Here is a 53579-nt window from a genome sequence, read left to right as displayed (position 1 = left end):
CAGGCGTCAGGGCGGGGAAGATCCCCGCCGCCGGTTCGACCCCGCCTACCTGCGTTCGCTCCCCCTGGAACCGGCCGTTCTGCGCGAACGCCTGAGAAAGGACACGAAGGACATCCCCCTGCCCGAGGCGCAGGCGGTGTTCGGTCAGGTCCTGACCATCCTCCAGGAGGGCGCTCCCGCGGCTCGCCTGCGTGCCGCTCTCTACACCGTCCTCTCGCAGCTGGACGGCGTCGGGGTGGAGAAGGTGAGCGACCTGCTGGGCAGGGAAGGAGTGGGCATCTACATCGACGGCGAGGGAATACGCCGGGAAGTCATCATCGACCCGGACACCTACGTCCTGCTCGGCGGGCGCACCGTCTACGTCGGCGGATCGGCCGCGCCGCCGCCGTACGGCGGCGCGCTGCCCGAGGGCGAGGTGATCTTCGCGGTGGCTCAGGTGGCCGCCGGCATCGTCGACCACGCGGGGGACGTCCCGTAGCGGCGCGGTGCGCTGATCAAACCCGCACCAACGTCTTCCGCGTACGCGCCAGGATGAGGACCACCGCGCCGGCCGAGATCAGGCAGACAGGTGTGTAGAGCAGGAGGTTGAGCCAGTAGAACGGCGTGCCGGTGTCCGTGCCGAAGCCGAGGCACCACACCAGTCCCACCACGCCCCGCGCCAGCAGCCCCGCCCCGAGGGCGAGCGCGACCGCCTTCGCCGGCCATCCGCCCCGGCCCCTGGAGACCGCCACGATCGCGGCCGCCGCCGCGGTCAGCAGAAAGATCAGTGGCAGCAGGATCCGGGGGGTGAAGGGCACGTCCATGTTGAGGACGGCCATGGACAGCGCACGGGGGTCGGAAGCGGGCCAGATGAGCCAGTACAGGTGGGCCAGGGCGTCAACGACCAGGATGGCGGCGACGAAGGCGCCGAGACGTGTGGTGTTCATGCCCTCAGGGAGGCGGCGAATTCCCGGATGGTTCCATGGAACCTTTGGGAACCTCGCCGCCTCTGGACGTATATGAACTGGCCTGTCGTTGATCTGGACCCGGTGCGGCGCCTGCACGCGCTGGCCGCCGCCATCCCGGGCGCGCATGTCGCCGAGCGCGTCATCCCCGCCCCCTTCGAGCGGATCTGGGAGGTGGCCAGCGACCTGGAGCGAGAGTTCGGCACGTTCGAGCCGGACCTGCGGCACCTGCGGATCGTCGCCGACGACGGCCACGGGCGGCTGGTCGCAAAGGCTCGCAGCAGGTACGGCATGCGCGCCCGGTTCGCCGTCGACCTGCGACCGGGCTGGTGCTGGATGCAGTCCAGGTTCCTGCTGGTCGGCCTGGCGGCGACGGCCGTACCCGGTGGCACGCTCGTCGCGCAGACCGGAGGCCTTCGTGTGCCGGGACAGTCCGCGCTGGTGCCGCTGGGCGTGCGGTCGGCCGGGCGTAAGGCGCTGGCGCGGCTGGCCGCCCGGATCGAGGAGCGGGCCCGGTGACGGCCGAACTGGTCCTGGCCGCACAGCGCGGGGACACCATGGCGATGAGCGACCTGCTGAACGAGCTGACGCCGTACCTCGGCCGGATCTGCGGCCCCATCGCGCTCGACAGCGGACCCGACGCCGTCCAGGAGGCGCTGATCGCCGTCTTCAAGAACCTGCGCGGGCTGCGTGAGCCCGAGGCGCTGTACGGCTGGGCGCGGGCGATAGCCGTACGGGAAGCGGTGAGAATCGCCAGACGCGACGGCCGCGCCAGGCCCGCGGAGCTGGCCGAGCTGCCGTCGCGGCAGGACGTGGAGAGCGCGGTGGACATCCGCGACGTCCTGGAACGGCTCTCGCCCGAGCACCGGGCCGTGCTGATGCTGCGTGACCTCGAAGGATTGGAGGAGGCGGCGGCCGCCCGGCTGCTGGAGGTGCCCGTGGGCACGGTCAAGTCGAGGCTGGCGCGGGCACGACGGAGTTTCCGCCAGGCCTGGCAGTCCTGAGGGAACGTCGGCCGTCCGGCCGGTGCCGTCAGATTCTGAATAATGCTTACGTATTCGCCGGGAGAACAATTTCCGCTTGGTGCGCGATTACTTGATGGTCCGGAAGATGAACGGCGCGACCAGTCCGATCAGAGCCAGGGCCTCGGTGAGGACGAAGCCGAGAAGCATGTTCTGGCGGATCAGCCCATAGGCTTCGGGCTGGCGGGCGATGGCCTGCACACCCTGGCCGAAGATGATGCCCACGCCGATGCCGGGGCCGATGGCGGCAAGGCCGTACCCTATGGCGGTGACATTGCCGGAGATCTGAGCGAGAACACTCATGGTGTCGCCTTTCTGGACGTCCGGTGAAGCAGATTTAGTGATATTTCCTCACATAAGGGCTCTGAAGAGAAATGTTCAGATGCTCCAATGTGACGGGAAATTGCTCGTCAATCGACGCGCTAGACAAGTCAATGCAGTTCGTTCATAAACGCCACGGCGATACTCGCGGCAAGGCTGATGCGGTTAGCATGAAGCGGGATCGGGGATCGTGGCGGCCCACGGCGATGAAGAGAGATCTCTGCATGCGTACGAGCCCGCGCAAGCTTCGCAACACTCTGAGCTGGTACGCGTTCGGCTTCTCCTGCGTGGTGACTCTGCTCGCCGCGGTGCTCATGGTGATCTTCGACCCGGGTCTCACCACGGCGGCGGTACTCTCCGCGATCGGCCTCAACCTGATCGCGTCCGTGGTCTTCGCCGTCGTGTTCACCATCCTGAGCTCCCAGGTGCAGCAGCGCGGCCTGGAGGAGAACATCGCCCAGCACCTGGACGACATGGCGCTGGGACTGCGCGCCGAGGTGGCCGCCCAGCACAAGGACTTCATGCCCACGGCCACCTATTCACCCTTCGACCCGATCGACGGCACATACGGAGACGCCTTCAACAGGGACATGACCGCGAGCCTGGAGACCACCGGGTTCTACGCCTTCTGCGGGCCGAGCGCCCGGTACGTGCCGGCCCGGCTGACCAGGTCGCGTCACTTCCCGCACCAGGTCCGGGTCGCGATGCTCAGCCCCGGCGACAAACTGGCCATCTCGCGCCGCGCCACCGACAGGACCACCTGGGTCAGGCTGGCGGGCAAGGACAACGCGACGCTCGCGGAGGAGCTTCGCGAAGAGCTCATCATGAGCACGGTCGCGCTCTTCGACTACCGGCACATCTGCCCGGTGGACCTGGTCTACATCGAGGACACGGCGACCTACCGGTTCGAGATCTTCGACGATGCCATCTACCTCTCCTGGTACCACGGCCCGCAGTCGATCTCGAAGGAGATGCCGGAATCCCTCAGGTTCGCCGCCCAGTCCTTCCTCTACCAGTTACTCCGCCTGGACCTCATGCGCAGGTTCGAGATCGTCGAAAGCCGCGTCAGATTCGAGGCCGGTCAGGACGACGCGTTCCTCATCGCCCACCTGACGTCGGTCCTGGGTACCTCGGTGGGGGCCGCCGACCTGCGACGCTGGCGGAAGCAGTACCGGGAGTACACAGCGGACTTCGTCGGCTATCTCGACACCGTCTACTCCGGACTCAAGATCTGACAGGAGGTGTGCGGAGCCCCCTACCGGAGGACCCACCCCCACGGGGAGAACAGGGCACCGCGACGTCACGTCGTGAGACTCACGTCTGGCACCGGCGGCCTTCGTCCGAGCGAGGAAAACATCAGAAAGCGGAAACCCGCCGCGTAGCCAGGTCAGTCCGTGCGCCGGCGGGCCTGGTTCGCCTCGCGGACGATCGTCCAGGTGTCGGCCACCGGACCCAGGTGCCCGAGCTTGTCGGGGTTGATGACCGCGCGGATCGCCTGAACCTGCCCGTCGAGGATGTCGAGCGTCAACGTGTTGACGACCTTGCCGTCCCGGTCCCGGAAGATCGCGCCCGGCTGGCCGTTCACCTCGTGCGGCTCCACGACGCCGCCGATCCGGGCGAACGGCGCGACGATCGCGGCCAGCGTCCTGGCCACGTTCCCTGCGCCGAAGACGCCGTTGCCCCACTGCGGAGCCTTGCCGCCGCTGTCGGCGACCATCTGCACGTCGGCGGCCAGCAGTTCGCGCAGCCCGTCGACGTCACCTTCCCGGAAGGCGTCGAAGAACCGCCCGGCGAGTTCGTTCCGTTCCCGATGATCCGTTTCGAACCGGGCGCGTCCCGCGTCCATGTGACGACGCGCCCGGACGACGAGCTGGCGGCACGCCGCCTCCGACCGTCCCACGGCGGACGCGACCTCGGCGAAACCGAACCCGAACACCTCCCGGAGCACGAAGACCGCCCGTTCGAGCGGGCTGAGCCGTTCCAGCAGGAGCAGGGCCGCCGTCGACAGCGAGTCGGCCAGCTCCGCCGATCGCTCCGGGTCCTCATATGGGTCGGCCAGCAGCGGCTCGGGGAACCAGCGCCCGGCGTACACCTCCCGCCGGACGCGCGCCGAGCGCAGCACGTCGATCGCGATCCGGGACACCGTGGCCGACAGGAACGCCTTGACCGAGACGGGCTGGGTCGGGGACGCCTCGTAACGCAGCCAGGTCTCCTGGACCGCGTCCTCGGCCTCGCTCACACTGCCGAGAATCCGGTAGGCGATCGAGAACAGCAGCGGCCGCAGCTCCACGAACTCCTCCTCCCGCCTCATGCCGGCTCCTCCTTCAAGCCCTGCCGCGGGCCGAGCTCCCGCTTGGCCTTGGCGTCGGAAAGGGCGCTGCCCTCGGTCGTCATGGTCGCCGCCGTACGCCCGGCGGGCCGCCGGGGGATCCGGATCGCCGGGTCCTGCTCGGGTTTCACCCATCCGCAGGTACGCACGCCGTTCCAGGCGCCATAGCTCTGCGCGATGACATGGGGCCCGCCTGCCACGAACATCCGCATGACCATCACCTCCTGTCTCTCCACTACCTGAGACGAGACAGCCCCGCGGCCTGTGACAAGGGAGGTTCCTCCCATGTCACAGAACGACCGGGCTGTCTCGTCCCGGGGAGGACCATCGCCGCCAGGCCATGAAAAGGACGACCCTCATGCGCATCGCAGTCTTCGGGGCCAACGGCCCCACCGGCCGCCTGCTCACCGACCAGGCACTCGCCGCCGGACACCAGGTCACCGCGGTCACCAGGCGGCCGGACTCGTTCCCGCTCCGCCATGATCGGCTGGAGGTGGCCGGCGCCGACGCGCTCGATCCGGCGGCCGTCGACGACGTCGTGGCGGAGCGGGACGCGGTGCTCTCGACGCTCGGGGTACCCGCGGGGAAGCAACCGATCAGCACCTATTCGCGGGGTGTGACGAACATCGCCGCCGCGATGGAACGCCACCGGGTGCGCCGTCTCGTCGTGGTGAGCTCCAGCGGGGTCGCGCCGCGCTCGTACTCCGACGGCGGATTCCTGTTCAACCGCGTGCTGCTGCCGTACGTGACGCGAGTGATGGGAAGGACCCTGTACGACGACATGCGGCGGATGGAGGCGCTGGTCCGCGCCAGCGATCTGGACTGGACGATCGTGCGCCCGAGCGGGCTCTACCACCTGCCGGCGGCCACCGACTACACCCTCGTCGAGGACCACGCGGACGGCAGGTTCACCGCCCGTGCGGACCTGGCCGCGAGCCTGCTGGCCCTCCTGGACGGCGACCGCTACCTGCGTACCACCGTCGGCGTCATCACCACCGTGGACAACCCCAGCCTGCTCCAGTGGATCCGCCGCGAAGCACTCGCGAGGAAGTCCTGACGGCTATCGAGGTACGGCGGCGCAGGGGGCGGGCCGATGGAGGCAGACAGGGCGCCGGCTTCTCGCGTCCAGCACCACCCGATCGGTCAGCGGCTCCGCGAGCCGGACGACGCCCTCGCCCCGCAGGCCGACGCCCGCGCACAGGCCGCCTCCGGTGTGCTCCCGGACCTCGACTCCGAGGACCACGACGTCAGGCCGCTCGTCGGCCCGGAGGCGCACGGACGGAATCGCCCGGCCGCCGCAGACGCCGTACTCGAACGTCACCCGCAGCGTGCGCGCGTCGAGCATCTCGAAGCCGCTGATGTCGGCCGGCAGGTGGTCGCCAACGGCCTTCTCCACGGTGCCGAGCGTGGCGGTGTCGACCGCGGCGTAGTCGACCGGGCCGGGCAGGTTCGAGAAGTACAGCCGCCACGCCGGGACCGTGGCCGTGCCGCGTAAGGTCCGCAAACGCATGGTGGTGAACGTAGCGGCGGTCAACTTGTACGCCTGATCGTCCCGGGCGGACGCCACGTCGGCGAAGGGAGACAGGGCGGCCAGCGCCCGGCGGGCACTGATCACGGGGACCCGCAGGGTGGAGCCGTCGTCCCAGCGGATCCGCGCCTCCTCCGGGGTCACGGGGAGCGGGCCGGTCACGGCGAAGCCGTACTCCTCATCACGGGCGATCCGCTCCTCCACCTCCCGCGACATCTGGCTCAGGCTTTCCATCGGGACGAAGCCGTTCCGCCAGATCTCCGCCGCGCCGCTGGTCCGCCAGATCCAGACGGCACTGGCGGCGTGGTCATCGAAGCTGAGCCGTCCGCTGAGGAAGTTGCCGCCACTGAGAAGAAGGGTCACCGCCAGGAACGTCACCAGTAATCGCAGCATCCGAAGATTATCGCTACGCCTGTGCGTTCTCCGCGGTCGCGCGCAGGGCGTGGAGCTGGCCGGCGTCGGTGCGGCGTACGGCCATGCGGATCAAGGGGGCGAACAGCGTCCAGGGGAATCCGGTCGTGGCGAGGTCGGCGGTCAGGTGGGCGCGGGTACGCGCGTCGTCGTCGAGCGGCTCCAGGCGGTAGACGTATCGGGCGGTGACTCCGCCCTGGATGGTCACGAGTGTGATCGATCGCCCCTCGTCCAGATCGGCGATCTCGCTGGTGCGGGTCTTGCCGCGGGCGTTGAAGATGATCGTCGAGCCGATGCGGGTGCCCGACTCGGCGCGCATCGACTCCACGCCGGTCATCCATCGGGGAGCCCGTTCCCAGTCGGTCAGGATCTGCCACACGTCCCGTGCCGGCCGGTCGATGACGGCGTCGACGGCGAATGCCCGTTTCATGGCCCATAGTGTGCCGCTGGGAGCGGAAGGTGACTTGTACGGAATTCACATCTCGGGGACGAACCCCGGCTCGTTCTGCCCGGTGGCGTACGCGCCGCGCTGGGCGAGCACGTACGCGGACGGCGTCACCCCGCTGTGCCGCTTGAAGTCCCTGATGAAGTGGCTCTGATCGAACCACCCCCATTCGGCGGCCAGCCCGGTCCAGTTCAGGTCGGAGTGCACGTCCACACCCTTCAGGAGCCGCCGCAGGCGGAGGATGCGCGCGAGGGAGCGCGGGGTCAGGCCGATGACGCGCACGAACTCCCGGTCCAGATGGGCGGGGGTGATGCCGAGCTCGGCGGCCAGGCCGGAGATGCGCCGTCGCGGATCGGCCTCCAGCGCGGCGACGGCGGCCGTACATCGTCGCCATCCGGGTGCCGGCGAGAGGCCGGCGCGCAGCGTGGCCTCCACGGAATCGAGGCAGGCGGCGGGGTCCGGGCGGGTGAGCAGTGCGGCGCGCAGCGCACGGGCGGGCGGCCAGACCGTCATCAGGTCCACGACCCGCCCGCGCAGCGGAGCGGGATCGACGCCGAACAGCGCGCGGCAGCCCACCGGCGACGACACCACACCGACGGCGAGCGTCTCGGCGGTCGGGGCATTGATCACCGGCTGGTCATGCGGCCCGGCCAGCCAGCCCTCCGTCGCCACGAACGCCGGGCCGTCGCCGTTGCGCGGCGTCTGCACGATCGGGGACCCGAGGACGAGCACCGCGACCGTGGATCCCGTCGGCGCGATCCGCTCGCGCGGGTACGTCATCCGCCCCCGGGCGAACCACACCGACTCCACGAACGGCTCCAGCACCCCCGCCGGCCGCCGCGTCACGAACTCGAACTCCATGCCCGTCACTATCGCGCCCCGCGGGCCGCCCCGTCACCGCTGTGCGGGTGGGTGGGTAGCGCGCAGTGCGCGGTCCGGTGTTCCAGTCCCAAGCGGGGCGTACCGGCGAGAAGGTCTGCCCGCGGCCCTGCAGGCGGGGACGCGCGCCTTTCTCGCGCGCCACGGCTGCCGGGTGGCCGACGACCCCACACCCGTCTTCAGCACGCTGATCAGCTATGCCGACGCCGCGGACACCGGCTTCGACGCGCCGGCCGAGTTCGCGGCCGCCGCGCGGGAGCGGTTCCACGACACCGCGCAGGTGTACCGGGTGGCGTTGATCCAACTGTGGCGGCAGAGCGGGCTGATGGCGATCGACGAGATCGCGGCGCTGCTGTCGCGGACCGAGAACTGGCAGGACATCGTGGACACCCGGATGGCCGCGCCCGGCGATATCTCGGCCACCTGAAGTAGCGCCACCATGGCCCGTCGCTTGAGGACTGCCCCCAGTTCAGAGCCGGGATCCAGCCACCATCCCACCAGCACTGATCAGCGTCGTTTTCAGACTCCGAGCGCGATCGGCCACACCACAAGCAGGTACGACTCGCCGGGCCGGTTCGACAGTCCAGCGCCGGGCCGCGCCCGCCCGTGGACGCGCAGGCCGTAGCGTCCGGTGCCCTGGTAGGTCAGGTTGGGGGACGGCGTTTCGTCGCGGGTGTGCATGCCCTCGATCTGCATGATGCCGGTCGTGGTGACGAACTCGATCTCCTCCGTCTCCTCCCACCTGGAGGAGATGGGCTCGCGGGGCCTGGACGCATCCCACCGCACGTGAACCCCCACCGCGCCCCGGTTCTTGAGCGTCCTGATGACCACCGCGTCCGGAGCGGCGGCGACCAGGCCCTCCGGCAGCGCCGGTCCGGCGGCGGGCTCCTGGTAGGGGTTGACGATCCGCAGCCGATGCTCGGCCGCCCGCGCGGAGCCCTGGACGGGCGTGGGTGGCAGAGGGGGTACGACGATGTTCCTGATGATGCGCCCCGCTTCGTTTTCCGGCCATGCGTGCTCCTGGGCCCAGCGCCTGATCTCGGCGGACTTGTCCGGAAGCCCCAGTTCTTCCGCGACGCCCACGCCGAGCTTGGCGCACGCCTTCGGCCCCACTTCGATGGGCCAGATCGTGACCAGGTAGAACTCGAACGGCACGTTCGGCACGGCGCAGGGATCGATGTCACGGCCGCGCGCGTGCACACGCATGCCGTAGCGTCCGGGACCATGCGGGGTGAGGTTGGGGAGCGCCTGCGGCAGGTGGCCCATGAGTCCCCGCAACCGTGTCTCGCCCGTGAAACTGATCAGCTCCACGTTCTCCACCTCGTCCCACCCCCGCGCCGTCGTGGCAGGGGGCGCGTCGGCGAGTTGAACCGTGACGTCCACGACTCCGGTGTGTACGCCGGTGAGGATCACCGCCGCTCCGGGGGAGGACGCCGTCAGCCCATTGGGGACGTGGGACGGATGGCCGGCACCCGTGTCGTCGTTCACCAGCATCTGATGATGGCTCACGTGCACGTCCGCTCTCGCGGACGTGGGGGGTTGCGTGCTCATACGGGCGATCTTGACAGGCGGGTCCGACAAGACCGTGGTCCCGCCGGACGGGCCGATGGGAGCACACCACGCCGCCCGGGGAGGTGCGCGGGCTTCACCGGGGCAGGCGTGGCGGTTCACGAGCCGGAGGCCCGTCGTCAGTGGCGGCGCGGCCGGCGCTGGTGAGAAGAGCTCACCTGCCGCGTGAGCCAATTCACCTGCCGTGCCTGTCACAGGGCGGCACGCCAGTCCGTCCAGACGCATGAACGATTCCCCGACCACGCCGGAGATCACCATGGTTGGCCTTGAGAACGCACCGCAGACCGCCGCCGCCCGACCGGCACGCCGGCGCCGCCGGCTCGCGGCCGTGCCGGCGCTGCTGGTGGCCGCGCTGCTGTTCGGCGCCTACGGCTGGCAGCCCGCCGAGGACGGACGGTCCTTCCGCTCGCCCTACCTGGCCCAAGTCGGCTCACGCTACGGCCGACACTCCCATCGCCCGCTTCCACTACGTCCAGGCCGGATCCGGCACGCCGGTGATCCTGCTCTCGCCCGGCGGCACCTCGGTCATCGGCTGGAAGGACCAGCTCGACGTGCTGGCCCGCGACCACACGGTCTACGTGGCCGACCTGCCCGGCCAGGGCTACACCCGGGTGAAGGACCCGGACTTCGCCTACGACCTGGACTCCATGGTCGCCGCCGTCGGCGCGTTCATGGACAGTGTCGGTGTACGGCGGGCCGCGCTGGCCGGCAACTCCTGGAGCGGCGGCTGGGCCCTGGCCTTCGCGCAGCGTCATCCCGAGCGCGTCACCAAGCTCGCCCTGCTGGACGCCACCGGCCTGGACCTGCGGGGCACCCTGATGTGGGAGTCCCTGAAGATCCCCGTGGTCGGCGAGCTGGCCGTCAAGCTGTCCACCGGCAAGTCCACGGTGCGGGGCCTGGCCGAGGGCATGATGGTCAACAAGGGCCGCGTCACCGATCAGCTGGTGGACGAGTGGTGGGCGCCGATGACCTTCCATGACAACATCCGCGCCACCTACCTGCTGGAACGCCGCCTCGACTGGGCACCGACCGAACGCGCTCTCCCCGCCACCAGGACTCCGGCCCTGGTCCTGTGGGGCAGGCAGGACACCGTCCAGCCTGTCGAGCGCGCCCACCGGTTCGCCGACCTGCTCCCGAACGACCAGCTCGTGATCCTGGACGGCTGCGGCCACGCCCCCCAGCTGGACTGCCCGGACCCGGTCAACCGTCACCTCCAGACCTTCTTCGCCGGGTGAGGCAGGATTCGATCACCTGGGCCAGGAGACAGAGCTTCGGGTTGCTCTTCGCGCTCTTCTGGATCCAGCGCACCACCGCCAGATCATCGCCGGTCATGCCGGCCAGCGAGCATCGCAGGATGGGCTTGATCCGGGGCGATCTGGTCACGCGGGCGTAGCGGATCATCGCGCGGTCGGCATCGAGGGCCGGCCTCAGGGCGGAGAGCTCGGGCGGGTGGTGGCGGGCCAGCCGGGGCCCGTACTGGAGGACGTCGAGGAAGGGCCAGGTGAGCAGGTAGTCGCGCAGGCTCGCCCAGTCCTCCCACCCGAGGAAGGCGTCGGCGACGAAGTACCGGTCCTCCGGTGACGCCGGGTTGACGATCGCGAGAACGTCCAGGCCGCGGGCCTCACGCAAGGCCGCGCGGATCGGTTCGCGCAGCGGCGGATGCCGGTAGCCGGCCGCCAGCCGCTCGGTGTCCAGGGCGTCCAGGCGGCCGCTCAGCAGGTCGTGGACCATGTGGCCGCGGAGCGTGGGGGAGCGCTCGATGAGCACGCGGATCGCGCGTGGCAGGCGGGGGGACAGGAGAACCTCGATGAGCAGGTCCGTGTCACCGGCCACGCTCGTGTCGTCCAAGGCCGGGTCGGTGACCTCGCTTCCGTGCCGCAGCAGGTGGGCGGACAGCTCCCGGGTGGGGGCGGCCAGCCACAGTCGCCAGCCGTATCCGCTCGCCTCGGCGTCGAGCCGGGTGTGGTTGCCGAACAACGCCGGCCAGGGTTCTCCGCCGCGCAGCGCCTGGGACCACAGGGCCGCGAGCTCGCCCCCGCGGGCGGTGCGGCACCGATCCCGGGCCAGGTCGGCGGTCGGCTGGTGTTCGCTGCGCCGGGCGGCTTCCACGAGGTCGATGGGCATGGGACGCTTCAGCATCTTGGCGAAGGGTGCGAAGTCCGCATCGTCGCGGCGGAGGCTCTGGCGGAGGAACCAGTCCTCCAGTTCGAGCTGCCGGAGATGCCCGGCGATGATCGGGTCGGGCCACAGGAGCCCGGGGACGGGCGTGGTCACGGACTCGCCGACCTCCAGGAAGCCGTCCCGGTCGCCGACCGCCAGCCGTACCTTGGCGAGGTGTGCGTCGCCATGGGGCGCCAGGTCGCGCGCCGTCAGTTCGCGCAGCAGCGCGAGCGCCGCGTCCGGGTCGCGCCAGTCGGGGTGGAACAGCCTGTCGATCACGTTCTGGTCGCCCCGGGCGATGATCGTCTCCAGCGCGGTGGCGCGTACGGCGGGGATGCCCTGAAGCACCGAGAGCACCAGTTCGTCGTCGATCAGGCCCGTACGCCGCAGCACTTCCCAGATCGCCGGATCGCCACCCGTGCGCCAGCGCCGCCACAACTCACGGATCGCCGCCGGGTCTCCGCGCCTGGCCCGGAAGGACAGCCACCAGATCACCCATCGAGGATGGTGGAGGGAAACGCGGCCGGGCAAGGGGCGGGCTCCGCATCAACCGATCGGTTGATGCCGGAATCCACCGCTCCGCTCTCCGGCCGGACGATCCGCCACCCCCGCTACCCGCGCGATTCTCAAGGCATGCCAACACACCAGGAGCCCGCCCTCCGCACCACCGGACTCCGTAAAGCCTTCGGTGACCACGTGGCCGTCGACGACATCCACCTCACCGTCCCCGCCGGATCCTTCTACGGCCTGGTCGGCCCCAACGGCGCCGGCAAGACCACCACCCTGGCCATGGCGGTCGGCCTGCTCCGCCCCGACGCCGGCAGCGCCGAGATCTTCGGCGTCGACGTCTGGCGCGACACCGTCCGTGCCAAGGAACTGATCGGCGTGCTGCCCGACGGCAACGCCATGCCGGAGCGGCTCACCGGCCGCGAGGTCCTCACCTACCTCGGCCTGCTGCGCGGCATGCGGCCCGCCGTCGTCGCCGAGCGTACCGACGAGCTCCTCCAGATCTTCGAACTCGACTCCGCGGAGCGGACTCTGGTCATCGAGTACTCCACCGGCATGCGCAAGAAGATCGGGCTGGCCGTCGCCCTCCTGCACGCGCCCCGCCTGCTCGTCCTGGACGAGCCCTTCGAGGCGGTCGATCCCGTCTCCGCGGCCACGATCAAGGCCATCCTGCGAAGGTTCGCGGGCAACGGCGGCTCCGTGATCATCTCCAGCCACGTCATGGCCCTCGTCGAGCAGCTCTGCGACCACGTCGGCGTCATCTCCGACGGCCGTGTCGTAGCCGCCGGGCCGCTGGCGGAGGTACGCGGCTCCGCAACCCTGGAGGATGCCTTCGTCGAGCTCGTCGGCGCCCGCGCCGGAGGAACGGAGGGGCTGGCATGGCTCACGGCCTGACCCTCAGCCCGGCCGGTACTCCCGGCCTGGCCGCCCTGGCACAGCACATGGTCCGCATGCGGCTGGCACTCATGCGCAACTCCCTGCGCGGCGACGCCGCCACCAACCTGTACACCGGCGTCTCGGCCGGGCTGATCCTGGCCCTCGGCACCATCGCCGTCGCCGTCCTGTGGCCCGCCTACCTGCCCGTCACCCTGGCCGTCTGGCTCGGCGGCTGGATCTTCGGCCCCATCTTCATCGGGGGCGGCAACGAGGCCCTCCGCCCCGAATACTTCTCCATGCTCCCGGCCACGCCGGGCCGGATCGCGGCGGCGCTGCTCGCCGGAGCCTTCGCGGGCCCCGCACCCGCCATCAATCTCATCGCCCTGCTGTCCCTGCCCGTGTACGGCTGGCGCTTCGGCCCGGCCGGAGTGCTCATCGGCCTGGTGGCGGCGGTCACCACGCTCGTCACCATGGTGATGATCTCCCGCGTCATCGTGGCGCTCATCGGCCTGTTCGTCAGGTCCCGCGCCACCGCGGCCGCCGTCGGCATCGTGACCGGCACCGCGATCGCCCTGTGCAGCAACGGCTGGGCGCCCGTCGCGGCTGTGGGCGGCGCCGACGCCACCGCCGCCTGGTCCGAGGTCCTCGTCCGCGTCCTGCCCTCCGGATGGGGCGTGGCCGCCATCGAAGCCCCGTGGCCCCTGGCCCTCGTCATCCTCGTCGCCGGCGCCGGCGTGATCGCCCTCCTCCTGGCCGCATGGGCCGGCCTGCTGTCGCGGCGTGTCGTCTCGGCCGCACGCGGCGGCGTACCGCCCCGCCGGGGCACGCCTCGCCCCCTCCCCAGCACCGGTGGCGCCCGCATCACGGCCGCCAAGGAACTGCGCGCCTGGTGGCGTGACCTCGTCCGCATCCAGCTGCTCGCCACCGCCTTCTCCTTCGCCGTCGTCACCCCCGTCCTGCTCCTGGCCCTCGACGTCTGGATCATGGTGCCCTTCATGGGGCTCATCGCGATCGTGATGGCCGCCGCGTCCTCGGCCAACCTCTACGGCGCCGACGGGACCGCCCTCTGGCTCACCCTCATGACCCCCGGCGCGGAACGCGCCGACGTGCGCGGGCGCCAGCTGGCCTGGCTCCTCATCGTCGGCCCCGCCGCCGTGCTCCTCTCCCTGGCCGGCACCCTCGTCAGCGGCCTGAGCTGGGCCTGGCCGTGGGTCCTCGGTCTGCTCCCCGCCCTGCTCGGCGGCGGCGCCGGGGTCATCGTCCTGCTCGCCGTCACCTCGCTCGTCCCCGGCACCGACCCGCACAAGCGCGGCGGCAACCCGCTCAGCACCGGCGCTGACGAAACCGCCGAAACCAGCCTCGCCTGGCTCGTGCTCCTCGCGGTTCCCGCCACCGCCCTGCCCGCGGCCGGCGCCATCCTCCTGCACCCCTGGGCCGGCATCGCCACCGGCGTGCTGACCGGCGCCCTCAGCGCCTGGGGCCTCGGCAGGATCGCGTACCGCAGACTCGAGAACCACGGGATCGATCTGCTCAACCTCATGAAGCACGGCCCGTCACCCCAGGCCGGCAAACCGACCACCGCGGACCTCCCGATCCAGCACCGCATCGGCGTCACGGTCAGCTACACCATCGCCTGGCTGCCCCTGTTCCCCCAGGGCATCGTGCCGCTGATCATGAAGATCTTCGGCATCGGGGATCCCGGGTGGTTCCTCGCCCTTCATCTCCCGCCGATCTGGCAATGGCCCACGATCATCTTCATGATCGCCCTGGGGCTGCTCCTGTACGGCTACGCCATCCTCATCCCCATGCGCCTAAGCTCATCCTCGACCGTCACGACCAGCTAAAACCCCATCCGTACCCCAGAGGAGGGCCACGTCCCGGATGAACGACCCCTTCCCGCTCTCCACCTGGGAACGACGCTTCGAGCGCATTGTCGAGATCGTCCCCTTTCTCACCCTCGCCGCTGCCCTGGTCATCAGCCTCGCCTCACCCGAGCGGCCCGAGGGTGGGATCCTCCGCACCCTCGCGCTCGCCGCCCTGGCCCTCGCCTGGATTCTCGGCGCCCACACCCTTCTGCCCGCCGCCGTACGCCGGCGCAGGAGCTTCGTCACCGTTCACTTCGCCGGCGTGCTGGCCACCGCCGCGCTCCTGACCTTCCACGACCCCATCTTCATCATCTACTGCATCTCCGGCTTCTTCCTCGCCGGCCACTTCGCCCCCTCCAAGTGGACCTTCGCCGCCGTCGCCGCCACCTCCTTCGTCCTGTACGGCTCGTCGCTCGACTGGACCCAGGCCACCATCCAGCTCGTCTCCTTCCACCTGGCGATCATCGCCGTGCAGACCGTCGCCATCGGCGGCGGCCAGATCGCGGGCATCAGGATCGAGGAGCGGCAGCGCAAATATCGAAAGGCGGTCAGCGACCTCCAGACCGCCCTGGAGGAGAACGCCGACCTCCACGCCCAGCTCCTCACCCAAGCCCACCAGGCCGGCATCCTCGACGAACGCCAGCGCATGGCCCGCGAAATCCACGACACCCTCGCCCAGGGCCTCACCGGCATCATCACCCAGCTACGCGCCGCCCAGCGCGTCGAGGACTCCGACACCCACGTCGAACTCGCGCTCGACCTCGCCAGGGAAAGCCTGACCGAGGCCCGTCGCTCCGTCGCCGCCCTGCAGCCCCACCAGCTCGAGGACGCCCACCTTCCCGAGGCCATGGCCACCCTGGCCCGCAACTGGACCCAGACCACCGGCGTCGATCTCCACGTCGAGGTGACCGGCGACCGCGTCCCCCTCAGCCCCGCCATCGAGGTCACCCTGTTCCGCGTCGCCCAGGAAGCTCTCGCCAACGTCGCCAAGCACGCGGGCGCCACCCGCGCCGGCCTCACCCTCTCCTACACCGGTGCCGTCGTCCTGCTCGACATCCGCGACGACGGCACCGGCATCCACAACCCCAGCGGCAAGGGATTCGGCCTCAGCAGCATGAGACAACGCCTGCGCGGCGTCGGCGGCACCCTCGAAATCGAGAGCACGCCCGGCGAGGGCACCGCCGTCAGCGCCACCGTTCCCGCACTCCAAGGAAACCCCCGATGATCCGCCTCCTCATCGTCGATGACCACCCGATCGTCCGCGACGGCCTGCGCGCCGCCTTCGAAGCCGAGCCCGACATCCACGTCGCCGGCGAGGCCGCCAACGGCCGCGAAGGCATCGACCGCGCCGCCGTACTCGAGGTCGACATCGTCCTCATGGACCTGCGCATGCCCGAAATGGACGGCGTCAGCGCCATCACCGCCCTGCGCCACTCCCATCCCCACATCAAGGTCCTCGTCCTGACCACCTTCGACGGCGACTCCGACGTCCTGCCCGCCATCGAAGCCGGCGCCACCGGCTACCTCCTCAAGGACGCCCCCACCGACGAACTCCTGCGTGCCGTACGTGCCGCCGCCGCGGGTGAGCCGGTCCTGTCGCCGTCGGTCGCCGGCCGCCTGATGGGCCAGGTACGCCGGCCGGTCAAGGCCGCCCTCACCGACCGCGAACTCCAGGTCCTCGCCCTCGTCGCGGACGGCGCCTCCAACCGCCAGGCGGCCGCCAAACTCTTCATCAGCGAGGCCAGCATCAAGACCCACCTGCTGCACATCTACGACAAGCTCGGCGTCCGCGACCGCGCCGCCGCCGTCGGCGAGGGCTATCGGCGGGGCCTGCTCAGCTAGCCGGCCGGACCCTGACGGTCTGGGAGGCTCGGGCCCGGGAGGAGCCGTTGCAGCGCACCGAGGTTCCGGTGAAGATCAGGGCGGTCGAGCAGTTCTCGTCGTCGGTGACGGTGACGGTCGCGGTGAATCTGCCCGGTCGCCGGTAGGCATGGGTGGATGCGGGGCCGCCGTCGCGCAGGGTGGTGCCGTCGTGACATCACCTCTAACGGACTCCACCGGCGCCAGGATCAGTCACGTAGTCGGAGCCGGTCGTGTGCGAGACGTGGGCGATGGCGTCGAACGCGTCGAACACCGGCAGGTTCAGGAAATAGTCGGCCATGCGGGACTGCCGGACGGCTTCCGCGTCCTCGACCTGGGACCGGGCCGCGCGCAGGTTCGCGAGAGTCCAGAGCGCGTCGGTGGGGAACGCCGCTTCGATGCTGTGGCCGGTGGGCGGCGGGAGCGGCGCGTCGTACCAGGTGCCCTCGGGGCGTTCCGGCGTCGGTTCGCCCACGGTGGTGGTACGGCCGTGGCTCGAGGTCACGCCGATGGCGCGGTAGTCGTCTCCCAGAGCGGCGGCGAGGTGGGCTCCGGCCGGCAGCAGCGGGCTCTCGCCGTCCTCGGCCGCGGGAGTCCGCTGGATGTGCCAGTTGTGCGCGGCCAGCACGACGCGTTGGCCGGACCCGTCGCCGTCCAGGAGCCGCAGGACGGACTCCGCCATGTAGACGTCGCGGAACGTCGACGCGACCTCGAAGCTCTCCCCGGTGGCGGTGGCGCGATGGAGCTGATCCAGGTACCAGGCGCCGCGAAGGTGCCACAGCGCTGTCTGGTGCTCGGCCCCGTGGCCGCGGCTCCGCTGGACGAAGGTCAGCCGGCGCATGACGGCCGTCAGCTCGCTCAACGCGCTGGTCAACGTGTCGCGCTCGCCGGGGCCGAGTTCCTGGTAGCGGGCGAAGGCTCGCATGGTGACCGGGTCGTGGAAGCTCCGTGTCACCTTGAAGGCTGTCTCCAGGGCGGGGAGCGCGCCGGGACAGGCCCGGCTCAGGTAGCCGGCGAGCGCTTCGAGCGCGGGCAGGGGCGATCCGAAGGCGCCGGGCAGGTCGGTCCCGGCACATCGCAGCGACGGCCCTCCGGGCTTCTCGTTCCGCTGCCGCATCCAGGTCAGCACCTCGTACATCTGCCGGCATTGCCCCAGGGACATGGCGATGCCGGTCTCGGCGACCTGTTCCACCGTCCCCGGGCCGCCCCGGACCCACTTCTCGAGGATCTGTCCCTGGGTGAAGGGGGCCTCCAGGGCGTACACCTGGAAACCGCAACGTTCGACCAGGAAGCGCAGCATGCGATGGCGTACCTGGTAGAACTCCCGGATGTGATGGGAGCTTTCGCCCAAGGCCACCACCCGCGCGTCGCCCACGACGTCCCGGAGCGGTTCGAGATCGTCCAGGGGAGCCTCGAAGTTCAGGGTGTTCAGCGCGGATCCGTGATCACGGATCCAGGTTCTCACCGTCCGCCTGTTGGTCATCTCTCGCCTCCGTGCCGTCGCGCCTCAGGACGATGACCATGTCACGGTGCGCCGACCATGGTCGTCGTCCCGTGGGAGTGGGTTTCCGCTACTCCCCGCGGAGCAGTCGCGGCTCGCGTCAGCTCTCCACGCGCTGCTTCAGCGCTTCATTCAGGCGTACGAAGTTCCGCTCGGTGCCCGCGATCGTCTTTCCGAGGAAGGGCACCAGGATGCCGCTGAAGGTCTCGCGTTGGACGAGGTGGGTTCCGGTCTCCGTCGCGGTCAGGGTGAACTCGTGGGCGCCGTCGAAGATGCCCGGGATGATGAGCCGCCCGAGCCAGCGGAGCGTGCGACCAGGTTCGGCGGCGAGCACCTTGGGGCGGAAGGTCATCGGCTTTCCGCTCTCGGGATACATGCGCAGGGTCAGCGTGGCTCCCACGGTGGCCTGACCCGAGCCCTCACGGATGAAGGGGTTCCACGTCTTGTAGCCGTCGAAGTCGACGAGCACCTCCCAGACCTGTTCGGGTAATGCCTGAATGTCGATGGATGTGCTGATCTCACGCATGGGGCCCTTCTCTCCTCATCCTTTCTCCATGCCTACAGCGCACACGAGGGGGTGATCAAGAGGTCCCGTGTTTCCTTCAGCAGGCGACGCCCTCAGGCCGATGCCGATCATGTAGGCCATCGTCTTACGGACGGTGCGTGAGCCCGCGACGGGGTGCCGGAGCCGGTTGCCCCTCATGGCGGGTTCGACGCCGAAGCGCTGGGTCAGCCGCTGCAGCGGCTGGGCCGCGGCGGCAGGAAGGCGTCTTCTGCGTTCCACCGCGGTGCTGGGAATCGGGGTGGCGTGCGCCTGGGCGTGAAGGAGGGGTCCGGTGAGCAGGTTGGCGGTGGCGACGGCGTCCTGGATGGCGAGGTTGACGCCGAATCCGCCGATCGGTGACATGGCGTGCGCGGCGTCGCCGACGGTGGTCATCGGATGATCTTCCGGGCGAAGGCGTCGATCGCCCGTGTCGAGGACTCCACGGCGGCGAAGCCGCGTTCGATCATGATGTGTTCGTACGCGCCGATCGCCTCCGGCAGGCTGCTGTGGCCCTGCCGGGCGTCGATCAGGTGGCGGGCCAGGTCGGCGGCGTCGCTGAGCGCGGTGTTCGCGCCGGAGGCGCGGGAGGGCGGCATGGCGTGGATCGCGTCACCGAGCAGGGTGACGTGGTCGCTGTCCCATGTGGGGACGGGGACCGAGGTGCCGATCGACAGGTGGAAGGTGTGCTCGGGCCAGGCCTGTTCGACGACGCGGCGCATGGCGGGGTGCGCGGACGTGGTGAGCTCCAGGGCCCGCCGGTGCAGGCCGGAGGCGGGCAGGGCGGCGTCCGCGGCGGTCAGCCGATCGCGCTGTACGGTGATCGCCCACATGACGAAGTCCTCGGTGTCGGTGAGGCGAAGGCCGGGTGCCAGGCGTTCGGCCATGGCCGGGGGCGGGTTCCCGAAGCGCATGTAGCCGATCATCATGGCGGGGTCCATGCCGGTGACGGCGGCGAAGGCGTTGTGCAGCCCGTCCGGCAGTGAGTGTTCGATGCCGGCGGTGACGGGGGTCTTGCCGCCGATCCAGCGGATGTTCAGGTCGTCGATCCGTGCCTGGGGAAGGCGCTGCCGGCGTACGGCGGAGCCGATCCCGTCGGCGCCGACGAGGACGTCACCGCTCTCGTGGGTGCCGTCGGCGAACCAGGCCCGTACGTCGTGGTCGTAGTGGGTGAGCGCCTTGCCGTACCGCACGACGTCGTCCAGGCCGGCGAGCAGGATCTCGCGCAGGGTGGATCTGCTGACCGCGCTGCCCTTCTTGATGATCGAGGTGGCGTCGGGCAGCGGGGGAACGGGGATCTCCCGCAGGTGTTCGCCTTCGGCGTCGATCAGCATCAGGCGTTCGCTGGGCTGGCCACGGGTGGCCTCGTACAGATCGAAGAGGTGCTCGGGCAGGCAGGCGCGCAGGGCGTCCTCGCCGCGCTGATCGAGGTGCACGCGATGCCCCTGGGCCCGGCTGTACGGGCCGGCGTCGCGTTCGAAGACCAGCACGTCGACGCCGGCCCGGCGCAGGCCCTGCGCCAGGCAGAGCCCGCCCAGGCCGGCGCCCGCGATGAGTACCCGTAGCCGTTGGTTCATGTCAGAGCCTTTCTCTGTGCAGGAGACGGTCCAGCGCCTCCGCGAGATGGTCAGGGTCGGCCGAACGCCAGGCGACGAATCCGTCGGGCCGGACGAGCAGCGCCTCAGGTCCGGTGCCGCCCGGCCGGACCTCGATGCCGAGCGGTTCGGCGGCCGCGCGCCAGCGTTGTTCGTCGCTCCCGGCCAGGAGGACGAAGGATCGGGCCGACAGGTCGAAGTGGGGGATCATGCCGCCCGGCAGCAGCGAGGGCGTGCGTGGATCTTCGAAGCGGTCGCCGTCGCCGTACCGGAAACCCAGTTCGAACGTCAGGCGATCGACGGGCAGTGGTTCGGCGGGCGCGGCCATGTGCGCGGGGAGTCTGCTCAGCGCGTCACGCACGGTCAGTTCCGCCAGCGGCCGGCGCTCGGTGTCGTAGGAGTCGAGCAGGGCCGGTCCCGCCTGGCCCGACAGGACGAGCGCGAGCTTCCAGGCGAGGTTGTGGGCGTCCTGGATACGGGCGTTGCCCATCAATCCGGGCGTGGGCGGCGAGCTGTACGCGGACTTGCCCGCCAGCAGCACGCGCCCGCGCACGAACCGGTCGGCGATCCGCGCCGAGATCTCCAGCGGGGTGCGATCGACCAGCTCGACGGGCAGGTCCGGGTGCCCGGCCGCGGTCCTGATCAGCTCCACGCACCGCTCCGGCGTGAGGTCGGTCATCGCTACGGTGAGCCCGAACACGCCGGGCTCCTCCGGCAGCAGCAAGCCGTTCACGCTGCCGAGCAGGTAGCCGTCGCGCAGGTCGAGGTCGGCGCGGAAGCTGATGGTGAGCTGGCGGCCGAGGTTGTCCGGTCCGTGTGCGGGCACCCCGGCCGCGTCCCTGAGGGGCGGGCCGCCGGCCGCGATCAGGTAGCGGGCCTCGATCGTCGTACCGTCCCGCAGGACGCCGGTGACCTGGTCCGTGCGCACTTCGAAGCCGGTCAGCGTGGCGCCCAGGCGTAGCTCGGCGCCACGCTCGCGTGCCTGGGTACGCATGACCGTCTCCAGGTCGCGCTCGTTGCAGACGCACACCGGCACCTCGCTGACCTGTGGAGGGACGGGTTGCCACGGTGAGGGCAGGCGGGTGCCCGCCCTACCGGTGAGCGTGTCGGCCATGATCAGGCCGCCGCTGTCGTATCCGAGCTCGATGGCGCGGACCGGCCGTTCCAGCCCCGCGCCTCGCAGCACCGCCATGGTGCGCGGGTTGAGCCGGTGGTTTCGCGGCGCCCGGGGTACGTCCCGTGCGCTCTCCACCACCAGGCATGCCAGGCCGTACCGGCCGAGGAGAGCCGCCATGGTCAGCCCGCTGAGGCCGCCGCCGGCAATCAGTACATCCATTCTTCATCACCCGTTGGAGAATCTAGCGTCATGGCACGCATACTTCAACGGGTGTTGGAGAAAATGTAGAATCACGTCATGAGCGGACGATCAGGCCGATGGCGCAGCGGGGAGAAGAGCCGCCACAAGATCTTGGCGGCGGCACGCGTGCGATTCGCCGGCGACGGCTACGATCGCGCCACCGTACGGGCCATCGCCGCCGACGCCGGCGTGGATCCGTCCATGATCAGCTACTTCTTCGGGGGCAAGGACAAGCTGTTCGCCGCCGTACTCGAGGCGCCCGACAGCCCCCGCGAGCCGGTCGCCGAACTGCTCGCCCATGGCGTCGGCGGCGTCGGCGCCGAACTGGTCCGGCGCTTCCTGCAGGTGTGGGACGCCAGCGCGAGCCTGGAGCCGATCCTGACGCTGACCATGTCCGCGGGCAGCCAGGATCCGTCGGCGCAGATGTTGCGCGAGTTCATCGACAAGGAGTTCACGGCGCAGGTCGCCGACCGGCTCGAAGGCCCCGACGCGGCGATGCGCGGCGCGCTCATCACCGCCCAGCTGATGGGGCTGGCGGTGGCCAGGTACGCCGTGCGCGTCGAACCGATCGCCTCGGCCGGTCACGATGCGATCGTGACGTGGGCGGGGCCGGCCGTTCAAGCCATGCTCGACGGCGACGCCGTCCCCGATCGGTGAGGATCGGCTCACCCGGTCCAGGTCCGCGGGGATGGTCAGTTGCAGGGGTGCCTCGATGGTGAAGCGGGCGGGTCGCAGCCGCGCCGCCACACGGCGGCAGGGGGAGGCGGCCATGGCGTGGCGCCGACCGCCCGCACGATCGAGGAGAGCGCCCAGGTCCGCCATGAGGCCGGCCACCGCATCGCTCGGCCGCTGACCTCGCGTCGAGTCAGGTCTTAGTCGTGCTTGGGCCAGGTCGGCCCCTGGTCGGTCCAGGTGACACCCTTGTTGCGGCACAGGCAGAAGGGGTGGCCGATCGGGTCGGTGTAGATCCGCCAGCCGTAGCCCTCGGGGCCGATGAAGTCCTGCCGCAACGTCGCGCCAAGCTCGAGCACGCGGCGCTGCTCGGATTCGATGTCGTCCACTTCGAAATCGAGGTGGAACTGCTTGGGGTGCTCGGTGTCGGGCCACTGCGGGGCGCGGTAGTCGTCCACCCGGATGAAGGCCAGCTCGATCTCACCGAACTGGATACCGGCCCAGTCCTCGTGGCTGCGTTCCTTGATCGGGCGGCCTGTCACCTCGGAGTAGAAGGCCGCCAGCGCCATGGTGTCCGGGCAGTCGATGATGAAATCGGTGAGCTTGAGCATCCCGCGAGCTTGCCAGAAGATCACGGAAGCCCGAGAACGTGTCGCTGAACCCCGATGATTCTTTGAGACACCGGTGACCGGGATGCCACAGCCATTCACCATGCCGCCCAGGCTGTGCCCCTGTTCCACCGGGACAACGACCAACGCTTATCGGGTCCGCGGGGCAGGCAGAGCGGGCACCGTCTGCGCCTGTCGTGGCCGGCTCAGGCAGGTTGTGGCGGGGCCGATCTCGATCGTGCGCCCGCTCAGCCACCTCGTAGAACCGCGCCGGGTGGCGCTGCTGCCTTTCTCCTGGTCTTCAGGTGTGATCCCACTCCTACTCACGTCCAGCGCCATGAGGAGAGCCACCCGCATCGTGCGCGTCTGGAGACGAGCAAGGTGCCGTGTCCGGCGCCCTGTGTCACGCCTTGGGGACGTCGAACAGCTCGATGAGCCGCCGGATCGGGATGTCCTGCGGATCGGGGTGGCGCAGGTAGCGGTCCGGGACCAGGGTGTAGTGGTTGCTGCTGCCGCGGCGCACCACCTCCACATAGCCGGCCTGCTGCAGGTCGGCCACGATGGCCTGCACCGCCCGCTCGCTGAGCCCCAGCCGGTCGGCGATGTCGCGGCTCAGCAGGTCCGGATCGCGATCGATGGCGACCAACGCCCGGGCGTGGCTGGTCAGAAACGTCCACCCTGTGTAGGGGGCGGAGAGGCGGTCGTGCAGTTCGGCGTGCCGGAACTGGTAAACCGGCCCGACAGTACGCAGTAGTCCTAGTCGATGGGCGTCGTCAAGGAATCTCATCAGCCGTCGAGGCAGACGCCGCTTGGCCCGGAGCATGGCTATCGTGGTGAGGTAGGTCACCGCAGCCGTACCGAGTTCTCTGAATCCGAACGGCACTGTGACGATGAATCCCTGCCGTCGCGGAACTGGGATCTTGAGTGAAGTGCCGAGACCGCCGGTGAGCCCAAACGCGATCGCGGCTCCGAAACCCGCCGCCGGCCCGAAAGTGAGCCCGAACGTTATCCCCACAGTGAGCCCGACCGCGAGGGTATGTGCTCCCGTCATCTTCAGGTCGCCGTTGAGCGTGGATGAGGGGGTACTTGCGCGGGCGGTGGCCGAGGGCTCTGCGATCAAGCCGGTGTACCCGAACGCGAGTCCTGTGACGATCGGATAGACGAGTGCGACGGTCAGCGCCGCCGCCGGGCCCACTATGAACGCGACCGCAAGCGCGATCACGATCCCGACCACGGCCGTGAGCCTGAGCGCGAGGCGGAATTCGCGGGCGAACCGGCCGATGCGCCCGCGAATTCGCAGATTGGCGTGGGTGGGTTCCGGGTGGAGTTCCTCACTGAGCCCGAAGAGAAGTCCTCCTAAGACACCGCCCGGGATCATCAGTATGAGCCCGACTTTAAGGGAGAACTCGAAGCCGAATCCGAACCCGAACACAAGGCCACCGCATATCCCGACCGCTATTCGGACCCCGTGTAGCGGTCCCCGCACCGACTTGCGAAGGTGCGACCAGTCGAGCTCACGAGTGCCGGTCTTGTCCAGGTGATGCGCGAGGTAGCCGAGCCACTGGGCCACTTGGCCGGGGTCGTAATGGCGGCGAGGCCGGAAATGCTCGGCGGGATTACTGCTGGGCAGGCGAGTTTCGATGAGTTTGGGGATGAGGCGGTCGAATAAGTGGGAGCGTAGTGCGTGGTAGTCGCTGCCCAGAGGGCCCGTCAACGGGGCAGGGTCGGCGTCAGGGGTGACGTAGACGGTGCGGATCAGCCACAGGCCCAGCGGGGTGGTTGCCATCCTGGCCAGGCCGGCCGGTGCGGGACCGGCGGTCAGGGCCGTCAAGACCGGCTCCCAGGCGTCCGGCAAGGCGTCGGGCAGGCAGGAGCGCAGGTAACCGGCGGCGTCAGCGGGGGTGAGAAGCTGGGGGATGATGATCACGGCGGCGGTGAGTGGCCGGCCTGCAGCACTGACGGCGGTGGCGAACTCGGCGCTACGGCTGGTGAGAATGAGCTGGTCGCGGGCGGACAGTGAGGCGTTGAGCGCGGCGATGACCCGAGCGCGGGCATCGTCGGGAATCTCGTCCAAGCCGTCCAGGACGGGCAGGATGTGACCGCCGTTCACGAGCGCGGCTGCGGCGCCGGGGCCGAACTCGGGGGCGGCCAGCGCCGGGTAGTCCTGGACCAGTCGAACGGCGAGCCAGTCCTGCAGGTGGGGGTGGACGTCGAGGTCCCAGCCGGAGACTGGGAGGAGCACCGGCACCGGCACAATTTCCCCGGGGGCGGCGCGGGCCTTGTCGGCCTCGCGGACGGATAGCAGGTGGAGCAGCAGTTGCACCGCCAGGGTGGTCTTGCCCATCCCCGCCGCGCCGGTGATGACCAGCCGGCGCCGGGCCAGAGCCTGGAACGCCTTGGCCAGGCGCTCGATGTCGTCGCTGCGGCCGGTGAAGTCCGGTTCCGCCTCGGCGGTGACCAGGCGGGGGTGGCTCATCAGCGTCTCATCGGTGGACAGCCGCCAGAGCACCGGAATCGGGTCGGGGTCATTCAGTAGGCGGTGCCGGGCTTCGTCCTGCCACTGCCGATCCACCAGAATGGCCAGCGCCCGGGCGGCGCTGTCCACCGCGGCATCGGTCGGGAAGGTTTCACCATCGGAACGTCGAGCGAAGGCGACCAGCGCTGCCACGGCGCTGGCGGCGGCCAGCGTCACGGCGACGACGTCCGCGAGGTTGACATCGGCGGCCGGTTTCCAGGCACGCCACACGAAAACCACCAGAGTACCCAGGGCGATGGTGGCCAGCACGGCGAGCGAGATCCGCAAGCCGCCCCTGCGTCTGTTCACGCTGACATCGTCCCCTCTGGGCATGCCGTTCGGCAGGGTCGCACGCGAAATCATCTTCATTCGGTCTCCTTCGGCAGTACGTCCCGAAGAACACCGACCTCCGCACATTCACACAGGCCCAGCTCGACGCCATGGCATCAGAACTCAACCACCGGCCACGAGAAATGCGTGACTACCACTCGCCCGCCGAAATCTCGCGGCGCATGCCTTCGGCCGTGCGCGGACGATGTCGCGGCGGGCGGTCCCATGACGCCGGGGCCGGCGAGCTGCATGGCGCCGTAGCCGAACCGGGTGACGGTCAGGTCGCCGAGGGTCCACGTGCCGCCGGGAAGTGAGGTGGAGAACATGCTGGGGCCTCCGTCTCGTGTCGGGGGTGTCCATCGGCGCCCTGCACCACTATTGGTGAGTAACATCCTGCTGGGAAGTACGCACTTCAGGGTGCGTAACACACCCGCCAACGGTGGAAGGCCAGCCCGTGCCCGGGGATCAGCGGCGGGGGAGGGCGAGGGCGCAGAGTGCGAAGGCGACGGCGAAGGCGGCTTGCACGATCATGCACACGGCGAGTGCGGTGGTGTAGGTGGCACCGGCGGGTGCCGCTGATCCGGCAGTAGCCGCGGCGAGTAGCCCGCCGGCCACGGCGACGCCGAGGCCCATCGCGGCTTGTTGTGTCGTCTGGAGCGCTCCCGACGCGGCCCCGGCGGAAGCAGGCGGGACGTCGGCGATCATCGCGCCGACGAGGGGGCCGAACATGAACGCTTGCCCGATGCCGACGCCGACCAGGGACGCGGCGAGAGTCCAGGAGTTCAGGCCGGTGCCCTGCAGGAACACCGAAGCCGCGGTGACCGCAAGCAGCGCCGCCTGGATGACGCCGCCGATGATCAGCAGTCGGCGGAACCCGAAGCGCGGGGCGAGCTTCCCGGACCAGACGGAGACGACGAAGAAGCACAGGGCGTACGGAAGCAGCACGAGAGCGGCGTGCATCGGGGTCCAGCCCAGCCCGGTCTGTGTGGTGACGGCGTAGAGGAAGGTGAACGCGCCGAAAGCCGACTGGAGCATGAGGGCCATCACGAGTCCGACGCGGTAGGAACCCAGGCGGAACAGGGGTGGCGGGACCAGCGGGAGGCGGTCGCCGCGGTGCAGCCGGAGCTGCCGTCTCCAGAACGCCGCGAACAGGACGGGGACGGCGGCGAGCAGCGCCCAGCACCAGGCGGGCCAGCCGAGCGCGGCGCCCTGGGACAGCGGGACGAGCAACGAGACGAGGGCGGAGCCCAGCAGCACGGTGCCGATCAGGTCGAGCGAGTGGTGGCCGGGAGAGCTGGTGGCCGGCACCCAGCGCAGGGCGGCGAGAAACGCGAGGACGCCCATGACGACACTCACCGCGAAGACCATGCGCCAGCCGGAGCCGAAGAGCAGCACTCCGCCGAGGATCTGCCCGATCGCCGTCGCGCCTCCCGCGGTGGCTCCGAACAACGCGACCGCCCTGGCGCGTTCGCGGCCCTGCGTCGACGCGGTGATCGTCGCGAGCACCTGGGGGACCATCGCCGCCGCGGAGACGCCGGTGAGGGCGCGCGCGGCGATCAGGACGATGACGGTGGGGGAGAGGGCCGCCATCAGCGAGAAGAGGGTGAAACCGGCCATGCCGAGAAGGAACAGGCGGCGGCGCCCGTACAGGTCACCGAGGCGCCCGCCGAGGACCATCGGCACCGCGAAGCCGAGCGAGTACACCGAGACGACGAGCGATTGCTCGGCAGGGGAGGCGTGCAGTGACGCTCCGATATCGGGTACGGCGATGCCCGCGGCGGCGAAGCTGACCACCGAGAGGAGCAGAGCGGAGAGGGTGGCGAGGAGCCCGGGAAGCCCGAGCGTCCGTGGCCGGGATCGGGTCGTTGGTGTCGAGGTTGTGGTCACGGGTCGATGCTGCGTGGTCGCTGATCCGGGTACCAGAAGCCTGGTTATGGGGGTATCAGCCGAACCTGGATGGGCGACCGTGGGTGCAGCAGTATGGAGTCATGACCGACACGATCTCCCCGAGCGCCCGGCGTGAGCTCGGCGATTTCCTCCGCACCCGGCGCGAGCGGCTGAGTCCCGGCAGGGTAGGACTTCCGGCCACCGGGCGGCGTCGCACGCCGGGGCTGCGGCGCGAGGAGGTCGCGGTGCTCGCAGGGGTGGGGGTCACGTGGTACACCTGGCTGGAGCAGGGGCGGCCGATCAACGTCAGCACGCAGGTGCTCAAGGCGGTCGGCCGGGCGTTGCGGCTGGACGAGGCGGAAACGCGGCATTTGCGGAGGCTCGCCGGCGTACGGCCACCGGCCACCGATCCGGCCGGATGCGACCCGGCTCTGCTGACCGCCTTCCAGCCGGTGCTGGACAAGCTGGATCCCTATCCCGCGTGCCTGCAAACGCGGCTGTTCGACGTGGTGGCGTACAACCGGGCGTACCGGCACCTCTTCACCGACATGGACCTGATCCCGTCCGCTGAACGGAACTGCGCCGTGCAGTTCTTCACGGACCCCGACTGGCGCAGCCGGTACGTCGACGACGACATCGTCGCGACCAGGATGGTGGCGAGGATGCGCGCCGCGGCGAGTGCCGGGACGGCGGGAGCGGATGCCTCGAGCGTGGTCGGGCGGTTGCTGGAGCGGTCGGACGAATTCGCGCGACTGTGGAGCCGCCACGACGTGCTCCTCCAGCACTACGAGGTGAAACGCCTTGAGAGTCCGCTGGTGGGGCTTCTCCAGCTGAACTTCGTTTCCACCGACGTCACGGAGACGGGCCACCGGCTGATGGTGATGACCCCCGGCGACGAGGAGACATCGCGGAGGCTGGAACAGTTGTCAGGCCTGGCGGCGACCGTGCCTGGTCTCTTGGGTGATCGGCGGTGACCGAGAAGAGGCGTACTCGCCACCGTCTGCCTGGCCTTCTTCATGACATCACGATCCCCGGCCTGTCGGCGTGCTGCTGTCGTCGGCGGGGTTGTCCGTGCTGGTGTTCGCGCTCCTGGGCGGCGAGCTCTACCTGGCCGGCCTCGGCGGCCTCCTCCTCGGCGCCTTCCTGGCCCAGCAACGCTCGGCGCAAGAGCGCACGCCGCTGCTGCCCTTCCGGCTCTTCAGTGCCTCGGCCGGCAGCTCACCCCGGGTGGAGACGCGCATCGCCTGTCCCGCGCTGCCGCGGCGCTTCCCGGCCCTGAGACTGACGGTGCTCCCCGAGGAGGTGCCGACGCGGACGGACCGGGTGGTCTACGGCGTGGATCGGCTCCTGGTCGAGTGGTAGGCACGGGGTTCGTAGAGTAGGCACATGATCTACGCGGTGATCCCTTTGACCGATACCGTCCGGCGAGCCGTCAAGGAGCAGTGGGGAGTTGACGGACATGCGGAGGCGGTGCGGCTGCACGGCGGGGAGGAGTCGGCCGCGTACCAGCTCGGGGACCATGTGGTACGCGTCGGTCCCGAGTGGCGCGGCAGCGAGGAGACGGAGTGGTGTCACGCGGTCGCCCGGCACGCCGCCACCCGGATGCCCGAGGCCGTCGCACCGCTGACCACGTTCGACGGCGCGACGGTCACGCGGGTGGAAGGACGGCCGGTGTCGCTGTGGCCGCTTGTCCAGGGGAACTGGCCGCAGGAGTCGGAGCAGGCCGACCAGGCGGCCCGTCTGCTGGCCCGCCTGCACAACGCCCTGTCCACGGCCCGCCCGGGGCCCCGCCCCGTCCGGTCCTTCGCGGAGTACGGGCTGTTCGGCGCCGAGGACGGCCCCGGAGGGCACGGCGGCCTCGACGACCCCGATCTGGATCGCTGGCTCACCGAGTTCCACCGTACGCACGCGAGCCGTCATCCCTTGCACGGCGACTACTACGCGGGCAACACGCTGGCCCATGGAGACGTGCTCACGGCGGTCCTGGACTGGGACGAGTCCTTCGTGGGCGCTCCGGAGTACGAGCTGGCCGCCGCCGCGACCGAATGGGGAGAAGACGAGCTTCCCCTGGTACGCCGGTTCGTCGACGCGTACCTGGACGAGGGCGGAACGGCCGGAGACCTCGGCGACGAGGCGCTGGCCCAGCTGATCAGGCACAAGCTGCGCAGGGAGGCCGCCTACTTCGAGCAGTCCGTCGCCCGCGGCGTCACGCACGACCAGGAGGACCTCGACTATCACCACGACCGGACCGAGCTCTTCCACCGCCTCCGGCCCTGACCCTCGGGTCACGCACGCTGGGGCACGCTGGGCGGTCGTTCCCCGCGCAGCAGATCCCGCCAGTCGGCCGGCCAGTTGAGCAGGGCGAAGACGAACATGATCACCAGGTTGGTGGGCGCGGCGACACGTTCGTAGAGCTCGCTGCCGGCCACGATGTGCGTCGTGGTCGCGGCGGTGAGGACGAGGATCAGGGCCGTCGCGCCGACGAACCTGAACCGCCGGCGGGGGATGACCAGCAGAACAGCGCAGATCCCCTCGATGGTCCCGACCACGAACCTGAACCAGGACGGGTATCCCCACTCGACGAACTTCACCGAGTACGCCGGCCCGAAGAACGTGGGGCCGGGCCAGTACTTCGTGACGAAGCCCATGAAGAAGGTGAACGCCACGAACCAGTAGAAGGCCGTCAGCAGCCGTCGCGGCCACACGCGGGTGGACATGATGGTTTCCTCCGAAAGGGATGCCGGCGCTTCAGGCGGGCTGGATGAGGCCGATGACGTTGCCGTCCGCGTCGGTCACCGAAGCGACCAGCTTGCCCCCGCCGACGTCCTTGACCTCCTGCGACGTCGTCGCCCCCGCGTCGAGCAGCGCCCGCAGGCTCGCCTCGAGGTCGTCGACGTGCCAGTACGCGACGGGCCCTGACATCCCCTTCCTGTGGCCCTGCGGGTCCAGGCCGATGTCCTGGCCGTTGACGGAGAAACCCACGTAATACGGCTCGTCCATGTACGGCTCGACGCCCAGCAGCGCGCCGAACATCGCCTTGGCGGCGGTGAGATCCTTGACCGGGTGAATGACGGTCTTGATGCCATGAGTCATGACGTACTCCTCGTGTGTGCCGGTCACATCGGCGAAGGCCGGCGGGTCATAGACATGACACGACCCGACGAAGGAATGTGACCGATGGGTGAGGACGAGTTTCTGGCCGGCCGATTCGAGGAGCATCGCCGCCACCTGCGGACGGTGGCCTACCAGCTGCTCGGTTCGCCGAGCGAGGCCGACGACGCCGTCCAGGAGGCGTGGCTGCGGCTCAGCCGTTCCGACACCAGCGAGGTGGAGAACCTGCGGGGGTGGCTGACCACGGTCGTCGCCCGCGTGTCGCTGAACATGCTGCGCTCGCGCGCCACCCTGCGCGAGGACCCGTGGGAGGCGGTCGCCCCGGACCCGGCCGGTGACGGCGGGAGCGAGCCGGAGCAGGCCGCGCTGGTGTCCGACTCGGTCGGCCTGGCGATGCGGGTGGTGCTGGACATGCTCGCTCCGGCCGAGCGGCTGGCCTTCGTCCTGCATGACGTCTTCGCCGTGCCGTTCGAGGAGATCGCACCGATCGTGGAGCGCTCTCCGGCCGCGGCCAGGAAGCTCGCCAGCAGGGCCAGGCGGCGGGTCCAGGGGGCGGATCCGCCGTCCGGAGCCGACCTGCTGCGGCAGAGGGAGATCGTCGCCGCCTTCCTCGCGGCCTCACGGGGCGGCGACTTCGGCGCGTTGATCGCGTTGCTCGATCCGGACGTGGTGCTGCACGCCGATCGTGCGGCCGTGCTGACGGGCGCGTCCGGACGGCTCCGCGGCGCCACGGCGGTGGCCGGGACCTTCCGCGGCCGTGCCCAAGGCGCGCGGCTGGCGCTGATCGACGGGGCCGCCGGGGCCCTCTGGTCGGGGGGCGGTCAGCCGCGCATGGCGTTCGACTTCACGATCGCCGGGGGGCGGATCACCGAGATCAACCTGATCGCCGACCCCGATCACCTCCGCGAACTCCACCTGGAGGTCATCGAGGACTGACCACGCCGGCCGGGCGATCAGCCGTCCCGCGCGGGTGGGTACAGTCCGGCCTGGCGGTAGATCGCGGTGAGGTAGCGCAGCATCTCGGTGGCGTCCGGCGGGGTGGGCTGCAGGACGCGGTAGGTGACCGCGCCGGCCATCATGTCGATCAGCACGTCCAGGTCGGCGTCGGCGGCCACGGTGCCGTCCTGCTGGGCGCGGCGCAGCATCACGGCGGCCAGCTCGCGGCGGGGCAGGATGTAGTGCTCCCAGTAGACGGCCATCAGCCGCGGGTGACTCACCGCCGAGCCCATGATGCGGGCGACCAGCGCCCGGAAGTCCGCGCTCGCCGCCATCTCGGCCGCCGCGGGCAGCACGCGCTCGACGATGTCACGCGGCCGCAGGGCGTGGACGTCGGCGGCGGACGGGATCACCTCGGCGCGCACCCACTGCTCGATGGCCTGGGCGAGCAGGTCCTCTTTGCTGCTCCAGCGGCGGTAGAGGGTCAGCTTGCCCACGCCGGCGCGTTTGGCGACCTGCTCCATGCTGGTGCCCTCGACCCCCCGCTCGACGAACAGCTCCAGCGCGGCGGCCAGGATCGCGGTGTCGGTTCCGGGGTCGCGCGGACGTCCCCGGCCTCGGGTGGCGGTCATGCCAGGGCTCCGTCCAGCCAGCGGGTGACCTCGGTGGAGCCGCCCTTGCAGGCCAGGTGGCCGTCAGGGCGGATGAGCAGAGCGAGCCCGCCGGCGGGCGCGGTGGGGCGGAGCCGGACGACGCGGTCGCCGAGCCGCCGCCGGGCCGCCTCGAAGGCGGACTCGGCGCCGGGGCCGTCGCCGAGCACCGCCCAGGTGCCTCGCAACTCGGCGTACAGCCGGGTGCGGTCGCCGTCGGGACGCTCGCACGCCAGATCGCCGACGCGGTCACCGGGGCGGGGCTTGGCGCCGCGCCTGCCGCCGAGCGGGCCGCGCCGGTAGCTCACCCACAGCTGGGAGGTGGTGTAGGTGGTCCATCGCTGGATCCACGCCCGGTTGAAGACGCGCAGCAGTACCTGGTCGCGCAGCAGCCGGCCGAGCGGGCTGCCCGCGATGTTGACCTTGGTGGCGGCGGTGCTGCCGCGCAACACCGCGGTGGCCAGCGGGCGGCGTTCGGCCTGGTAGGTGTCCAGCAGGGCGTCCCCGGCCCGGCCCTGAACGACGAGGGCGAGCTTCCAGGCGAGGTTCTCGGCGTCACCGAGCCCGGTGAGCATGCCTTGGCCGCCGAACGGGGCGTGCACGTGCGCGGCGTCCCCGGCCAGCAGGACGCGTCCGGCGCGGTAGGCGTCGGCCAGCCGCCGGTGCACGCTGAACAGCGACGCCCAGGTGACCTCTCCCAGGTTCAGGCCGGACAGGCCGGTCCGCGCGGGGAGGATACGCCGCATGCGCTCGGCGATCTGCTCCTCGCCGGGCTTGTCATCCTGGAAGGCGGCGTCGTACGCGATCAGCCGCCACAGGCCGCCCGGCATCGGCATGGCGCCCAGCATGCCATCGGCGTGCACCCAGCCGCTGGTGCCCGACCGGTCCAGCGCCGGCTCGTCGAGGTGGCCGTCGACGAGCAGGAACCGTTCGCTGACCTTCACCCCGGGAAAGCCGATGCCGGCCAGCTTGCGCACCGCACTGCCGGTGCCGTCGCAGCCCACCATCCAGCCGGCCCGGACGGTGGAGCCGTCGGCCAGCACCGCGGTGACGCCGGTGCCGTCCTGGTGGGCCTCGACCAGGCCGTTGCCCCATTCCGGCCGGACGCCGAGATCGGCCAGCCGCTCACGCAACCGCGCCTCGACCCGCGCCTGGGAGATCACCATGGGCGGGGCGGCGGTGCCCAGCCCGGGGTCGCCGAACCGGATGCGCATCATCGGCCGGTCGCCGGCGTAGGTGGTGATCGTCATCGCCCGTACCGACTCCTGCGCCAGGCCGTCGAGGGCGTCCAGCCGGTCCAGCACTTCCGAGCCTCTCGCGTGTACGAAGTTCGCCCGGGAGGTGGTGGCCGGGAGCGCGGCCCTGTCGATGACACGTACCGAGACGCCGTGCTGGAGCAGCCCGCACGCCAGCGCGAGCCCCACCGGTCCGGCTCCGACTACCAGGACGTCCGCGTCCATCGAACCTCCAATATATTTACGAGACGGTTCCGTAAATAAATAATGCTGCTGATGGGCCGGTCTTGTCCAGCCCGTGCTCCCAGAGGCTGACGGCTCGGGTCGGGTCGCGTCGGCCTTACCTCCTCACCAGGTCACCCGTAGCGCGTTCAGGCCGAACGCGACGCTGAAGGTCCGGAAGCTCGTCTGCTCGAAGGGGTCGGCGAGAGCGAGGCCGGGGAAGCGCCGCAGCAGGGCGGGCAGGGCGATGCGCATCTCCATGCGCGCCAGCGGCGCGCCGAGACAGTGGTGCACCCCGTGGCCGAACGCGACATGACCGGCGGACTCCCTGGTGACGTCGAGCCGGTCCGGCTCGGCGACGAACGCGTGGTCGCGGTTGGCGGCGGGCAGCGAGCAGATCACCAGCGCGCCCGCCGGGATGACCTGCCCGGCGATCTCCACCTCGGTCGTCGTGGTGCGGGGCGGAGGGGACTGGGAGATGGACAGCCACCGCAGCAGCTCCTCGACGGCGGGCTCGATCCGCGCCGGGTCGTCACGGATCATCGCGAGCTGGTCCGGATGGCGCAGCAGGGCCAGGACGCCCAGTCCGAGCATGTTCGAGGTCGTCTCGTGCCCGGCCAGCAGCAGCTGCCCGGCGACGCCGATGAGCTCGTCGGTGCTGAGCTCGTCGCCGTGCTCGCGTACCAGCATGCCGAGCATGTCCTCGCCCGGATCGGCCTGTGCCTGGGCGACCAGGCCGGCCAGGTACGCACGCTCCTCCCGCCGCACCGCGGCCAGTTCCTCCGCCGGCAGGGAGGTGTCCAGCTGGCGCACGGAACGATCCTGGAACGCGGCGCGGTCGGCGTACGGCACGCCCAGCAGCTCGCAGATCACCAAGGACGGCACCGGCAGCGCGAAGTGCGCCACCAGATCGGCCGGCTTGCCCGCCTGCTCCAGATCGTCCAGAGCCGCCTGGACGATCTCGACGATCCGCGGTTCGAGCCGGCGCATCCGCCGTACCGTGAACTCGGGGGTGAGCATCCGGCGCAGCCGCGTATGTTCCGGCGGGTCCAGCCCGATCAGTTGCCCCGCGCGCATCCTGGCCACCTCGCCGGGGTCAAGGGCGCCGGCTCCGCGAAGCGGGGTCAGGGCGCTGCTGAACCGCTCCGAATCCGCAAGGACCCGGCGGACGTCCTCGTGGCGGCAGACCAGGTACCCGGGCAGGCCCCAGGGCGTCTCCACCCGGACCACGCCCTCATCGTCGCGGGCCCGGGCCAGCTCATCCGCCGGGTCCAATCCGTTCCGCCGCATCTGCAGCGGCGGTTGGTTCGCTTGCGTCATGTTCGTCCATCCGTCCTTATGGGGTACGTTCACCAGCCGTAGGGGCCGAACCGCCCCCAGGCGACGAGCACGCAGAGCACGAGCAGGACGGCCGTGGCCCTCAGCCCGGCCGGCTCCTTCCTGCGCAGGTGCATGGCCCCGGCCAGAGCCATCATGATCGCCAGCCCGGTCGCGGCGATCGGCGTCAGGACGGGTGCGATCCCGACGGCGGCCGGCACGATCAGCCCGATCGCGCCCAGCAGTTCCGCCACGCCGATGGCCCGCACGGCCGTCTGGGAGAACATCCGCGCCCACGGGTACTTGCCGGTCAGCTTGTCCTTGAGCCGGAGGAGTTTCTCCAGGCCGGACATGGCGAACATGGCGGCGAGGACCGCCTGCACGATCCACAGGAACATGTTCATAGAGGTGTCTCATCTGTTGTCGTCGACGTTCGGGGATTCCCGCTGTCCAGGCGACGAACGAGCGGCCGCCACGGGGACACCACCGTGGCCCATGCCTTTCAGGCGGGCGCGGGATGGGCGAAGTCCATCTCCTTCGTGAACGCCACCCTGCGCTGCCACGGCACGAACAACCGGGAGATCACCGGCATCTTGAGCATCCGCGTCAGCGCCCTGCGCCGCAGCAGTTCCACCCGGCCGACCGGGCCGAACGCCGCACGCACCCTGTCGGCCTTCGGCCCGGTGAACCCGGCTCGACGAACGAACCCACCTCCGAGGGGACACCCGGGCTTGCCGGCTACTCCGCGTAGGGCTGGTCCGTTCCGTGGGCGCTGTAGCCGAGGCTCCAGATGTAGCCGTCCGGGTCGGCGAACACGCCGCCGTAGCCGCCCCAGGGCAGGGCGCCGGCCGGCTTGAGTATCGTGGCGCCGGCCTTCTGAGCCTCGGCGATGATCTCGTCCACCCGTGCCTCGCTACGGACGACATAAGTCAGCACCAGCCCGCTGAAACCGCTGCCTTCCGCGCTCGTGCCCACCTGGCCGGCCAGGCCTTCGCGGCCGTAGAAGCCGACGGGCGAGGCTCCATCCGATGCGAAGAACACCGAGATGCCGTAGTCGTCCTTGATCTTCCAGCCGAGCCCCTCGGTGTAGAACCGCTTGGCCCGGTCCATATCCCGGACGCCGAGAAGGATGGAGCTGACGTGCGCTTTCATGGCATATCTCCCTATGTCTCGCCCGGGGACGTCACATCGGCGTGCGTTCGCCGGTCAATAGGTATGACCGGCGAAACGGAGGAATGTGACAGATGGCCGAGCAGAACTGGCTGAGCGAGCGGTTCACCGAGCACAAGGACCGCCTGCACGCGCTGGCCTACCGGATGCTCGGCTCACCCGGCGAGGCCGAGGACGCGGTTCAGGAGACCTGGCTGCGGGTCAGCCGCGCCGGCACCGGCGACCTGGAGAACCCGGCCGGCTGGCTGACCACGATCACCGCCCGCGTCTGCCTGAACATGCTCGAGGCACGCCGCAACCGGCGCGAGGAGCCGGCCGGCGTGCTGCCGCCCGAACCGGCCGCACCGCGGACGAGCCTCCACCCGGGTACGCACGCGGGCATGCATCCGACCGGCCGGTCCGGCCCGGAGGAGGAGGCGCTGCTGGCGGACTCGGTCGGTGCCGCGCTGATGGTGGTGCTGGACACGCTGACACCCGCCGAGCGGCTCGCGTTCGTCCTGCACGACGTGTTCGCGGTGTCGTTCGGCGAGATCGGGGAGATCATCGAACGTTCCCCGGCGGCGGCCCGGCAGCTCGCCAGCCGCGCCCGGCGCCGGTTGCAAGGAGCGGCCGACGCCTCCGACGCCGCGCGGTCGCCGAAGCGGGAGATCGTCGCCGCCTTCCTGTCCGCCTCCCGCAACGGGGACTTCGCCGCCCTGCTGGAGATCCTCGATCCGGATGTCGTGGTCGGCGAGGTCCGCGGCAGCCACGCGGTGGCGACCTTCTTCGCCGGACGGGCCGAGGCCGCCCGGCTCGCTCTGGTCGACGGCGTCGCGGCGGCGGCCTGGTTCCATCTCGGCCGGCCGAAGGCCGTGTTCGCGTTCACCGTCAGCGGCGGGAAGATCACCCGTATCGTCATCGACACCGATCCGGAACGGCTGCGCGACCTCGACATCGTCGTCCTCACCGCGAGCGACAAGGAGCGGCGGTGACCGGCCCGGACCTCCGGCTGGCCTCCTGTGCTCTAGCCGTCCACGACGTCGATGAGGCGCTCGGCTTCTACCGGGACGTGCTCGGCTTCGCGGCCGGCGAGGACGTCGCGCACGAGGGGATGCGATGGGTGAGCGTCACCCCGCCCGCGCAGCCGCACGTCCGGATCCACCTCACGGCACCCGGCACGGGATCGCTGGGCGGTCTGACCTTCGCGACCGACAACTGCGACGCCACCTTCGTGCACATCGAGGCCGCGGGCGCCGAAGTGATGCAAGAACCGATCAACCGGCCCGACGGGACCAGGGACTGTGCCTTCCTCGACCCGTCCGGCAACATGCTGCGATTCACCGAACCCGCCGAGCCCGCCGGGTCGCGACGTTGGATCTCATGGGGTGCCGGCCGAAGGGTTCAGTAGTTCGCGGGCCAGCGCCTCACCCCACCAGCTCTCGATCCGGTCGGGCGACCAGGAGCGTTCGATGTGAAGGGTGGTGTAGACGTCGATGTTGCACAGGGCGGCGTAGATGTCGACGGCGGTCGGGACGTCGAGCCCGGGGCGGAGCGCGCCGTCCGGCCAGGAGGAGAACACCTGGGTGCGGTACTCGCCGACCTGCCGCCGGCCCCGCAGATAGAAGTCCGCGAAATCGGGCTCGGTACGGCCAGCGTCCCGCATCAGCGCGATCAGATCGCCCGCGCGCTCGAAAAGACGCCGATCGTAGCCGGCCATCGTGGCCAGGTGTTTTCGGGGGTCGGTCGTGGCCTCCAGCTCATCGAGCGTCTGGGGCAGCCCCGCGGCCATGTCCGCGGCATCGGCCAGCGCCCAGACCAGCCCCGCCTTGTTCTGGTAGGCCGCGTACACGGTCGGAACGGAGACCCCCGCCTCCCGGGCGACGTCCCGCACGGTGGTCGCCGCCCACCCCTGGGACAGGAACAGCCTGCGCGCGGCGTCGGCGATCTCCGCTCGCGTCTGATGTGCCTGCGTCACGCGGCGCAGCGAGGTGTAGCGGCGCCGCCCTGTCTCGTTCTCCATGATCGCACCAAGTCGTGTCAGAGCTTATATTCAATACATGAATCGTAAACTCAACTGATGGTCCCCGTGACCACCACCAGTCTGGCGGGTGCGGGCCCAGCACGGCATGGAATGGTCGGGTCAGGGGATCCGGGGGGCCAGGGGCAGTCTGGTCCGGGTGATCAGTGCCGCCGCCGTCGCCAGAACGGGCAGGCCCACCACCACGGCGATCAAGAACGGCCACGGCAGGGCGATCGTGGCGGGATCTCCGGCGCCGTACGTCGTCATCGGCCGGCTCAGCGCCACGCCCGTCACCGTTCCCGCGCCCAGCCCCACCAGCGCGCCCAGCCCGGAGATGTAGAGGGCCTGGCCGGCCACGACCATCCGCAACGTCCCCGGCGGCGCGCCGATGGCCATCATCGTCGAGCGTTCTGGCCGCATGTCGGCGGCCGCCAGGCGCGTGGCGGCCAGCGTGCCACCGACGACGAGGACGAGAGCGCCCGCAAGCCATCCCCACAAGCTGGGGGAGGGCACATTGCGGAAGCCGTCCTCGGAGGCGACGGTCACCCGGGGGGTCACCTTGGCGAGATCGCGCCCCAGCGTGGAGTCGGCCGACGGCCGGTACATGGCGTAGAGCTGGCGCTCCACCGTGGTGAAACCGGCCTGCTCGACGAGGGCACGCGGCAGCAGGGCGCCACCCTGGTGCTCGGCGGCGGGTGTGGCCAGCACCGCCGGCACCTCGAGTTTGCGCGGGGGACCCGATGTCGAACCCGCCCGTAGCGCCAGCTTGCCGTCGCGCACCGCCGCCGCGTCGAACACCACGGCCTTACCGCTCGCCAGCGCCGCGGCCGCCCGCGGATCGTGGCGCCCTTGCAGGAGCCTGAGCAGGGCCTGGTCTCCGATGGCCGCCGTGCGCCGCGTGCGCGTGCCGTTCCATCGCACCGTGTACCGCAGCGCGTAGCGGCGGCCCTGGGCGTCGTTCGCCTGATAGCCGGCGGTCAGCGGCACGCCCGGCAACCGCCGGACCGCTTCCGCGCGAAGCCTGGTCCAGGTCCCGTCGGCCATGGTGCCGCCCCAGATCGCCAGCGTGCCGGTCGGTCGCGCCGAGGTGTAGGCGTTGCGCCGGTCCACGAATTCGCTCTGCGTGCCGATGCCCACGGCGACGACCGCGGCCGTGACCGCCATGACGGCCGCCACGGCGCTCGCCGTACGGGATCGATGGCGGACCGCGTCGCGGACGGAAACCCGCAGCGGAAGCCGCAGCCGAGGGGCCACCCGGCCCGTGAAGCGCACCAGCCAGGGAGTCAGCACCACCAGGCCGATCATGACCAGCACCGCGGCGGCCCACACCCACACCGGGCCAGGCTGGCGCCGCGCCACCACGGTCGCCCCCAGCCCGACCAGCACCAGAACGACCCCCAGCACAGGCCATCCGCGCCGATCGGCCACCGCGGGCGCGCGGCCGGCCAGCACGCTCGCGGGGTCCTGACGAGCCGCCTGTACGGCTGGCACCAGCGCCGCCACGATCCCGGCGAACAGGCCCAGCGCGGCCACACCCAGCACCGGCGTCCACGGCACGTCGACCGGGCCGGCCTGCCCGCCCCAGCGCGCCACGACCTGGGCGCCGAGCAGTCCGGCTCCGACGCCCAGCACGCTCCCCACGATGGTGGCCGCGCCGCCGAGGACCAGCCCGTCGGCCAGCACGATCGTCCGCAGGTGCCCGGCCGAGCCGCCTTGGGCGGCGATCTCGGCCAGTTCCCGACGCCGTCTCCTGAGCCCGACCGCGAAGGCGGGCCCGGCCAGCAGTACAGTCTCCAGCACCACCATGATCACCATGGCGCCGAGCCCGACCGTGTACTGGACTCCGGGGGAGTAGGACGCGGAGCCGGGGATGATGGCGGGGGCGGTGACGTACAGGCCGGCCTGGTTCAGCGCGGGCGCATCGGTCCATGACACGGGCTTCGCGGTGTCGGCGAGCCAGCCGGCGCCGTACTCGTATGGAGTCCACAGATCATCCATGGACGCCAGCGGCAGATCCAGGCCCACGACCTTGCGAAGCGTGGGCCGGTGCGGGTGCTCGACCACGCCCACCACTGTCAGGGGCGCCGCGCCGGGTGGCCGCAGGAGGCCGCCGGGGCGCAGGCCGAGCGCGGGTGTCACCACGACCTCGTGGGCGCCCGCGGGCAGCCTGCCCTCGTTCAGGGTCATCATCCCGCTGGTGAGGGGGTCGCGCAGGTCGATCTCCAGCGCGTCGATGCGTCCGGCGCCCAGCCGGAGCACGCCCTCGCCGAACGGGAGCAGCCGGGTGTCCGGTCCGAGCAGGGCCGCGACCTCGGCGGAGCCGAGCCCGGGAGTGGCCGCCGCGTCGTCTCCCGTGCTCCAGCTCATCCCGTCCGGCTGCTGCCGCAGCACCATGCCCTTCGGTGCCTGGACGAGGCGGGCGTCGGCCGCGCCGAGCTCGGCCACCAGTTCCTCGCGCGGATTGATCGTCACGGTCTCGATGAGGGTGAGCACCGCCGCGATCACCAGGACGGGTAAGCCGATCATCGTCATGATGAGCGTGCTCCGGCCCCGGGATCGCCGCACGTTCCGGCGGGCGAGGCGCAGCGCGACCAGTCCGGCGCTCATCGGGCACTCACCAGCGACGTGTCCGTGGTGTCGGTGATCATCCCATCGCGCAGGAACACCACCCGATCGGCCCAGGCGGCGTAGCGCGGCTCATGGGTGACCAGCAGGACCGCCGCGCCCGCGTCGCAGCGGGCCCGTAAGAGCCGCATGATCTCGTCGCCGGTGGGCGTGTCGAGCGCGCCGGTCGGTTCGTCGGCCAGCAGCAAACGCCGCTCACCCACCAGCGCACGGGCGATCGCGACCCGCTGGCGCTGGCCACCGGACAGCTCCTCGGGGAAGCGGTCCGCCACGTCCGCCGTGCCGATCTCGGCCAGCACCGCCATGGCCTCCTTCCTGGCCGGGCCGGGGCGCACGCCGTCGAGCTCGCGCGGCAGCATCACGTTCTCCGCCGCGGTCAGCGACGTGATCAGGTTGAGGTCCTGGAAGACGTAGCCGACGCGGCGGCGCCGCAGTGCCGCCAGGTCGCGCACGGCGGACAGGTCCTGCTCGCCGAGGTACACCGTCCCCGACGAGGGCCGGTCCAGCGCGCCCGCGAGGTTGAGCAGGGTCGACTTGCCGGACCCGGACGGGCCCATGACCGCGACGAGCTCTCCCTCGTCGACCGCGAGGCTCACACCCTTCAGCGCGTGTACGGCCGTCGCCCCTTCGCCATGGACCCTGGCCACCTCGGCCAGCCGTACAAACGTCATCTTTCCTCCTCGAGAACGGCCTCGCAGTGGTCCAGCCACCGTTGCTCGGCCTCAGCCTGGAAGATCATGGATTCGAGCACGAGCCGCTGGGCCGCGCCGCCCGTGGCGGCCCGCTTGGCCCTGGTCAGCTGCTGAAGGGTGCGCATGGTCGCCGTCCGCTGTGTGTTGATGACCTCGGCGACGTCCCCCTGCTTGGCCGCGACGGCCACGGCCAGCTTGATGACCAGCTCGTCCCGCGGCCGGTCGGACGGGATGACGGGGGTGCTGAACCAGCGCGCCACCTCCTCCTGACCGGCCGCGGTGATCGTGTAGACGACCCGGCCCTGCGCATCCGCCTCGCCCGCCTCGACCAAGCCGTCGCGCTCCAGGCGGGACAGCGTCGTGTAGACCTGGCCGATGTTGAGCGGCCAGGTCGCCCCTGTGGACGCCTCGAACTCGACCCGCAGCTGGTAGCCGTGCCGCGGCCCCCTGCCGAGGAGCGCGAGCAGCCCGTGTCTGACTGGCATGAGTACTTAGTATGCATACGCGGTATGCCCTGCTCAAGGAGATTGACGGCCAAGGCGCCGATGGTGATAGTTTGCGGGCAGATCCGCACCCTTCCCCGGTGGTTGAACGACCCCGGGATGGCGCAAGATCTCCGTCGAGCCGACTGGGAGATTTTGTGATGGGTGAAGTCGAGCGGGTGTTGCTGACCGTGGTCGCCGCGCGCAAGGAAGCGGGCAGCAGCCCGACCGGGATCATCGGCAGGAGCCTGGCGCGTCAGCTGCTCGCCACGGGTGTCCGGGTACGGGTGCTCGCGGAGAGCGGTCTCCTGGACGGCTGGCCGGCCGGGGCCGAGATGGTCGAGGGCTCCATTACCCGGCCGCGCGAACACGCCGCCGCCTTCGACGACGTCGACGGCGTCTTCCTCGCCGGCGCCCACCCCTCGACCGTGCGGGACGCGCTGGACCTGGCGCTCGCCGCCGGTGTCCGCCGCATCGCGGTGCTGTCCTCTCACGGGCCCGAGTACGAAGCCGACCATCCCCCCGAAACCTGGTTCTGGCTGGCCATCGAAAAGGCCGTCGAGTGCTCGGGGATGGAATGGACGCACATCCGTCCCTCGGCCGTGATGGGCGCCATGATGGAGGGCACCTACCCGGCCACCGGATCGGACTGGCCGCGAACCATCCCCGCCGGCCGGGCCGTCCGTGAGCCCTTCCTGGGCATGGGCCACTACCCGTTCATCCACGAGGACGATCTCGCCGCCGTCGCCCTGGCGGTCCTGCGCACCGGCGACCATGTGGGAACGGTCGTCGAGGCGGTCGGCGTGCCGCTCAGCACCCGCTCACGGGTGGACAGCATCGCCAAGGCCATCGGCCGGGCCATCGACGTCGCCGAGGTGACCCCCGAGGAGGGCCGCGCCGGCTGGCACCGCGACGGCTGGCCCGACAGCGGAATCGACGTGACGCTGTACGCCCTTGAGGAGTACGGCACGCGACTGGCCGAACTGACCCAGTGGACCCTCGACCAGCGGCCCTCGGTCCGCGACCTCATCGGACGCCCGCCGCGCACCTACGACGACTGGGTCATCGAGAACGCCGACCGCTTCCGCTGACCGCGCCCCCGTGGGCAGGCCGTCCTATCCGGTGAACCGGGGCGCGTGCCCCTCGCCGGCCGGTCCGAAGGTGTGACGGCCCCCGAGCAGGGTGTGGCGAACGGTGGCCTGCTCGATTTCCCCGGCCGGACGGGCGAAGAGGTCACGGTCGAGGATGACGAGGTCGGCGAGCTTGCCCGGCTCGATGGACCCGGTGAACCGCTCTTGGCGCAGGGCGTAGGCGGCGTTGAGGGTGTAGGCGCGGATGGCATGCCCGAGGCTCGGTACGGCGTGCGGGCCGATGCGTAGGGACGCGGCGATGTTGGGCAGCGGGGAGAGCGCGCCGACGTTGAAGTCGCTGCTCAGCGTGACGGTGGCGCCGTTGTTCATGAGGGCGCGGATGGGCTGGAGCCGCCCGGTGCGCTCGGGCCCGAGGACCGGTTCGTCGCCGCGGCGGTAGGCGGGCACGTCGATGCCGGGCGCCGAGGTCTGGAAGTCGGCGACGACGCCGAGCCGGGCGAAGCGCGGCAGGTCGTCGGGGTGGGGGTACTCGATGTGGGTGATCCGGTGGCGGGCCCCGAGGTCGCCGTTCGCCCGGCGGGCCGTCTCGACGGCGTCGAGCGCCTCGCGGATGCCGCGGTCGCCGATCGCGTGGATGTGCACGGTGAAGCCCGTCCGCTCCAGCCTCGTCACGTAGCGGGCCAGCCGGTCGGCGTCGAAGTAGTTCAGGCCGCGGTCGCCGGGCACGGGGGTGTCGATCAGGTACGGCTCCAGCAGGGCGGCGGTGAGATTGCTGGTGATGCCGTCGGCGCAGATCTTGACCTCGCCGGTGCTGAGCATGCCGCCGGGGCGGTGCCGGAAGGCGCCGGTCAGGGCGGGGAGCTGGAGATCGTCCTCCAGCTCCGGGTAGGCCCACAGCCCGAGCGTGGTGCGCGCGGCGAGCCTGCCCTCGCGCTCTGCCCGCTGCCACAGGTCGAGCTGATGGTGGCGGCCCCGCCAGGTGACGCGGGCGTCGGCGACCGAGGTGATGCCGGCCTCGGCCAGCTTGCGCTGGCTGGCCAGCAGCACCGGGTACTCGTCGGAGGGGAGTGACCGCACCAGCTCGTTGGAGTAGACCATCATGGCGTTGTCCAGCAGCAGGCCGTTCGGCTCGCCACCGGGCCCGCGCAGGATGAGGCCGCCGGCGACCTCGGGGGTGTCGCGGTCGATGCCGAGCGCGGTCAGGGCCCGGCTGTTGAGCCAGGCCGCGTGGCCGTTCTGGTCGTACAGCAGCGCCGGCCGGTCGGGGACGGCGGCGTCCAGCAGGTCGCGGGGAGCCCGCTCGGAGGGGTGCAGCCGCGTGATGTCGAAGCCGTAGCCGGTGACCCAGCCGTGCCGCCCGTGGCCGGCGCAGGCGCGTACCTGCTGGACGAGCCGACGCGCGTCGGCGTCGAAGTCGAGCAGGCAGTCGTCCTCCGTCTGCCCGGACAGGCCCTCGATGGGATGGCAGTGCACGTCGTGGAACCCGGGCAGCACCAACCCGCCCTCGGCGTCGATGATCTCGGTACGCGGACCCACCAGAGGGTCGAGTTCCGCGCGGGAGCCGACGGCCTGGATCCGGTCGCCCGAGATCGCCACCGCCTCCGCCCACGGACGCCGCGGGTCCACCGTGTACACCCGGCCACCCACGATCAGCCGATCGGAGCGCTTCTCGTGGGCAGGGGCGCAACCCGCGCCGAGCAGCCCGATCGGGGCGGTGAGCAAGGTGCGGCGGGGGAGGGGATGAGCCATGCCGCGCATGGTACTCACATGCTCCATATGAAACAACAACGTTTCAAACAGAGCAGTGCTGCTAAGCTAGCCGGCCATGCGCGGATCGTCGGGAACACTCGTAGAGATCGCCACACAGGCGTTGCTGGCCAACCCCACGGCGTCGCTGGCCGAGGTGGCGACCGCGGCGGGGGTGAGCCGGACGACCCTGCACCGCCTCTACCCCACCAGGCGGGCGCTGCTCGTCGCGGTCGCCACCGAAGCCGTCGACCGGGTCGAACACGCCTACACGAACGCGGGGCTGGCGGCGCCGGGCGAGGAGGCCGAGGCCGCGCTGCGCCGGTTGCTCACGGCCCTGATCCCGCTCGGCCCGCAACTGGAGTTCATCCATCGCGAACGCGGCCTCGACGAGGAGCACGCCCTCCACGCCCGCTTCGACGCGCTCGACGACCTCGTCGTCGACCTGGTGAAACGCGGCCAGCGGGCGCGGGTGCTCCGCTCCGACCTGGCCGCCTGGTGGATCGTCTCGTCGCTGAACGGCGCCGTCTATGGCGCGTGGGAGTCGATCGAACTCGGCAGGCTCGCACCCCGAGACGCCCCCGGGATGGTGCTGTCCACCCTGCTCGACGGCATCCGGACGGGGCCCGCTGACAGCTGATCGTGCATTCATCGGCATCTCATTGCAAGTTGGTTTCTTCTCGCCTTGCGTTCATCGTCACATTCATTGCAAGTCGTATCGTTGTTGGCCTGTGTAAATGGAAAAAGATCAAGGATTTATGTTGCGGATTCTGTGAATGCAAGATAGCTTTTGGCTCGCACTGAATGAGTACTATCGCGAGCCGGGCGATCTGTGTCGCCCGCCGGGAAGGAATTGACATGACCACATCTCTCCCCTCAACGGCAGGGCTTCTCCTGGCCACGGTGATGCTGGCGGGGGCCGTGACCGCGGCCCCCGCCGCGGCGGACGCCCCCGGCCACACCCAGGTGCAGAAGGCGCTCGACCGGGCCGTGGCCGATGCCGGTGTGCCCGGCATGACCGCCGAGGTACGCGACCGTCACGGGCGGTGGTTCGGCTCGGCGGGCGTGGCCGACACCCGCACCGGCCGCAAGCGTCAGCCGCACGAGCGGTTCCGGATCGGCAGCGCCGCCAAGCCGTTCACGGCGACCGTGGTCCTGCAACTGGCGGCAGAAGGGAAGCTGAGCCTCGACGACACCGTGGACAAGTGGCTGCCCGGCCTGGTCACGGGCAACGGCAACGACGGCGGCACGATCACCATCAGGCACCTGCTCAACCACACCAGCGGGATCTTCAACTACGGCAACGACAAGGAGGAGTTCGCCAAGTTCTCCGGCCCCGCGTGGCTCAAGCACCGCTACGACGCCTACACGCCCGAGCAGCTCGTCAAGATCGGCCTGCGCAATCCGCGCTCCTTCGAGGCGCCGGGTGACGGCTTCGTGTACACCAACACCGGCTACATCCTCGCCGGGATGATCGTCGAGAAGGTGACCGGCAGGACGCTCGCCAAGGAGATCTCGCGGCGGATCGTCCGCCCGCTGCGCCTGACCGGGACGTACCTGCCCGGCACGGAGACGAAGATACGCGGCTCGCACCCACGGCACTACTCGACGTTGTTCGCCGCGGAAGACGACGCCAAGGTCTACGACGTGACCGACCAGAGCGCCACCACCGGCTGGGCGGCCGGCGGTGTGGTCTCCACCCTCGGCGATCTGCGCCGATTCGCCGGCGCGCTGCTGCGCGGCAAGCTTCTCCCGCCCGCCCAGCAGCGGGAGATGTTCACCATGGTCAAGACCGGGATCGAGCTGCCGGACGGCACCTGGAAGGACACGTGGATCCCCGCCACCACGTACGGCACCGGCGTCTTTTCGTGGGACCTGTCGTGCGGTGTGAAGGTGTGGGGCATCGGCGGCGCCATCACCGGCGGGTTCTCCTTCGCGATGGGCACCAGGGACGCCAAGCGCATGATCGCCACCAACATGAACATCGACCGGTACGGCCGGAACAACTCGCTCGACACGATCAAGACCGTGTTGCAGGCGGAGTTCTGCCCATCCGGCTCCCCGACGCAAGGCAACTGACGATCAGCGCGGGCACCACCCGCGCCGGGCCGGTGCCGGACGGCCGTCAGCGCGGGCGGGTCAGGCCGTGTTCGTAGGCCCAGATGACGGCCTGGACGCGGTCGCGCAGCCCCAGTTTGGCCAGGATGCGGCCCACGTGTGTCTTCACCGTGCCCTCCGAGAGGAACAGCAGGCCCGCGATCTCCGCGTTCGTGTGTCCCCTGGCGATGTGGCGCAGGACTTCGCGTTCGCGGGCGGTCAGCGGGTCGGGTCCCGGCGCGGGGAGGGTGGGAGCCACGTGGTCGAGCAGGCGGCGGGTGGTGGAGGGCGCGATGACCGCGTCCCCCTCGTGCACGGTGCGCACGGCCGCCAGCATCTCCTCGGCGGGCGCGTCCTTGAGCAGGAATCCGGAGGCCCCGGCACGCAGCGCGGCGAAGGCGTACTCGTCCAGATCGAAGGTGGTCAGCACGATCACCTTCGGCGCCTCCGGAGCGCCGGCGAGCAGTTCGCGGGTGGCGGCCACGCCGTCCATGCGGGGCATGCGCACGTCCATGAGCACGACATCGGCCCGCACGGTGCGCAGCCGGGACAGCGCGTCGGCGCCGTCGCGGGCCTCGCCCACGACCTCCATGTCCGGTTGCGCCTGAAGCACCATGACCGTTCCCGTCCTGACGAGGTCCTGGTCGTCCACGACGAACACCCGGATCACAAGCTCTCCTTCCGGTACGGCAGGCGGGTCACCACCGCGAACCCGCCTTCCTCGCGCGGTCCCGCCACCAGCGTGCCGCCCACGGCCGCCACCCTCTCGCGCATCCCCGCCAGGCCGTTCCCCCGGCCGTCCGCCGCCCCGCGGCTCGTGCCGTCGTCGGTGACGGTGACGACCAGGGCGTCAGGCGTCCAGTCCAGGTGCACGGCGGCCGTCGCGGCGGGGCCCGCGTGCTTGAGCGTATTGGTGAGCGCCTCCTGGACCACCCGGTAGGCGGCGAGCTCGGCGGCCGGGCCGATGGAGCCGGCCGTACCCGTCTCGACGGGGCCGGACGCGCTCGACGCGGACAGCAGGGCGGGCAGGGCGGCCAGTCCGGGAGAGGGGTCCAGCGGAGCGGTGTCGGTGCGGAGCACGCCGACCAGGCCGCGCATCTCCGTCAGGGCCCGGCGGCCGGTCTCCTCCACGGTGGCCAGCACGTCCGTGGCCCGGTCGGGCGCGAACCGGCCGCCTCTGGCCTGGGCGACGATCACGGCCAGGGCGTGCGCGATCACGTCGTGCATCTCGCGGGCGATCCGCGCCCGCTCGGCCAGCGTCGCCCGCGCGGCCGACGCCTCGGCCTGCTCCTCCAGCAGCGCGACGTAGGCGAGCTGGGTCCGCCGGTACAGGCCGAAGCCCCAGGCGGCCATCACGATCGAGGCCAGCAGGCCGAGCAGGAGCCATGGATCGGGCCCCAGGTGGGCGGCGGTGACCGACGGGTCGTGGGCGAATCGGTAGGCCGCCAGCCCGGCCCCGGCCAGTCCCGCGGCCAGGGGCGGGAAACGCCTGCCGTACGCGGTGCAGGAGTAGATCGCGATCGGGAAGACGGCCACGGACGGCAGAACGAGGAACAACCCGGTCACGGCGACCTGGACGGCGAAGGCGGCGGCGACCACGAAGAACGCCCAGAGCCGCCGCCGGTAGGCGAGGGCCGCGTGCGCCACCAGGCAGGCACCCACGAGCAGGGCCGCGCGTACACCCGGCACCGACAGCACCGCCACCACCACCGACAGCGACAGCAGCGGCACGCCGGCGACGAACGCCAAGGCCAGGTCCGCGCGCCGCGGCATCACCGCGGCGTCGCCCGCTGGTAGGACAGCGTGGCCGCGCCGACCGCCAGCCCGAACAGCAGCCAGCTCCCGTACACCAGCCCGACCGTCACCACCGCGGCCGGGTCGGACAGGGGCACGGGCCCTTCGGTGAGGCCGAGCAGCTGCGACAACGTACCGAAAACGGACATGGCCCCCATGGTGGTCAACATAGCAGCGCCCGCCCAGCCGCCCGTCAGCACCAGCCGCCGCGGCAGCCATCGCCCCCACCGCTGAACCAGGGCCAGCGAACCCACCGCCCCGATGAGCAGCATGACCAGCTCGCCGGCCGGGAAGCCCTCGTCATAACCCATGGGACGCAGCAGCGTGCCGCCCGCGGACCAGTACAGCTTGGCCATGGGATAGACGAACCCGATCGCGAACGCGCCGTAGCCGGGCCACGCCCCGCCCGGGACCCTGAGGCGCGGCAGCAGCACCGCACCCAGCAGCGCGCAACCCGTCAGGCTGAGCCCGCGCAGCGCCATACCGGGCCAGTCGACCCGCGCGAAGTCTCCCGCCGGAATCCCGGTGACGGCGAAGAACGCGCGGAAGCCGTCCAGCACGATGCCGCCCGCCGACCACAGCAGCAGAACGGCGGGCAGCAGCCCCGCCGGGTGCGGTTTCATCACGAAGATCGCGCCCAGCGCGGCGGCCAGGACGGTCACCCAGTGCGGCGCGAAGCCCGTGGTGTAGGGGAGCGTGGGGAACGGCACGAGCGCGAGTGCCGCGACGAGCGCGAGAACGATCAGCGCCGAGATCCGCATACGTTGAAGTCGCATGACGCCAACGATCGCGGCCGGGGCCCGCCGGCCGCGTCCGCGTCAGGTCCAGACGAGATCTGACCTGAGAGGTATTGACAGGGCTCGCTAGACCTTGAGGTAGCCGATCAGGGGCGCGTGGTCGGAGTAGCCGTTGGGCGAGACGTCCTTGATGTTCGGTGTCCGGTCCATCAGCGACTGGTCGGAGTCGCAGGAGGTGAACCGGCGTGAGCCTGACACCTTGCTCGCGAAGATGTGGTCGCGCTTGCGGTAGACGTGCTTGCCGTTCGTCCACGCGTGGTGGGTGACCTCGTTCCTCGTGGTGCCGGACGCGTCGCACTCCTCGTACGCGCTCGACAGGGGCCGCAGCTCCGCCGAGCCGGGGAACAGGTTGAAGTCCCCGCCCAGCACGACGTCCAGCCCGCCCTGCGACGCCGCCGCCTTGACGTTGGCGACCTGCTTGGGACGGCGCAGGTCCTTGGGATCGGCCAGGATGTGGGTGGTGCAGATGTGGGTTCGGGGCCAGTTCCCGGTTCGTACGCACAAGGTCGGCAGGGTCTGCTTGTTCTTGCCGGAGGGGTCCGGCGGCAGCGTCTGGGTGACCTTGGTGCCGGTGATGGGCGACTTCACCGCGATGCCCACGCCGAGTTCGCCGGACAGCTCGCCGCGGCAGTCGGTGCGGCCGTCGGGGCGGGCGCCGCTCGCACGGGCGAAGGACCAGCCGGGCCCGAGCGCCGCCTTCAGCCGTTCGAGATGGCTGTCCGGCGCGAGGCCGCACACCTCCTGCAGCAGCACGACGGTGGCCTGATGGCGCGACACGAGGCCGGCGATCTGTTCGACCTTGGCGCCCGGGTCGTCGCGGTAGGGGCAATAGCCGTTCTCGCCGCGCGGGCTGCCCGCCTCGCCGCAGATGTTCCACGTGATGACACGCAACGGCACGGCCGCCGCGGACGCCGCGGCCGGGACGGCGGCCAGGGGCGTCGCGGCCAGCGACGCCGCCACGACCGTACGCAGGAATCTCGCTCGCTCGGACATGGGCCGGGATTCTAGGGGCGAGCGCTATCGATACGCTTACCGCCGTCCGCCTAAGATCACGTCATGCCGGATCAGAAGAGGGAAGCGCATCCGCTGGCGCCGCCGCCGGAAGAGCAGCACTGGGTGCGGACCGCGGCCGAGCTCGCCAAGGAGTTCGCCAGGACCGCGGCCGCCTACGACGAGAGCACGCTGGTCCCGCGCGAGAACCTGGAGATGCTGCACGCCGCCGGCCTCGACGCGGCGCTGCTGCCCAAGCGGCTCGGCGGGCAGGGGCTGAGCTACCGGAGCTACGGCGAGATCGTGCGCCTGGTCAGCGCGGCCTGCCCGGCCACCGCCTGCATCTGGGTGATGCACATCGGGGCGGGCGTGGGGCTCGCCGAGATGTCGGCGCCGGAGGCGGGGCGCTTCTACGCCGACGAGCTGATCGCCGGGCGGCGCTTCGCCAACGCGCTGTCGGAGCCGACGGGCGGCAACCTGTTCCTGCTGCCGCAGCAGCACGCCCAGCCCGCTCCCGGCGGGTTCCGGCTGTCGGGATCCAAGCGGTTCACCTCCGGCTGTGAGATCGCCGACCACTTCCTCGTCAACGTGCTGGTCGACGGGGTGCCGACGTTCTTCGGGGTCGAGGCGGGCGAGTCGATCCGCCACCTTCCGATCGGCGACACCATGGGCATGCGGGCCAACGGCAGCCGCCTCGTCGAGTTCTCCGGCACCCTGTTGCGCGAGGACCGCCGCTGCCCGCCCCCGGCGGGGCCGCGGCCGAACCACATCGGGTCCGGGATCGCGTTCCTGTCGCTGGGCATCGCCGACGCGGCGGTCGCGGCGCTGGTCGCGCACGCCCGTGGGCGCACGATCCCCACGACCGGCGAGCCGCTGTCGGCGATGCAGTGGCTGCGGTTCGACCTGGCCACGGTCCACAGCCAGGTGGAGGCCGCCGGCATGTACGCGCGGCACATGTCGTGGCTGGCCGACCAGAACGACCCCGGGTTCAACTCCGCCACCCTGCGCGCCAAGGTGCTGAGCAACCAGGTCGCCATCGACGCCGCCCAGCTCGCCCTCAAGGCGGGCGGCGGCTCCGGCTTCCTCAGCACGTCCCCCATCCAGCGCATCCTGCGCGACGCGTACGCGGGCTGGGTGATGGCGTACTCGGTCGAGGTCTGCCGCGACCGGATCGGGGAGGAGCTGTTCAGCGACTGACGGCGGGGCGTCCGTCCACGGCGGCGAAGAGCCGCAGGGGAACGGCCGCGACGGCGTTCACCTGCGTCGCGTAGCGGTGAACGGTGCTGGCTTCGGTGCGTTCGGGCAGGTAGAGGCTGACCACGAGCTCGGAGTCCGGCGCGACGTCCAGCTTGACGGGATCGCTGGTGAGCCGCGCGCCCGCCGGGAGCGTCACGGCCCGTTTCCCGCCGAAGGTCACGCGCCGGTCGGTGGCGGGGTCGATGCCGGTTCCCGTCGTGCCGGCGCGCGCGGCCACGTGCACGGGGCCAAAGCATGCCCATCTCCTTGGGGCGCGACATCCATCGGGCGTCGACGACATCGTGCCGCCGTCGCCCGGCCCGGATCGTCAGCCCCGGGGTGTGCGGCCGCCTCCACACAATGCGCAATCGTGCGTCGCAGGGATACCACCCGGCCCGCGGCCGGGTCATCGCCGCGTCGTACCCGCGATGTATCCCCACGGGGGACGTCCGCGACGGCCGGTCACGGAACAATGCGGAGCGACACCTGACAGGGAGGACGCCACCGTGGGGGAGGACACCGCCCCTCGCCTCGGGCTCGCCACCCCGGCCGAGCGGGCGATCGACGCGACCTGGGTCGCCGTCACCGCGGCGGTCAACGTCGGCGGCGTGGTCGTCGTGGCCGCGCACAACGATGCCCTGGCCGGGCTGACGCCCGGCGTCGTGCTCCTGCTCATGATCGGGCCGGTGCTGCTGTGGTGGCGCAGGCGCGACCCCTGGCTGGTACTGGCCGGCTGCGTCGCCGTCACCTGGACGTACATCGTCGGCGGCCTGCCGCCCGGACCCGTCTACGGGCCGATGATCGTCGCCCTGGTCAGCGCCGTCGTCCACGGCGCCCGCTGGGCGGCCTATCTCGTGGTCGTCGCCACACTGGCCGGGCACGCCGGGGCCGGCCTGCTGCCCGGCCGGGACGCCTCGTCGCTCACCGCGATGGGAGCCCTGACCGCGTGGCTGCTGTTCCTCCTCGCCTTCGGGGAACTGATCCGGCACCGCCACGCCCTGACCGAGGAACGCCGCCGGCGCCGGGCGGCCGGCCTGGAAGCCCACGCCGACCAGCTCAGGCGGGAGGCGGCGGAGGACCGTTTGGACCTGGCCCGCGAACTGCACGACGTGGTGGGCCACCACCTGGCGGTGATCAACGTCCAGGCCGCCGCGGGCCTGCATCTGCACGCCGCGCGGCGGCCCGGCGTCGAGGAGGCCCTGCGCGTCGTGCGGGAGGCGAGCGGGCGCGCGCTCTCCGACGTGCAGGTCCTGCTGGACGCGCTCAGAAACCCCGGCCACGCCGCGTCGCGGTTGCCTTCTCCCTCGCTGTCGGACGTCGACGGCCTCCTCGGCTCCGCGCGTGCCGGCGGGCTCGACGTCGAGGTCGTCGTCACCGGCGAGCCGCGGAGCCTGCCCGCCGCCCACGACCTGGTCGCCGGGCGGGTCGTCCTGGAATCGCTCACCAACGTGCTCCGGCACGCCGGGCGCCCGAAGACCTGGGTCCGCATCGACTACCGCCAGGAACGGCTGTGCGTGGGGGTGGACAACGCCGCGCCCACCCCCGAAGCCGCCCGTACGCCCGGCGGCGGGCGCGGCCACCCCGGCAAGCGCGCCCGCCGGGAGACCAGCGGCGGCCCCCAGACCCCCCGCCCCCGCGAACCCGTCGCCAGGTCCGTACGGGCCCCC

At 70.9% G+C, this 53579-nt stretch carries 60 protein-coding genes (1 of these 60 running past the window's edge); 23 read left to right on the top strand and 37 right to left on the bottom strand.

What is annotated here, in order from left to right:
• Positions 1–478: the 3' portion of a hypothetical protein gene (locus tag ACFWY5_RS48835; protein ID WP_379639011.1), read on the top strand. The gene continues 62 nt to the left of window position 1, outside the view; the window shows 478 of its 540 coding nt (coding positions 63–540); its start codon lies beyond the left edge, outside the window; its stop codon occupies positions 476–478.
• A 16-nt stretch (positions 479–494) separates the two neighbouring features.
• Here the strand turns inward: ACFWY5_RS48835 and ACFWY5_RS48830 are convergent, their stop codons facing one another.
• Positions 495–926: a DUF3995 domain-containing protein gene (locus tag ACFWY5_RS48830; RefSeq protein ID WP_379639010.1), complete on the bottom strand. Its 432-nt coding sequence runs from the start codon at positions 924–926 to the stop codon at positions 495–497.
• Positions 927–998: 72 nt separating this feature from the next.
• Between ACFWY5_RS48830 and ACFWY5_RS48825 the strand changes: the two genes are divergently transcribed.
• Both ACFWY5_RS48825 and ACFWY5_RS48820 read left to right on the top strand, forming a co-directional pair.
• Complete coding sequence (locus tag ACFWY5_RS48825) at positions 999–1463, top strand: hypothetical protein (protein ID WP_379639009.1); 465 nt, start codon at positions 999–1001, stop codon at positions 1461–1463.
• On the top strand, positions 1460–1948 hold the full coding sequence (locus ACFWY5_RS48820) for an RNA polymerase sigma factor (RefSeq protein ID WP_379612605.1): 489 nt from the start codon (positions 1460–1462) through the stop codon (positions 1946–1948). The genes ACFWY5_RS48825 and ACFWY5_RS48820 overlap by 4 nt, the downstream gene beginning before the upstream one ends.
• A gap of 87 nt (positions 1949–2035) precedes the next feature.
• On the opposite strand, the gene atpE is transcribed toward ACFWY5_RS48820, so the two are convergent.
• On the bottom strand, positions 2036–2269 hold the full coding sequence (gene atpE, locus ACFWY5_RS48815) for an ATP synthase F0 subunit C (RefSeq protein WP_379612604.1): 234 nt from the start codon (positions 2267–2269) through the stop codon (positions 2036–2038).
• A 242-nt stretch (positions 2270–2511) separates the two neighbouring features.
• Between atpE and ACFWY5_RS48810 the strand changes: the two genes are divergently transcribed.
• Positions 2512–3522, top strand: coding sequence for a hypothetical protein (locus ACFWY5_RS48810; RefSeq protein WP_379639008.1), 1011 nt, complete (start codon positions 2512–2514; stop codon positions 3520–3522).
• Positions 3523–3674: 152 nt separating this feature from the next.
• Here ACFWY5_RS48810 and ACFWY5_RS48805 read toward each other — a convergent pair whose 3' ends face one another.
• Positions 3675–4598 carry an RNA polymerase sigma-70 factor gene (locus ACFWY5_RS48805; RefSeq protein WP_379639007.1) on the bottom strand — a complete coding sequence of 308 codons (924 nt, stop codon included), beginning with the start codon at positions 4596–4598 and terminating at the stop codon, positions 3675–3677.
• Positions 4595–4828: a hypothetical protein gene (locus ACFWY5_RS48800; RefSeq protein WP_379639006.1), complete on the bottom strand. Its 234-nt coding sequence runs from the start codon at positions 4826–4828 to the stop codon at positions 4595–4597. Before ACFWY5_RS48800 ends, ACFWY5_RS48805 begins: the two co-directional genes overlap by 4 nt.
• Before the next feature lie 146 nt (positions 4829–4974).
• On the opposite strand from ACFWY5_RS48800, the gene ACFWY5_RS48795 reads away from it, so the two are divergent.
• On the top strand, positions 4975–5673 hold the full coding sequence (locus ACFWY5_RS48795; RefSeq protein ID WP_379639005.1) for an NAD(P)-dependent oxidoreductase: 699 nt from the start codon (positions 4975–4977) through the stop codon (positions 5671–5673).
• 3 nt (positions 5674–5676) lie between these two features.
• On the opposite strand, the gene ACFWY5_RS48790 is transcribed toward ACFWY5_RS48795, so the two are convergent.
• Genes ACFWY5_RS48790 through ACFWY5_RS48780 form a run of 3 tightly spaced genes read right to left on the bottom strand, consistent with a single transcriptional unit; the run spans position 5677 to position 7861 of the window.
• Positions 5677–6537, bottom strand: coding sequence for a hypothetical protein (locus ACFWY5_RS48790; protein WP_379639004.1), 861 nt, complete (start codon positions 6535–6537; stop codon positions 5677–5679).
• A 13-nt stretch (positions 6538–6550) separates the two neighbouring features.
• Complete coding sequence (locus ACFWY5_RS48785; protein WP_379639002.1) at positions 6551–6985, bottom strand: SRPBCC family protein; 435 nt, start codon at positions 6983–6985, stop codon at positions 6551–6553.
• A gap of 45 nt (positions 6986–7030) precedes the next feature.
• The gene (locus tag ACFWY5_RS48780) at positions 7031–7861 is read right to left on the bottom strand and encodes a helix-turn-helix domain-containing protein (RefSeq protein ID WP_379612597.1); all 831 of its coding nucleotides are present in this window, start codon (positions 7859–7861) and stop codon (positions 7031–7033) included.
• A 172-nt stretch (positions 7862–8033) separates the two neighbouring features.
• Between ACFWY5_RS48780 and ACFWY5_RS48775 the strand changes: the two genes are divergently transcribed.
• Entirely contained in the window at positions 8034–8306 is a 273-nt protein-coding gene (locus ACFWY5_RS48775) for a hypothetical protein (RefSeq protein ID WP_379639001.1), read from the top strand.
• 92 nt (positions 8307–8398) lie between these two features.
• Here ACFWY5_RS48775 and ACFWY5_RS48770 read toward each other — a convergent pair whose 3' ends face one another.
• The gene (locus ACFWY5_RS48770; RefSeq protein ID WP_379639000.1) at positions 8399–9430 is read right to left on the bottom strand and encodes a hypothetical protein; all 1032 of its coding nucleotides are present in this window, start codon (positions 9428–9430) and stop codon (positions 8399–8401) included.
• A gap of 512 nt (positions 9431–9942) precedes the next feature.
• Here ACFWY5_RS48770 and ACFWY5_RS48765 point away from each other — a divergent pair.
• Positions 9943–10683, top strand: coding sequence for an alpha/beta fold hydrolase (locus tag ACFWY5_RS48765; protein ID WP_379638999.1), 741 nt, complete (start codon positions 9943–9945; stop codon positions 10681–10683).
• Here the strand turns inward: ACFWY5_RS48765 and ACFWY5_RS48760 are convergent.
• Positions 10649–12103: a hypothetical protein gene (locus ACFWY5_RS48760; protein ID WP_379638998.1), complete on the bottom strand. Its 1455-nt coding sequence runs from the start codon at positions 12101–12103 to the stop codon at positions 10649–10651. The two genes, ACFWY5_RS48765 and ACFWY5_RS48760, sit on opposite strands and share 35 nt — an antisense overlap.
• 138 nt (positions 12104–12241) lie before the next feature.
• On the opposite strand from ACFWY5_RS48760, the gene ACFWY5_RS48755 reads away from it, so the two are divergent.
• Genes ACFWY5_RS48755 through ACFWY5_RS48740 form a run of 4 tightly spaced genes read left to right on the top strand, consistent with a single transcriptional unit; the run spans position 12242 to position 16698 of the window.
• Positions 12242–13009, top strand: a complete 768-nt coding sequence (locus ACFWY5_RS48755) for an ABC transporter ATP-binding protein (RefSeq protein ID WP_379612592.1) — start codon at positions 12242–12244, stop codon at positions 13007–13009.
• A complete protein-coding gene (locus ACFWY5_RS48750) occupies positions 12994–14835 on the top strand; it encodes a hypothetical protein (protein ID WP_379638997.1) in 1842 nt (613 codons plus the stop codon). The genes ACFWY5_RS48755 and ACFWY5_RS48750 overlap by 16 nt, the downstream gene beginning before the upstream one ends.
• Positions 14836–14872: 37 nt before the next feature.
• Positions 14873–16081 carry a sensor histidine kinase gene (locus ACFWY5_RS48745; RefSeq protein ID WP_379638996.1) on the top strand — a complete coding sequence of 403 codons (1209 nt, stop codon included), beginning with the start codon at positions 14873–14875 and terminating at the stop codon, positions 16079–16081.
• Complete coding sequence (locus tag ACFWY5_RS48740; protein WP_379612589.1) at positions 16078–16698, top strand: response regulator; 621 nt, start codon at positions 16078–16080, stop codon at positions 16696–16698. Before ACFWY5_RS48745 ends, ACFWY5_RS48740 begins: the two co-directional genes overlap by 4 nt.
• Here the strand turns inward: ACFWY5_RS48740 and ACFWY5_RS48735 are convergent.
• The 6 genes from ACFWY5_RS48735 to ACFWY5_RS48710 form a co-directional block, all read right to left on the bottom strand.
• Positions 16691–16876, bottom strand: coding sequence for a PKD domain-containing protein (locus ACFWY5_RS48735; protein WP_379639027.1), 186 nt, complete (start codon positions 16874–16876; stop codon positions 16691–16693). The genes ACFWY5_RS48740 and ACFWY5_RS48735 overlap by 8 nt on opposite strands.
• Before the next feature lie 24 nt (positions 16877–16900).
• Positions 16901–18199 carry an erythromycin esterase family protein gene (locus ACFWY5_RS48730; protein ID WP_379638995.1) on the bottom strand — a complete coding sequence of 433 codons (1299 nt, stop codon included), beginning with the start codon at positions 18197–18199 and terminating at the stop codon, positions 16901–16903.
• 118 nt (positions 18200–18317) lie between these two features.
• Positions 18318–18743, bottom strand: a complete 426-nt coding sequence (locus ACFWY5_RS48725; RefSeq protein ID WP_379638994.1) for an SRPBCC family protein — start codon at positions 18741–18743, stop codon at positions 18318–18320.
• A 15-nt stretch (positions 18744–18758) separates the two neighbouring features.
• Entirely contained in the window at positions 18759–19154 is a 396-nt protein-coding gene (locus ACFWY5_RS48720; RefSeq protein WP_379638993.1) for an FAD-dependent monooxygenase, read from the bottom strand.
• The gene (locus tag ACFWY5_RS48715) at positions 19151–20335 is read right to left on the bottom strand and encodes an FAD-dependent oxidoreductase (RefSeq protein ID WP_379638992.1); all 1185 of its coding nucleotides are present in this window, start codon (positions 20333–20335) and stop codon (positions 19151–19153) included. The genes ACFWY5_RS48720 and ACFWY5_RS48715 overlap by 4 nt, the downstream gene beginning before the upstream one ends.
• Before the next feature lies 1 nt (position 20336).
• Positions 20337–21689 carry an FAD-dependent monooxygenase gene (locus tag ACFWY5_RS48710; protein WP_379638991.1) on the bottom strand — a complete coding sequence of 451 codons (1353 nt, stop codon included), beginning with the start codon at positions 21687–21689 and terminating at the stop codon, positions 20337–20339.
• Between the two features lie 78 nt (positions 21690–21767).
• On the opposite strand from ACFWY5_RS48710, the gene ACFWY5_RS48705 reads away from it, so the two are divergent.
• Positions 21768–22367 (top strand): TetR family transcriptional regulator, encoded by a 600-nt coding sequence (locus ACFWY5_RS48705; RefSeq protein WP_379612583.1) that lies wholly within the window; start codon positions 21768–21770, stop codon positions 22365–22367.
• 215 nt (positions 22368–22582) lie between these two features.
• On the opposite strand, the gene ACFWY5_RS48700 is transcribed toward ACFWY5_RS48705, so the two are convergent.
• The 4 genes from ACFWY5_RS48700 to ACFWY5_RS48685 all read right to left on the bottom strand — a co-directional run bounded on the left by ACFWY5_RS48700 (position 22583) and on the right by ACFWY5_RS48685 (position 27722).
• The gene (locus tag ACFWY5_RS48700; RefSeq protein ID WP_379638990.1) at positions 22583–22993 is read right to left on the bottom strand and encodes a VOC family protein; all 411 of its coding nucleotides are present in this window, start codon (positions 22991–22993) and stop codon (positions 22583–22585) included.
• Between the two features lie 400 nt (positions 22994–23393).
• Positions 23394–25874 (bottom strand): MarR family transcriptional regulator, encoded by a 2481-nt coding sequence (locus tag ACFWY5_RS48695; protein ID WP_379638989.1) that lies wholly within the window; start codon positions 25872–25874, stop codon positions 23394–23396.
• A gap of 77 nt (positions 25875–25951) precedes the next feature.
• The gene (locus ACFWY5_RS48690; protein ID WP_379638988.1) at positions 25952–26161 is read right to left on the bottom strand and encodes a hypothetical protein; all 210 of its coding nucleotides are present in this window, start codon (positions 26159–26161) and stop codon (positions 25952–25954) included.
• 139 nt (positions 26162–26300) lie between these two features.
• Complete coding sequence (locus tag ACFWY5_RS48685; RefSeq protein ID WP_379638987.1) at positions 26301–27722, bottom strand: MFS transporter; 1422 nt, start codon at positions 27720–27722, stop codon at positions 26301–26303.
• A gap of 101 nt (positions 27723–27823) precedes the next feature.
• On the opposite strand from ACFWY5_RS48685, the gene ACFWY5_RS48680 reads away from it, so the two are divergent.
• The 3 genes from ACFWY5_RS48680 to ACFWY5_RS48670 all read left to right on the top strand — a co-directional run bounded on the left by ACFWY5_RS48680 (position 27824) and on the right by ACFWY5_RS48670 (position 29999).
• Complete coding sequence (locus tag ACFWY5_RS48680) at positions 27824–28696, top strand: helix-turn-helix transcriptional regulator (protein ID WP_379638985.1); 873 nt, start codon at positions 27824–27826, stop codon at positions 28694–28696.
• Positions 28697–28766: 70 nt separating this feature from the next.
• Positions 28767–29084 carry a hypothetical protein gene (locus ACFWY5_RS48675; protein WP_379638984.1) on the top strand — a complete coding sequence of 106 codons (318 nt, stop codon included), beginning with the start codon at positions 28767–28769 and terminating at the stop codon, positions 29082–29084.
• A 24-nt stretch (positions 29085–29108) separates the two neighbouring features.
• Entirely contained in the window at positions 29109–29999 is an 891-nt protein-coding gene (locus tag ACFWY5_RS48670) for a phosphotransferase enzyme family protein (protein WP_379638983.1), read from the top strand.
• Positions 30000–30007: 8 nt separating this feature from the next.
• Here the strand turns inward: ACFWY5_RS48670 and ACFWY5_RS48665 are convergent, their stop codons facing one another.
• Together ACFWY5_RS48665 and ACFWY5_RS48660 are read right to left on the bottom strand one after the other, a co-directional pair.
• Complete coding sequence (locus tag ACFWY5_RS48665) at positions 30008–30439, bottom strand: DoxX family protein (protein ID WP_379638982.1); 432 nt, start codon at positions 30437–30439, stop codon at positions 30008–30010.
• A gap of 31 nt (positions 30440–30470) precedes the next feature.
• Positions 30471–30815, bottom strand: coding sequence for a VOC family protein (locus ACFWY5_RS48660; RefSeq protein WP_379638981.1), 345 nt, complete (start codon positions 30813–30815; stop codon positions 30471–30473).
• 84 nt (positions 30816–30899) lie between these two features.
• Between ACFWY5_RS48660 and ACFWY5_RS48655 the strand changes: the two genes are divergently transcribed.
• Positions 30900–31769 carry a sigma-70 family RNA polymerase sigma factor gene (locus ACFWY5_RS48655; RefSeq protein ID WP_379638980.1) on the top strand — a complete coding sequence of 290 codons (870 nt, stop codon included), beginning with the start codon at positions 30900–30902 and terminating at the stop codon, positions 31767–31769.
• 17 nt (positions 31770–31786) lie between these two features.
• On the opposite strand, the gene ACFWY5_RS48650 is transcribed toward ACFWY5_RS48655, so the two are convergent.
• From ACFWY5_RS48650 to ACFWY5_RS48625, 6 genes are all read right to left on the bottom strand, one after another.
• Positions 31787–32401, bottom strand: a complete 615-nt coding sequence (locus tag ACFWY5_RS48650; RefSeq protein WP_379638979.1) for a TetR/AcrR family transcriptional regulator — start codon at positions 32399–32401, stop codon at positions 31787–31789.
• Complete coding sequence (locus tag ACFWY5_RS48645) at positions 32398–33879, bottom strand: FAD-dependent oxidoreductase (RefSeq protein ID WP_379638978.1); 1482 nt, start codon at positions 33877–33879, stop codon at positions 32398–32400. The genes ACFWY5_RS48650 and ACFWY5_RS48645 overlap by 4 nt, the downstream gene beginning before the upstream one ends.
• 123 nt (positions 33880–34002) lie before the next feature.
• The gene (locus ACFWY5_RS48640) at positions 34003–35196 is read right to left on the bottom strand and encodes a cytochrome P450 (protein ID WP_379638977.1); all 1194 of its coding nucleotides are present in this window, start codon (positions 35194–35196) and stop codon (positions 34003–34005) included.
• Between the two features lie 29 nt (positions 35197–35225).
• The gene (locus ACFWY5_RS48635) at positions 35226–35597 is read right to left on the bottom strand and encodes a DoxX family protein (protein WP_379638976.1); all 372 of its coding nucleotides are present in this window, start codon (positions 35595–35597) and stop codon (positions 35226–35228) included.
• A gap of 98 nt (positions 35598–35695) precedes the next feature.
• The gene (locus tag ACFWY5_RS48630; RefSeq protein ID WP_379638975.1) at positions 35696–35857 is read right to left on the bottom strand and encodes a hypothetical protein; all 162 of its coding nucleotides are present in this window, start codon (positions 35855–35857) and stop codon (positions 35696–35698) included.
• Positions 35858–35931: 74 nt separating this feature from the next.
• Entirely contained in the window at positions 35932–36345 is a 414-nt protein-coding gene (locus ACFWY5_RS48625) for a VOC family protein (RefSeq protein WP_379638974.1), read from the bottom strand.
• Positions 36346–36437: 92 nt separating this feature from the next.
• Here ACFWY5_RS48625 and ACFWY5_RS48620 point away from each other — a divergent pair, with 92 nt between their 5' ends.
• Both ACFWY5_RS48620 and ACFWY5_RS48615 read left to right on the top strand, forming a co-directional pair.
• Positions 36438–37334 (top strand): sigma-70 family RNA polymerase sigma factor, encoded by an 897-nt coding sequence (locus ACFWY5_RS48620; RefSeq protein WP_379638973.1) that lies wholly within the window; start codon positions 36438–36440, stop codon positions 37332–37334.
• Complete coding sequence (locus tag ACFWY5_RS48615) at positions 37331–37750, top strand: VOC family protein (protein ID WP_379638972.1); 420 nt, start codon at positions 37331–37333, stop codon at positions 37748–37750. The genes ACFWY5_RS48620 and ACFWY5_RS48615 overlap by 4 nt, the downstream gene beginning before the upstream one ends.
• Here ACFWY5_RS48615 and ACFWY5_RS48610 read toward each other — a convergent pair.
• From ACFWY5_RS48610 to ACFWY5_RS48595, 4 genes are all read right to left on the bottom strand, one after another.
• Complete coding sequence (locus ACFWY5_RS48610; RefSeq protein WP_379638971.1) at positions 37721–38362, bottom strand: TetR/AcrR family transcriptional regulator; 642 nt, start codon at positions 38360–38362, stop codon at positions 37721–37723. The two genes, ACFWY5_RS48615 and ACFWY5_RS48610, sit on opposite strands and share 30 nt — an antisense overlap.
• Before the next feature lie 120 nt (positions 38363–38482).
• Positions 38483–40969 (bottom strand): FtsX-like permease family protein, encoded by a 2487-nt coding sequence (locus tag ACFWY5_RS48605; protein ID WP_379638970.1) that lies wholly within the window; start codon positions 40967–40969, stop codon positions 38483–38485.
• Entirely contained in the window at positions 40966–41658 is a 693-nt protein-coding gene (locus ACFWY5_RS48600) for an ABC transporter ATP-binding protein (protein ID WP_379612561.1), read from the bottom strand. Before ACFWY5_RS48600 ends, ACFWY5_RS48605 begins: the two co-directional genes overlap by 4 nt.
• On the bottom strand, positions 41655–42164 hold the full coding sequence (locus ACFWY5_RS48595; protein WP_379612560.1) for a PadR family transcriptional regulator: 510 nt from the start codon (positions 42162–42164) through the stop codon (positions 41655–41657). Before ACFWY5_RS48595 ends, ACFWY5_RS48600 begins: the two co-directional genes overlap by 4 nt.
• A 158-nt stretch (positions 42165–42322) precedes the next feature.
• Here ACFWY5_RS48595 and ACFWY5_RS48590 point away from each other — a divergent pair, with 158 nt between their 5' ends.
• Entirely contained in the window at positions 42323–43252 is a 930-nt protein-coding gene (locus tag ACFWY5_RS48590; protein ID WP_379638969.1) for an NAD(P)H-binding protein, read from the top strand.
• A gap of 24 nt (positions 43253–43276) precedes the next feature.
• On the opposite strand, the gene ACFWY5_RS48585 is transcribed toward ACFWY5_RS48590, so the two are convergent.
• The gene (locus ACFWY5_RS48585) at positions 43277–45001 is read right to left on the bottom strand and encodes an amidohydrolase (RefSeq protein ID WP_379638968.1); all 1725 of its coding nucleotides are present in this window, start codon (positions 44999–45001) and stop codon (positions 43277–43279) included.
• 76 nt (positions 45002–45077) lie between these two features.
• Between ACFWY5_RS48585 and ACFWY5_RS48580 the strand changes: the two genes are divergently transcribed.
• Complete coding sequence (locus ACFWY5_RS48580; protein WP_379638967.1) at positions 45078–45638, top strand: TetR/AcrR family transcriptional regulator; 561 nt, start codon at positions 45078–45080, stop codon at positions 45636–45638.
• Positions 45639–45856: 218 nt separating this feature from the next.
• Positions 45857–47077 carry a serine hydrolase domain-containing protein gene (locus ACFWY5_RS48575; protein ID WP_379638965.1) on the top strand — a complete coding sequence of 407 codons (1221 nt, stop codon included), beginning with the start codon at positions 45857–45859 and terminating at the stop codon, positions 47075–47077.
• Positions 47078–47123: 46 nt separating this feature from the next.
• Here ACFWY5_RS48575 and ACFWY5_RS48570 read toward each other — a convergent pair whose 3' ends face one another.
• The 4 genes from ACFWY5_RS48570 to ACFWY5_RS48555 all read right to left on the bottom strand — a co-directional run bounded on the left by ACFWY5_RS48570 (position 47124) and on the right by ACFWY5_RS48555 (position 50679).
• Positions 47124–47765, bottom strand: coding sequence for a response regulator (locus tag ACFWY5_RS48570; RefSeq protein ID WP_379638964.1), 642 nt, complete (start codon positions 47763–47765; stop codon positions 47124–47126).
• Entirely contained in the window at positions 47762–48868 is a 1107-nt protein-coding gene (locus ACFWY5_RS48565) for a sensor histidine kinase (RefSeq protein ID WP_379638963.1), read from the bottom strand. Before ACFWY5_RS48565 ends, ACFWY5_RS48570 begins: the two co-directional genes overlap by 4 nt.
• Entirely contained in the window at positions 48868–49665 is a 798-nt protein-coding gene (locus ACFWY5_RS48560) for a hypothetical protein (RefSeq protein WP_379638962.1), read from the bottom strand. Before ACFWY5_RS48560 ends, ACFWY5_RS48565 begins: the two co-directional genes overlap by 1 nt.
• Before the next feature lie 87 nt (positions 49666–49752).
• Positions 49753–50679: an endonuclease/exonuclease/phosphatase family protein gene (locus ACFWY5_RS48555; RefSeq protein WP_379638961.1), complete on the bottom strand. Its 927-nt coding sequence runs from the start codon at positions 50677–50679 to the stop codon at positions 49753–49755.
• A 63-nt stretch (positions 50680–50742) separates the two neighbouring features.
• Between ACFWY5_RS48555 and ACFWY5_RS48550 the strand changes: the two genes are divergently transcribed.
• The gene (locus ACFWY5_RS48550) at positions 50743–51873 is read left to right on the top strand and encodes an acyl-CoA dehydrogenase family protein (protein ID WP_379612551.1); all 1131 of its coding nucleotides are present in this window, start codon (positions 50743–50745) and stop codon (positions 51871–51873) included.
• On the opposite strand, the gene ACFWY5_RS48545 is transcribed toward ACFWY5_RS48550, so the two are convergent.
• Entirely contained in the window at positions 51863–52156 is a 294-nt protein-coding gene (locus tag ACFWY5_RS48545) for a hypothetical protein (RefSeq protein WP_379638960.1), read from the bottom strand. The two genes, ACFWY5_RS48550 and ACFWY5_RS48545, sit on opposite strands and share 11 nt — an antisense overlap.
• Before the next feature lie 262 nt (positions 52157–52418).
• Between ACFWY5_RS48545 and ACFWY5_RS48540 the strand changes: the two genes are divergently transcribed.
• On the top strand, positions 52419–53579 hold a 1161-nt coding region (locus ACFWY5_RS48540), incomplete at its 3' end, for a sensor histidine kinase (RefSeq protein WP_379638959.1).

This window comes from Nonomuraea sp. NPDC059007, from assembly GCF_042740555.1.
GTDB lineage: Bacteria > Actinomycetota > Actinomycetes > Streptosporangiales > Streptosporangiaceae > Nonomuraea.
Note: the sequence above shows the minus strand (reverse complement) of the source record. Positions and strands in the feature narration are given on the sequence as shown.

Bases quoted from the DNA above. Each gene is read 5' to 3' on its own strand.
- ACFWY5_RS48830 (WP_379639010.1), bottom strand. From the start codon at position 926: ATGAACACCACACGTCTCGGCGCCTTCGTCGCCGCCATCCTGGTCGTT.
- ACFWY5_RS48825 (WP_379639009.1), top strand. From the start codon at position 999: ATGAACTGGCCTGTCGTTGATCTGGACCCGGTGCGGCGCCTGCACGCG.
- atpE (WP_379612604.1), bottom strand. From the start codon at position 2,269: ATGAGTGTTCTCGCTCAGATCTCCGGCAATGTCACCGCCATAGGGTAC.
- ACFWY5_RS48810 (WP_379639008.1), top strand. From the start codon at position 2,512: ATGCGTACGAGCCCGCGCAAGCTTCGCAACACTCTGAGCTGGTACGCG.
- ACFWY5_RS48805 (WP_379639007.1), bottom strand. From the start codon at position 4,598: ATGAGGCGGGAGGAGGAGTTCGTGGAGCTGCGGCCGCTGCTGTTCTCG.
- ACFWY5_RS48800 (WP_379639006.1), bottom strand. From the start codon at position 4,828: ATGCGGATGTTCGTGGCAGGCGGGCCCCATGTCATCGCGCAGAGCTAT.
- ACFWY5_RS48795 (WP_379639005.1), top strand. From the start codon at position 4,975: ATGCGCATCGCAGTCTTCGGGGCCAACGGCCCCACCGGCCGCCTGCTC.
- ACFWY5_RS48790 (WP_379639004.1), bottom strand. From the start codon at position 6,537: ATGCTGCGATTACTGGTGACGTTCCTGGCGGTGACCCTTCTTCTCAGT.
- ACFWY5_RS48785 (WP_379639002.1), bottom strand. From the start codon at position 6,985: ATGAAACGGGCATTCGCCGTCGACGCCGTCATCGACCGGCCGGCACGG.
- ACFWY5_RS48780 (WP_379612597.1), bottom strand. From the start codon at position 7,861: ATGGAGTTCGAGTTCGTGACGCGGCGGCCGGCGGGGGTGCTGGAGCCG.
- ACFWY5_RS48770 (WP_379639000.1), bottom strand. From the start codon at position 9,430: ATGAGCACGCAACCCCCCACGTCCGCGAGAGCGGACGTGCACGTGAGC.
- ACFWY5_RS48755 (WP_379612592.1), top strand. From the start codon at position 12,242: ATGCCAACACACCAGGAGCCCGCCCTCCGCACCACCGGACTCCGTAAA.
- ACFWY5_RS48750 (WP_379638997.1), top strand. From the start codon at position 12,994: ATGGCTCACGGCCTGACCCTCAGCCCGGCCGGTACTCCCGGCCTGGCC.
- ACFWY5_RS48745 (WP_379638996.1), top strand. From the start codon at position 14,873: ATGAACGACCCCTTCCCGCTCTCCACCTGGGAACGACGCTTCGAGCGC.
- ACFWY5_RS48740 (WP_379612589.1), top strand. From the start codon at position 16,078: ATGATCCGCCTCCTCATCGTCGATGACCACCCGATCGTCCGCGACGGC.
- ACFWY5_RS48730 (WP_379638995.1), bottom strand. From the start codon at position 18,199: ATGACCAACAGGCGGACGGTGAGAACCTGGATCCGTGATCACGGATCC.
- ACFWY5_RS48725 (WP_379638994.1), bottom strand. From the start codon at position 18,743: ATGCGTGAGATCAGCACATCCATCGACATTCAGGCATTACCCGAACAG.
- ACFWY5_RS48720 (WP_379638993.1), bottom strand. From the start codon at position 19,154: ATGACCACCGTCGGCGACGCCGCGCACGCCATGTCACCGATCGGCGGA.
- ACFWY5_RS48715 (WP_379638992.1), bottom strand. From the start codon at position 20,335: ATGAACCAACGGCTACGGGTACTCATCGCGGGCGCCGGCCTGGGCGGG.
- ACFWY5_RS48710 (WP_379638991.1), bottom strand. From the start codon at position 21,689: ATGGATGTACTGATTGCCGGCGGCGGCCTCAGCGGGCTGACCATGGCG.
- ACFWY5_RS48705 (WP_379612583.1), top strand. From the start codon at position 21,768: ATGAGCGGACGATCAGGCCGATGGCGCAGCGGGGAGAAGAGCCGCCAC.
- ACFWY5_RS48700 (WP_379638990.1), bottom strand. From the start codon at position 22,993: ATGCTCAAGCTCACCGATTTCATCATCGACTGCCCGGACACCATGGCG.
- ACFWY5_RS48695 (WP_379638989.1), bottom strand. From the start codon at position 25,874: ATGAAGATGATTTCGCGTGCGACCCTGCCGAACGGCATGCCCAGAGGG.
- ACFWY5_RS48690 (WP_379638988.1), bottom strand. From the start codon at position 26,161: ATGTTCTCCACCTCACTTCCCGGCGGCACGTGGACCCTCGGCGACCTG.
- ACFWY5_RS48680 (WP_379638985.1), top strand. From the start codon at position 27,824: ATGACCGACACGATCTCCCCGAGCGCCCGGCGTGAGCTCGGCGATTTC.
- ACFWY5_RS48670 (WP_379638983.1), top strand. From the start codon at position 29,109: ATGATCTACGCGGTGATCCCTTTGACCGATACCGTCCGGCGAGCCGTC.
- ACFWY5_RS48665 (WP_379638982.1), bottom strand. From the start codon at position 30,439: ATGTCCACCCGCGTGTGGCCGCGACGGCTGCTGACGGCCTTCTACTGG.
- ACFWY5_RS48660 (WP_379638981.1), bottom strand. From the start codon at position 30,815: ATGACTCATGGCATCAAGACCGTCATTCACCCGGTCAAGGATCTCACC.
- ACFWY5_RS48655 (WP_379638980.1), top strand. From the start codon at position 30,900: ATGGGTGAGGACGAGTTTCTGGCCGGCCGATTCGAGGAGCATCGCCGC.
- ACFWY5_RS48650 (WP_379638979.1), bottom strand. From the start codon at position 32,401: ATGACCGCCACCCGAGGCCGGGGACGTCCGCGCGACCCCGGAACCGAC.
- ACFWY5_RS48645 (WP_379638978.1), bottom strand. From the start codon at position 33,879: ATGGACGCGGACGTCCTGGTAGTCGGAGCCGGACCGGTGGGGCTCGCG.
- ACFWY5_RS48640 (WP_379638977.1), bottom strand. From the start codon at position 35,196: ATGACGCAAGCGAACCAACCGCCGCTGCAGATGCGGCGGAACGGATTG.
- ACFWY5_RS48635 (WP_379638976.1), bottom strand. From the start codon at position 35,597: ATGAACATGTTCCTGTGGATCGTGCAGGCGGTCCTCGCCGCCATGTTC.
- ACFWY5_RS48625 (WP_379638974.1), bottom strand. From the start codon at position 36,345: ATGAAAGCGCACGTCAGCTCCATCCTTCTCGGCGTCCGGGATATGGAC.
- ACFWY5_RS48620 (WP_379638973.1), top strand. From the start codon at position 36,438: ATGGCCGAGCAGAACTGGCTGAGCGAGCGGTTCACCGAGCACAAGGAC.
- ACFWY5_RS48610 (WP_379638971.1), bottom strand. From the start codon at position 38,362: ATGGAGAACGAGACAGGGCGGCGCCGCTACACCTCGCTGCGCCGCGTG.
- ACFWY5_RS48605 (WP_379638970.1), bottom strand. From the start codon at position 40,969: ATGAGCGCCGGACTGGTCGCGCTGCGCCTCGCCCGCCGGAACGTGCGG.
- ACFWY5_RS48600 (WP_379612561.1), bottom strand. From the start codon at position 41,658: ATGACGTTTGTACGGCTGGCCGAGGTGGCCAGGGTCCATGGCGAAGGG.
- ACFWY5_RS48595 (WP_379612560.1), bottom strand. From the start codon at position 42,164: ATGCCAGTCAGACACGGGCTGCTCGCGCTCCTCGGCAGGGGGCCGCGG.
- ACFWY5_RS48590 (WP_379638969.1), top strand. From the start codon at position 42,323: ATGGGTGAAGTCGAGCGGGTGTTGCTGACCGTGGTCGCCGCGCGCAAG.
- ACFWY5_RS48585 (WP_379638968.1), bottom strand. From the start codon at position 45,001: ATGGCTCATCCCCTCCCCCGCCGCACCTTGCTCACCGCCCCGATCGGG.
- ACFWY5_RS48580 (WP_379638967.1), top strand. From the start codon at position 45,078: ATGCGCGGATCGTCGGGAACACTCGTAGAGATCGCCACACAGGCGTTG.
- ACFWY5_RS48575 (WP_379638965.1), top strand. From the start codon at position 45,857: ATGACCACATCTCTCCCCTCAACGGCAGGGCTTCTCCTGGCCACGGTG.
- ACFWY5_RS48565 (WP_379638963.1), bottom strand. From the start codon at position 48,868: ATGCCGCGGCGCGCGGACCTGGCCTTGGCGTTCGTCGCCGGCGTGCCG.
- ACFWY5_RS48560 (WP_379638962.1), bottom strand. From the start codon at position 49,665: ATGCGACTTCAACGTATGCGGATCTCGGCGCTGATCGTTCTCGCGCTC.
- ACFWY5_RS48555 (WP_379638961.1), bottom strand. From the start codon at position 50,679: ATGTCCGAGCGAGCGAGATTCCTGCGTACGGTCGTGGCGGCGTCGCTG.
- ACFWY5_RS48550 (WP_379612551.1), top strand. From the start codon at position 50,743: ATGCCGGATCAGAAGAGGGAAGCGCATCCGCTGGCGCCGCCGCCGGAA.